This window comes from Candidatus Woesearchaeota archaeon (assembly GCA_027858315.1).
Lineage (GTDB): Archaea > Nanobdellota > Nanobdellia > Woesearchaeales > UBA583 > UBA583.
Map to the genome: position 1 here is coordinate 1 of JAQICV010000088.1, position 42,381 is coordinate 42,381.

General features: G+C 27.2%; 65 protein-coding genes. 42 read left to right on the plus strand and 23 right to left on the minus strand.

Annotated elements, in window-relative coordinates:
- From PF569_08305 to PF569_08510, 42 genes are all read left to right on the plus strand, one after another.
- Window positions 1–805: hypothetical protein (locus tag PF569_08305; protein ID MDA3856234.1), on the plus strand; the 805-nt coding region annotated here is incomplete at its 5' end.
- Window positions 806–810: 5 nt separating this feature from the next.
- A complete protein-coding gene (locus PF569_08310) occupies window positions 811–1,383 on the plus strand; it encodes a DUF192 domain-containing protein (GenBank protein ID MDA3856235.1) in 573 nt (190 codons plus the stop codon).
- Between the two features lie 46 nt (window positions 1,384–1,429).
- Window positions 1,430–1,675 (plus strand): hypothetical protein, encoded by a 246-nt coding sequence (locus PF569_08315; protein ID MDA3856236.1) that lies wholly within the window; start codon window positions 1,430–1,432, stop codon window positions 1,673–1,675.
- 61 nt (window positions 1,676–1,736) lie between these two features.
- The gene (locus PF569_08320) at window positions 1,737–2,003 is read left to right on the plus strand and encodes a hypothetical protein (protein ID MDA3856237.1); all 267 of its coding nucleotides are present in this window, start codon (window positions 1,737–1,739) and stop codon (window positions 2,001–2,003) included.
- Between the two features lie 225 nt (window positions 2,004–2,228).
- Window positions 2,229–2,384 (plus strand): hypothetical protein, encoded by a 156-nt coding sequence (locus tag PF569_08325; protein ID MDA3856238.1) that lies wholly within the window; start codon window positions 2,229–2,231, stop codon window positions 2,382–2,384.
- Window positions 2,385–2,522: 138 nt separating this feature from the next.
- Window positions 2,523–2,798, plus strand: coding sequence for a hypothetical protein (locus PF569_08330; protein ID MDA3856239.1), 276 nt, complete (start codon window positions 2,523–2,525; stop codon window positions 2,796–2,798).
- A 174-nt stretch (window positions 2,799–2,972) separates the two neighbouring features.
- The gene (locus tag PF569_08335; protein MDA3856240.1) at window positions 2,973–3,173 is read left to right on the plus strand and encodes a hypothetical protein; all 201 of its coding nucleotides are present in this window, start codon (window positions 2,973–2,975) and stop codon (window positions 3,171–3,173) included.
- An 81-nt stretch (window positions 3,174–3,254) separates the two neighbouring features.
- Window positions 3,255–3,731 carry a hypothetical protein gene (locus PF569_08340; GenBank protein ID MDA3856241.1) on the plus strand — a complete coding sequence of 159 codons (477 nt, stop codon included), beginning with the start codon at window positions 3,255–3,257 and terminating at the stop codon, window positions 3,729–3,731.
- A 144-nt stretch (window positions 3,732–3,875) separates the two neighbouring features.
- The gene (locus PF569_08345; protein ID MDA3856242.1) at window positions 3,876–4,493 is read left to right on the plus strand and encodes a hypothetical protein; all 618 of its coding nucleotides are present in this window, start codon (window positions 3,876–3,878) and stop codon (window positions 4,491–4,493) included.
- A gap of 312 nt (window positions 4,494–4,805) precedes the next feature.
- Window positions 4,806–5,501 carry a hypothetical protein gene (locus tag PF569_08350; protein ID MDA3856243.1) on the plus strand — a complete coding sequence of 232 codons (696 nt, stop codon included), beginning with the start codon at window positions 4,806–4,808 and terminating at the stop codon, window positions 5,499–5,501.
- Between the two features lie 174 nt (window positions 5,502–5,675).
- On the plus strand, window positions 5,676–6,185 hold the full coding sequence (locus tag PF569_08355) for a hypothetical protein (GenBank protein ID MDA3856244.1): 510 nt from the start codon (window positions 5,676–5,678) through the stop codon (window positions 6,183–6,185).
- Window positions 6,186–6,448: 263 nt separating this feature from the next.
- The gene (locus PF569_08360; protein MDA3856245.1) at window positions 6,449–6,778 is read left to right on the plus strand and encodes a hypothetical protein; all 330 of its coding nucleotides are present in this window, start codon (window positions 6,449–6,451) and stop codon (window positions 6,776–6,778) included.
- A gap of 75 nt (window positions 6,779–6,853) precedes the next feature.
- Complete coding sequence (locus PF569_08365) at window positions 6,854–7,279, plus strand: hypothetical protein (GenBank protein ID MDA3856246.1); 426 nt, start codon at window positions 6,854–6,856, stop codon at window positions 7,277–7,279.
- A gap of 87 nt (window positions 7,280–7,366) precedes the next feature.
- Window positions 7,367–7,966 (plus strand): hypothetical protein, encoded by a 600-nt coding sequence (locus PF569_08370; GenBank protein ID MDA3856247.1) that lies wholly within the window; start codon window positions 7,367–7,369, stop codon window positions 7,964–7,966.
- A gap of 340 nt (window positions 7,967–8,306) precedes the next feature.
- Window positions 8,307–8,843 carry a hypothetical protein gene (locus tag PF569_08375; protein ID MDA3856248.1) on the plus strand — a complete coding sequence of 179 codons (537 nt, stop codon included), beginning with the start codon at window positions 8,307–8,309 and terminating at the stop codon, window positions 8,841–8,843.
- 174 nt (window positions 8,844–9,017) lie between these two features.
- Window positions 9,018–10,883, plus strand: coding sequence for a hypothetical protein (locus PF569_08380; protein MDA3856249.1), 1,866 nt, complete (start codon window positions 9,018–9,020; stop codon window positions 10,881–10,883).
- Between the two features lie 9 nt (window positions 10,884–10,892).
- Window positions 10,893–12,944: a hypothetical protein gene (locus tag PF569_08385; GenBank protein ID MDA3856250.1), complete on the plus strand. Its 2,052-nt coding sequence runs from the start codon at window positions 10,893–10,895 to the stop codon at window positions 12,942–12,944.
- Window positions 12,945–13,109: 165 nt separating this feature from the next.
- Complete coding sequence (locus PF569_08390) at window positions 13,110–13,517, plus strand: hypothetical protein (GenBank protein ID MDA3856251.1); 408 nt, start codon at window positions 13,110–13,112, stop codon at window positions 13,515–13,517.
- A 120-nt stretch (window positions 13,518–13,637) separates the two neighbouring features.
- A complete protein-coding gene (locus tag PF569_08395) occupies window positions 13,638–15,401 on the plus strand; it encodes a hypothetical protein (protein ID MDA3856252.1) in 1,764 nt (587 codons plus the stop codon).
- Between the two features lie 93 nt (window positions 15,402–15,494).
- Window positions 15,495–15,875, plus strand: coding sequence for a hypothetical protein (locus tag PF569_08400; protein ID MDA3856253.1), 381 nt, complete (start codon window positions 15,495–15,497; stop codon window positions 15,873–15,875).
- Window positions 15,876–16,118: 243 nt separating this feature from the next.
- Window positions 16,119–16,634, plus strand: coding sequence for a hypothetical protein (locus tag PF569_08405; protein ID MDA3856254.1), 516 nt, complete (start codon window positions 16,119–16,121; stop codon window positions 16,632–16,634).
- 657 nt (window positions 16,635–17,291) lie between these two features.
- Window positions 17,292–17,987, plus strand: coding sequence for a hypothetical protein (locus PF569_08410; protein ID MDA3856255.1), 696 nt, complete (start codon window positions 17,292–17,294; stop codon window positions 17,985–17,987).
- A 42-nt stretch (window positions 17,988–18,029) separates the two neighbouring features.
- On the plus strand, window positions 18,030–18,989 hold the full coding sequence (locus PF569_08415; GenBank protein ID MDA3856256.1) for a hypothetical protein: 960 nt from the start codon (window positions 18,030–18,032) through the stop codon (window positions 18,987–18,989).
- A gap of 129 nt (window positions 18,990–19,118) precedes the next feature.
- On the plus strand, window positions 19,119–19,817 hold the full coding sequence (locus PF569_08420) for a hypothetical protein (GenBank protein MDA3856257.1): 699 nt from the start codon (window positions 19,119–19,121) through the stop codon (window positions 19,815–19,817).
- Window positions 19,818–19,877: 60 nt separating this feature from the next.
- Entirely contained in the window at window positions 19,878–20,528 is a 651-nt protein-coding gene (locus PF569_08425; GenBank protein MDA3856258.1) for a hypothetical protein, read from the plus strand.
- 39 nt (window positions 20,529–20,567) lie between these two features.
- Window positions 20,568–20,801, plus strand: a complete 234-nt coding sequence (locus PF569_08430) for a hypothetical protein (GenBank protein ID MDA3856259.1) — start codon at window positions 20,568–20,570, stop codon at window positions 20,799–20,801.
- Window positions 20,802–20,846: 45 nt separating this feature from the next.
- Entirely contained in the window at window positions 20,847–21,767 is a 921-nt protein-coding gene (locus PF569_08435; GenBank protein ID MDA3856260.1) for a hypothetical protein, read from the plus strand.
- Window positions 21,768–21,992: 225 nt separating this feature from the next.
- Window positions 21,993–22,637, plus strand: coding sequence for a hypothetical protein (locus tag PF569_08440; protein ID MDA3856261.1), 645 nt, complete (start codon window positions 21,993–21,995; stop codon window positions 22,635–22,637).
- A gap of 57 nt (window positions 22,638–22,694) precedes the next feature.
- Window positions 22,695–22,847, plus strand: a complete 153-nt coding sequence (locus PF569_08445; protein MDA3856262.1) for a hypothetical protein — start codon at window positions 22,695–22,697, stop codon at window positions 22,845–22,847.
- Window positions 22,848–22,898: 51 nt separating this feature from the next.
- On the plus strand, window positions 22,899–24,710 hold the full coding sequence (locus tag PF569_08450) for a hypothetical protein (GenBank protein ID MDA3856263.1): 1,812 nt from the start codon (window positions 22,899–22,901) through the stop codon (window positions 24,708–24,710).
- 51 nt (window positions 24,711–24,761) lie between these two features.
- Window positions 24,762–25,583, plus strand: coding sequence for a hypothetical protein (locus PF569_08455; GenBank protein ID MDA3856264.1), 822 nt, complete (start codon window positions 24,762–24,764; stop codon window positions 25,581–25,583).
- A gap of 3 nt (window positions 25,584–25,586) precedes the next feature.
- The gene (locus PF569_08460) at window positions 25,587–26,558 is read left to right on the plus strand and encodes a hypothetical protein (GenBank protein ID MDA3856265.1); all 972 of its coding nucleotides are present in this window, start codon (window positions 25,587–25,589) and stop codon (window positions 26,556–26,558) included.
- A 393-nt stretch (window positions 26,559–26,951) separates the two neighbouring features.
- Window positions 26,952–27,920 carry a hypothetical protein gene (locus PF569_08465; GenBank protein MDA3856266.1) on the plus strand — a complete coding sequence of 323 codons (969 nt, stop codon included), beginning with the start codon at window positions 26,952–26,954 and terminating at the stop codon, window positions 27,918–27,920.
- Window positions 27,921–27,998: 78 nt separating this feature from the next.
- On the plus strand, window positions 27,999–28,175 hold the full coding sequence (locus PF569_08470) for a hypothetical protein (protein ID MDA3856267.1): 177 nt from the start codon (window positions 27,999–28,001) through the stop codon (window positions 28,173–28,175).
- 87 nt (window positions 28,176–28,262) lie between these two features.
- Window positions 28,263–28,628, plus strand: a complete 366-nt coding sequence (locus PF569_08475; protein ID MDA3856268.1) for a hypothetical protein — start codon at window positions 28,263–28,265, stop codon at window positions 28,626–28,628.
- 231 nt (window positions 28,629–28,859) lie between these two features.
- Window positions 28,860–29,123 carry a hypothetical protein gene (locus PF569_08480; protein ID MDA3856269.1) on the plus strand — a complete coding sequence of 88 codons (264 nt, stop codon included), beginning with the start codon at window positions 28,860–28,862 and terminating at the stop codon, window positions 29,121–29,123.
- The gene (locus PF569_08485; protein MDA3856270.1) at window positions 29,123–29,980 is read left to right on the plus strand and encodes a hypothetical protein; all 858 of its coding nucleotides are present in this window, start codon (window positions 29,123–29,125) and stop codon (window positions 29,978–29,980) included. The genes PF569_08480 and PF569_08485 overlap by 1 nt, the downstream gene beginning before the upstream one ends.
- Before the next feature lie 390 nt (window positions 29,981–30,370).
- The gene (locus tag PF569_08490) at window positions 30,371–31,000 is read left to right on the plus strand and encodes a hypothetical protein (protein MDA3856271.1); all 630 of its coding nucleotides are present in this window, start codon (window positions 30,371–30,373) and stop codon (window positions 30,998–31,000) included.
- A 132-nt stretch (window positions 31,001–31,132) separates the two neighbouring features.
- Entirely contained in the window at window positions 31,133–31,606 is a 474-nt protein-coding gene (locus PF569_08495) for a hypothetical protein (GenBank protein MDA3856272.1), read from the plus strand.
- A gap of 75 nt (window positions 31,607–31,681) precedes the next feature.
- Window positions 31,682–32,215, plus strand: a complete 534-nt coding sequence (locus tag PF569_08500; protein ID MDA3856273.1) for a hypothetical protein — start codon at window positions 31,682–31,684, stop codon at window positions 32,213–32,215.
- 3 nt (window positions 32,216–32,218) lie between these two features.
- Window positions 32,219–32,665 carry a hypothetical protein gene (locus tag PF569_08505; protein ID MDA3856274.1) on the plus strand — a complete coding sequence of 149 codons (447 nt, stop codon included), beginning with the start codon at window positions 32,219–32,221 and terminating at the stop codon, window positions 32,663–32,665.
- Between the two features lie 9 nt (window positions 32,666–32,674).
- Window positions 32,675–33,121: a hypothetical protein gene (locus PF569_08510; protein ID MDA3856275.1), complete on the plus strand. Its 447-nt coding sequence runs from the start codon at window positions 32,675–32,677 to the stop codon at window positions 33,119–33,121.
- 678 nt (window positions 33,122–33,799) lie between these two features.
- Here PF569_08510 and PF569_08515 read toward each other — a convergent pair.
- The 23 genes from PF569_08515 to PF569_08625 form a co-directional block, all read right to left on the minus strand.
- Window positions 33,800–34,591 (minus strand): hypothetical protein, encoded by a 792-nt coding sequence (locus tag PF569_08515; protein MDA3856276.1) that lies wholly within the window; start codon window positions 34,589–34,591, stop codon window positions 33,800–33,802.
- Between the two features lie 101 nt (window positions 34,592–34,692).
- Complete coding sequence (locus PF569_08520; protein MDA3856277.1) at window positions 34,693–34,956, minus strand: hypothetical protein; 264 nt, start codon at window positions 34,954–34,956, stop codon at window positions 34,693–34,695.
- 9 nt (window positions 34,957–34,965) lie between these two features.
- The gene (locus tag PF569_08525; GenBank protein MDA3856278.1) at window positions 34,966–35,376 is read right to left on the minus strand and encodes an AAA family ATPase; all 411 of its coding nucleotides are present in this window, start codon (window positions 35,374–35,376) and stop codon (window positions 34,966–34,968) included.
- Between the two features lie 4 nt (window positions 35,377–35,380).
- A complete protein-coding gene (locus PF569_08530) occupies window positions 35,381–35,677 on the minus strand; it encodes a hypothetical protein (protein MDA3856279.1) in 297 nt (98 codons plus the stop codon).
- A 1-nt stretch (window position 35,678) separates the two neighbouring features.
- On the minus strand, window positions 35,679–35,849 hold the full coding sequence (locus tag PF569_08535) for a hypothetical protein (GenBank protein MDA3856280.1): 171 nt from the start codon (window positions 35,847–35,849) through the stop codon (window positions 35,679–35,681).
- Window positions 35,842–36,333 carry a DUF5664 domain-containing protein gene (locus PF569_08540; protein ID MDA3856281.1) on the minus strand — a complete coding sequence of 164 codons (492 nt, stop codon included), beginning with the start codon at window positions 36,331–36,333 and terminating at the stop codon, window positions 35,842–35,844. Before PF569_08540 ends, PF569_08535 begins: the two co-directional genes overlap by 8 nt.
- Complete coding sequence (locus tag PF569_08545; GenBank protein MDA3856282.1) at window positions 36,311–36,619, minus strand: hypothetical protein; 309 nt, start codon at window positions 36,617–36,619, stop codon at window positions 36,311–36,313. Before PF569_08545 ends, PF569_08540 begins: the two co-directional genes overlap by 23 nt.
- A gap of 49 nt (window positions 36,620–36,668) precedes the next feature.
- Entirely contained in the window at window positions 36,669–37,349 is a 681-nt protein-coding gene (gene thyX, locus PF569_08550) for an FAD-dependent thymidylate synthase (GenBank protein MDA3856283.1), read from the minus strand.
- A complete protein-coding gene (locus PF569_08555) occupies window positions 37,349–37,651 on the minus strand; it encodes a hypothetical protein (GenBank protein MDA3856284.1) in 303 nt (100 codons plus the stop codon). Before PF569_08555 ends, thyX begins: the two co-directional genes overlap by 1 nt.
- A 24-nt stretch (window positions 37,652–37,675) precedes the next feature.
- Window positions 37,676–37,873, minus strand: a complete 198-nt coding sequence (locus PF569_08560) for a hypothetical protein (GenBank protein ID MDA3856285.1) — start codon at window positions 37,871–37,873, stop codon at window positions 37,676–37,678.
- A 19-nt stretch (window positions 37,874–37,892) separates the two neighbouring features.
- The gene (locus tag PF569_08565; protein ID MDA3856286.1) at window positions 37,893–38,084 is read right to left on the minus strand and encodes a hypothetical protein; all 192 of its coding nucleotides are present in this window, start codon (window positions 38,082–38,084) and stop codon (window positions 37,893–37,895) included.
- Window positions 38,077–38,454: a hypothetical protein gene (locus PF569_08570; GenBank protein MDA3856287.1), complete on the minus strand. Its 378-nt coding sequence runs from the start codon at window positions 38,452–38,454 to the stop codon at window positions 38,077–38,079. The genes PF569_08565 and PF569_08570 overlap by 8 nt, the downstream gene beginning before the upstream one ends.
- Window positions 38,454–38,654, minus strand: coding sequence for a hypothetical protein (locus PF569_08575; protein ID MDA3856288.1), 201 nt, complete (start codon window positions 38,652–38,654; stop codon window positions 38,454–38,456). The genes PF569_08570 and PF569_08575 overlap by 1 nt, the downstream gene beginning before the upstream one ends.
- A complete protein-coding gene (locus PF569_08580; protein ID MDA3856289.1) occupies window positions 38,651–38,845 on the minus strand; it encodes a hypothetical protein in 195 nt (64 codons plus the stop codon). Before PF569_08580 ends, PF569_08575 begins: the two co-directional genes overlap by 4 nt.
- Complete coding sequence (locus PF569_08585) at window positions 38,846–39,136, minus strand: hypothetical protein (protein ID MDA3856290.1); 291 nt, start codon at window positions 39,134–39,136, stop codon at window positions 38,846–38,848. It abuts the gene before it with no gap.
- Between the two features lie 79 nt (window positions 39,137–39,215).
- On the minus strand, window positions 39,216–39,539 hold the full coding sequence (locus PF569_08590) for a hypothetical protein (protein MDA3856291.1): 324 nt from the start codon (window positions 39,537–39,539) through the stop codon (window positions 39,216–39,218).
- Window positions 39,540–39,559: 20 nt separating this feature from the next.
- The gene (locus PF569_08595) at window positions 39,560–39,823 is read right to left on the minus strand and encodes a hypothetical protein (GenBank protein MDA3856292.1); all 264 of its coding nucleotides are present in this window, start codon (window positions 39,821–39,823) and stop codon (window positions 39,560–39,562) included.
- Window positions 39,814–39,978, minus strand: coding sequence for a hypothetical protein (locus PF569_08600; GenBank protein ID MDA3856293.1), 165 nt, complete (start codon window positions 39,976–39,978; stop codon window positions 39,814–39,816). Before PF569_08600 ends, PF569_08595 begins: the two co-directional genes overlap by 10 nt.
- A 58-nt stretch (window positions 39,979–40,036) precedes the next feature.
- Complete coding sequence (locus PF569_08605) at window positions 40,037–40,219, minus strand: hypothetical protein (GenBank protein MDA3856294.1); 183 nt, start codon at window positions 40,217–40,219, stop codon at window positions 40,037–40,039.
- 50 nt (window positions 40,220–40,269) lie between these two features.
- Window positions 40,270–40,479: a hypothetical protein gene (locus tag PF569_08610; GenBank protein MDA3856295.1), complete on the minus strand. Its 210-nt coding sequence runs from the start codon at window positions 40,477–40,479 to the stop codon at window positions 40,270–40,272.
- Window positions 40,480–40,591: 112 nt separating this feature from the next.
- Window positions 40,592–40,870 carry a hypothetical protein gene (locus PF569_08615; GenBank protein MDA3856296.1) on the minus strand — a complete coding sequence of 93 codons (279 nt, stop codon included), beginning with the start codon at window positions 40,868–40,870 and terminating at the stop codon, window positions 40,592–40,594.
- A 135-nt stretch (window positions 40,871–41,005) separates the two neighbouring features.
- A complete protein-coding gene (locus PF569_08620; GenBank protein MDA3856297.1) occupies window positions 41,006–41,407 on the minus strand; it encodes a hypothetical protein in 402 nt (133 codons plus the stop codon).
- A 17-nt stretch (window positions 41,408–41,424) separates the two neighbouring features.
- Window positions 41,425–42,381: hypothetical protein (locus tag PF569_08625; GenBank protein MDA3856298.1), on the minus strand; the 957-nt coding region annotated here is incomplete at its 5' end.

A 42,381-nucleotide genomic window follows, 5' to 3' on the forward strand; every position in this document is an offset into this window, starting at 1 on the left:
TAAACATGAAATAGATGATTCAGATAAATATCTAACAAAAGGTGTTACAGGTTATAATACAAGAGAAGTAGAAGGTGGAGAAGTTGGGGGTATTACTAATCAGGTATCTGGTATGTTTAGAACAGCTAAGAAAAATATAGCAGATAAAGGTTTATTTGGAAGTATAAAATCAACTATATCTGATGTAAAAGATAAAGGGATTTCTGGGTTTTTAAAAAGTCGAACTAAAGAAAATGAAGAAAATAGTATAGCAACCAAAAGAGAAAATAGAGTAAATTTAGCTGATTTTAGAAATCTACAAAAGAAGCGAGAATCAAGTAAAGCACAAAATAGTTCTGCATTAGGCCAGACAAATTTTCGAGATACACTTTCAAAAAATGCACAGCAGTTACAGGGAGTAAATCCTTTATTGTATGCAAAAAATGGTGCTTCTCTTAATAAAGTAAGAAAAATTAAGAAAGAAGTATTAAAAAAGTTAGAGAAACCAATAGAATTTAAAGATGGTGGTAAAGTTAATGTTATCCCAGAAGGAAAACTACATTCCAGATTAAATGAACATAATGAAAAGGAGATTACAAAAAAAGGTATTCCTGTAGTTATTTATAAGGATGGAGAAGCTATACAACATGCAGAAATAGAGAAAGAAGAATTGATAATTAACTCAGATCTTACTAAAAAAGTAGAGGATCTAAAAAAGAAATATAAAGAATCAGACGAAGATAAATATCTAATTGAGGTAGGAAAACTTTTTTCAGAAGATATTCTAGAAAATACAGAAGATAATGTTAATTTAATAGAAGACTAGAACTTATGAAGAAAGTAAAAATTAATATTGGAGACAAAGATTACATAGTAAAAGTAGCTGAAACAGAAGAGCAACAACAAGAAGGATTACAAGATATTAAGGAGTTGCCAAAAGATGAAGGAATGCTGTTTATCTGGGAAAAGCCAGAAGAAATTTCTATGTGGATGAAAGACACTAAGATTCCTTTAGATCTAGTTTTTATGGATTCAGACTTTAATGTTTTGGATATTTTTGAAGGAGTCCCAGAATCAGAAGATTACTTAACAGTAGATGATACTTCTGCTGTTTTAGAGGTTAATAAAGACTCTGGAATAAAAAAAGATGATATTTTAGAATTTATTGGTGGAACTGTTAAATCAGGAAAAATGTTGGTTTTAAAAGAAGATGGAACTCCTCAAATGGAATTAGAAGGAGGAGAAAGGATTTTTTCTCGACCAAATACAAAAATACTAATAAAATTTTCTAAAAGAGCTTATGCTACTAAACAAGATAAAGATTATAAGGCTCTAGGTAAAAGAATCTTCAAGTTTTTAGACATGCAAGATTCTAATGAACCTGAGTATGTAGAAAATAAATAATGTGAATGTCTTATAAGAATTTTTAATTTTAAAATTAATTTAAACAATGAAAGTAAAAACCAAATTTTTACAAGCAGGTGGAGCAGCACCAGCACCAGCACCAGCTGGAGCCCCAGCAGGGGGACCAGAAGAACAAATTATGCAAATGGCACAACAAATTGTACAAGAACTTGGGCCAGAAGCAGCAGCAATGTTATCACAGATGATTATGGAGATGCTCCAAGGAGGAGGCGCTCCACAAGAAGCCCCAGTTTATGCAAAAAAAGGTGGGAAATTAGTAAAAGTTAAGTAATTAATTAAAGGGAGCAGGACAGAACACTGTCTCCCTTTTTCTTTTTTAAAACATTCACAATATGGCATTGGTAAAAAAATTGAAAAATGGAAATACAATAACCCCCATACAAAGTGTGGAGGATTTTTTAGATAAAAAATTAGAAAACACTAAATTTACTAAAAAAGCCCTTCCTCATGCTCAAAAAGCTGCACAAAAATTTAGAGACCTATATAAAGAATTTTATAATACTCCTAAATTTGGTGAAGTTTACCAGTATGATAAATTATCCAATAAATACACTGTTAATAAAGAACAACTTCCAGAGGATTTAAGAGGATATAATTGAGAAGGAACAGATAAACCTGTTAGTAAAAATATATTAGGACAATATTCAACTGGAAATGAAGAAGAATCTAATTCTTTAATTGCCTCTTGATTATTAGACTTTGAAACAAATAATCCTGCAGAACCAGTAGAGAAACAAAAAAGATCTATAGCTTCTTTACAGGATTTTATAAGACTAAGAGATTTTGGTGGAAAAGGAGATGTATTTGAATCTCGTTGGGAAGAAATGGGAGAAGAAGATAGAAAAATAAAAACTCTTGATGCTGCTAAAAGAGCTGCACAAGATTATTTAGATGAATCTTCTACTAATAAAGATAAATATAATTACGAAAAAGTAGAAGAAACTCAGAATCTATTAAGTATTATAGAGAATGGTGATTGAGATTTATTTGTAGATTCTGCTAATAAATTAGGTTGAGACCCAACTAATCTTAGTTATAAAGATAGAGTTGAAGAAGAGCCTGCAGATTCAGAAGAAAACCAACTAAAAAGAAAAATTGAAGCTTTAAGAGAGAAAGGTTTGGATGACCAAACTATTGGAGCTTTAACAGCTAGTGGTTATAATAATATTGTAGAAGACTATAATCCTTCAGGAGAAGAATGGTTTTCTAATTTCTTAAAAGAAAAAAATTGGTTAGTAGTACAAGATAAAATGGGCAATAAGAAAATTCTTAATAAAGGAATGTCTATTAAGTCTCATTTATTTGATAATCCTCGATCTGAGGGATATGGACATTATATTAGTTCTGATGATGTAGGAAATGTAAAATTCTTTTCCCCAACTACTGAAGGATGAAATAGAGAATATTTTAAAAATCCAGTCGGAGATGCCTTTGGTTATAGAGGATTAGAAACAAAATTACCAGAAGAATATGCTGCGTGGAAAGCAAAAGGATGGCAATCTAAAGACAAAGAAGGTAATATTGCTTTAGATAAGTTTGGTTTTGCAGATTTTACACAAAAAATTACTTTGGAACATCCTACTACAGATGAACTAATAGAATTACAGTGGACACCTAAAGGATATATAAAGCAAGGAACAGAAGATCCTTTTGACATAGATATATCTGGTTATACACAGGATTATAAAGAAATGCCTATAAGTAATATGTTAAGTGCAGAAGGTGATCCTTACTTAAATATACAAGGAACTCAACAATTTAATAACTGAGAAGAACTAGAATCAGAACTTTCTTTTATTTTAGATCCAAATAATCAAGTAGGGAGAACTGAAGCAGTAGATTATGATAGGATGGCTAGAGTTATATCAGATTTAAGATATAAAATAGAAAATCCTTCTTCTATGGGAGAGAGGTTAAAAGCTCTTGATTTTTATGAAAAAATAAAAAATATGGGTCTTGGTGCAGCTATTAAACAAATACAAAATAGTGCCAAAGAATTAGGAGGTCTTTCTAATACAGAAACTCCAACTTCTATTAATGTTAATCCAAATTATTCAATTAATTCAACTACTACTAAAGGATTTACCTTTAAAAAAGGTGGTGTATTGGACTCTTTACAAAAAGGTGGTGTACTAAAGTTCAAAAAAGGTGAAAGTATGCCTATGTCTGAATACTTAGAAAAGTATGCAGGTAAAAAAGAAGAGAAAAAAGGTAAGAAAGAAGAAGAAAAAACTCCTATTAAAGATGTTACTGGAACTTTAAAGGACATGGATGCTTTAGATGTAAGTTCTTTAGCAGCTACTGGAGCTTCTTTTATTCCTGGATGAGGATTTTTTGGGGGACTTGCTTTAACTGGTATTGATGTTGCTAGAGGACTTAGAGATGATGATTCTACAGGAAGAATTATAGGAGAAACTGCTTTAAATCTTGGTTTTAGTCTTGCTAGTTTAGTTGGATTTGGTGGATTAAGATTGTTAAAGGGAGCTTCTAAAGCTGCAAAAACAACAGACAGAGTTTTAGATACAGGAAAAGCTCTTAAAAATATCCAAAAGTTAGAAAAAGTAGGAGGAGCTACACAAGATGCTACTAAATTAGTAAAAGGAGTATCTTCTGCAACTAAAAAATTAGGAAAGGAAAGTTTAGAGTCATTTGGAGAAAGAATTTCAAAATCTAATATAAAGAATTTATCTTTAAAAGATAAAGAAATTCTAAAAGATTTAGGAATAGCAGTTAGAAAAAATGGTGCTTTAGTACATGAAATTCCTGGAACAGTGGGACAAACTTTAAAACAATCTTCTGTTAAAGAAATTATTAAGGGTTCTAAAGAAGCTACTTTAAGTTTCCAGACTCTTAAAACAGGTGCTTATGCACAAGAATTGGCAGGTATTTCTAAAGTAGCTAAGAAACTTGTAAAAAGTAAAGCTGTTAAAAAAGGACTACAAGTTGGAATGCTTGGTGCAATAGGTGTTCCTGCTGTTAAGTCTGCTATTAGTATGACAGGGGACATCAAAGAAGGTGGTTTTGGAAATGTACAAGTAGGAGATTTACAAAGAGTTATGGCAGTATCTTCTTTAGGAAGACAGACTTGAAGAAACTTTAAAGATGCTAAAGCAGTTAAAAGATTTACTAAATCTACTTCAGTAGTAGATGATTCTTTTACTTTAAAAGCAGGTAAAAAAGAATTTACTTTAGATAAATCTATAAAAATTCCTCAGAAAGTAAAATCATTAAAAACTCCTATAAAAGGTAAATATAAACCAGAACAGCTTAAAGAGTTTAAAGATGAATTAAAAACTTCCGGAATAACTAAAAAGAGTGATGTAAAAGAAATACTTAAAAGGCTAGAACGAAAAGGAGATGTCGTAGTTGTTACTAATAAAGGATCTCAATCTGGATTAGAAATGGATGTAACTGCTGATAAATTCTCAGGTACTGGAGCTTCTGATTTTATTAGAGCAAAGAAAGCTTTAAATAGAGGATTAACTAGTTCAGGCTCATTTGGAATGTGGAGATTAAATCCAGCCAAAGTAGCTAAAGTAAGAAATTTAAGAGGCAAGTTAAATAAAATTGATAGTGACTTAGGAAGTATTCCACAGGGAACTACACAATTTAAAAACTTACATAAACAACAAACTTCACTTATTTCTGAATTAATTGAAACACAAGCTCTTAAAAAAGGAGGGGTTCTAAAATTCCAAAATCCAGCAATTCCTTTATCTTCCTCAACTCCATCAACGATGTTAGGTGAAGTAGATGTTTTTGGAGTAGATAACTCTAAAAAAGGACTTATAGGTAAATTACCAACTGACGAGAAGTGGCGAAGATTTAAAAATAGTTTGCCTGCACCTGGAAATTCAAACTTAGTAAATAAGAATGGAACTTTAAATACTATAGATACACCTCTTACTCCTGTAATTAATGATAAACTAGAACTAAATAAAATAAGAGAGGTTACTCAAAGAGCAAGAAATAGTACTTTATTTGCTCCAGGAAAAAGACTTTCTTTAATGACTACAAAAGATTATACTCTTACTGCTCCTACTAATGAAACATTATCTGGTATTGGAGAAAGTGGTTCAACTAATTATACAGGATGAAAAGGGCCTTTATCTGATAGAAAATGAAAAGGATGGGATAAAATAAAAGATTATGCAAAAGATCCGTCAGTATGAGGAAATGTAGGTAATTTAGCAACTGCTTTAATCTATAATAATAAAATTGCTAAAAAACAACGAAGGGCTGCTGTAGAAGGAATTGTAAAACCTGATTTTATGAAAAGAAGATTTTACAGAGTTTCTTCAGATGTAGATGCGCCTTATGCTTCAGCAGCTTCTAATTATATAGGAAAGTCAGGAAGACTAGCGAGTAATTCTACTGATATTGAGTCTGCTAATGCTATTCAATTAGAAGGAGAAAAGTTAGCTTCTCAAGCACGGCTTGAAGGGTCTGTTGCTAAAGCTAATGATCTTATGCAAAAGAGAGTTCAGCAAGAACAATCAGATGCTTCTGTAGATCAAGCTAATTTAGGCTTAATGAATAAATATAAAACAAATGTAGCAAGAGCTAGTCAACAACTTAGTTTAGTAGATTCTAAGAAATATAAAGCAAATGCCACTGCTATACAAGGTTTTACTAAGACACTTGCAAGTAACATTGAGAAAATCAAAGGACAACAATTAAGTAAAGATTATTATAATATTATAAATGATCCTGAATATACTAAATTAAACACCAGTCTTTCTGACATTATGAGAAGTAAAGGAGACTATAAAACAGAGTGAGATGACTATATAACTAGTGATGAAGGAAAGACAGCTAGAGCTAGTAACCAAACATTTGAGCAGTCTAATCAATATAGCCAATGGAAATCTAAATTAGATGCTGCACAAAATCAATTAAAACCATATATTGAGAAGATAAAAGCAGCTAGATTAAATTTACAAGTATATAATCCTTATTCTATGGAAAAAGGTGGAAAATTAAATCGAAGTATTTTGAAAAATAATGAACTTGCTTTAAAATCTTTGATAAAAATATTTAATTAATGAAGGTAAATATAAATAAATATCAAAATGGGGGAGGATTTGCTACTTTCCTCCCCATTATTAAAGGTGGGAATACACCTACTCAAAAAACTTCCAAAAGATCCACTACAAGTAAAAAGGAAGAAGAAGAGGAAGCTGGAATTGTAGATGATAAATTATATGCAGAACTTATAAAAGAGGGTTTAAGAAATGATGTTGATATGTTTATAGACAAATTGATAGAAATAGAATCATCTGATTTAGCTTATACAGATCCTCAAAATAGATTAAGAATGCAGAGACTTTTAGAGAAAGATATTAATAATATCTTACAACAAAAAAGTTATTGAACAGATTCTATTAATAAAGCTAAAGAAGCTGGGGGATTAAATGAAGTAGCTGTTGGAAGTAGTGGAGAAGTCTTTGTGAAAGATAAAAAAGGAAAAGTTGAAGCTATTTCTACTTCTGAATATAAACGAAAACATGAAGGAACTCCTGTAATGACAGTAGCAGAATTATTAAATGCTAGACAATTTAATCCTGATTTAGCATTTAATTCAGAAGTTTTTTCTGTAGCACAAAGTGCAGTGGGATTAAAGACTATTACAGACCACGCACAAAAATTAATGGAGACTTTAAGTGATTATTCTGAATCTTCTGATCTTGTATATGATAAAAAAGATTTAAGACAGCAATTAGAATATTTAGAAGCACAACCTGCATCAGAGTCTGTTATTAATGCTATGAAAGATTTAGAGGAGGTTTTAAATACTCCTGGAGATTATGCTGAGGTGAAAACATCTTATACATCTAAAAGAAAAAATATAGACAGAGCTTTAAATTATATATGAACTTCTATAGGACAAGGTGCTCAGAGAAAATTAAATGCTGTTGGAGCAGTAAATAATCTAGAAAATCCTAAAGAGATTCTTTATAATATGTTATATTCTTATACAGAAGAAGACACAGATAAAACTATATCACCTGTATCAGAAACTTCCGCTACAGGAAGTAGTCAAGTAAAATCTTTATCTGCTTTTCAAATATTAAATAAAGGAGTTTTAAATAATTCTTTAAATACTTTTGCATTAAATGAACCTGAATTAGGTATTGTATTAAGAGGCTCTATAGGAACTGAAGGAGTTCTAGTAGGTCAAGATGATAATGCTATTGGACAAACTACTTTAGGAAATATTTTTTCCAAACATGGATATTCTAGAGTTTTAGATACAAGTAAAGCTTTCTTTGGAGATAAAGAAATTAAATTACAAAATCAAAATCAGATTATACATGATGGGTCTACTACAGCTAGAACTTTTTTACCTGTTAATCCAGATGGAACTCTTGATTATGGTTCTTTTGAAGTATTTAAAAAATTATATGCTGAATATGAAGCTAAGAAAGACACTGCTTCTAAAGAAGAGTTAGAAAGAATATTTAATGAAGAGGGATTTAATGTTACTATTGATGAAGATGGAAATGAAAAATTTCTTAGGGAAAGTAAGTTAGTTAAACCATTTTTAGCTATGTATGGCTGAACAAATAGTGCTTCAGGTCTTACCGATGATAATAGTGGTGCAAAACAGCTTTCAAAAAATGAACAAAATCAATTAGAACCAATTTTTAATGATATTTGGACAATAAGAACAAATGAAGGAGTACAAGATTTTACTCCAGATAAAAGTTGGCATAATGAAAAATATTATAAAGGACTTATTCTTGTACCTTATAGAGATAATGCAACTGCTATTGTAGATGCTATATCTAAACAAGGAGCTACAACTCCAGTCCCTACATTACAAACTGTACAACATAATTATAAAGAAATGAATAAGCCAACAATTAATGGCAATGCTAAGGCTTTAGAAAATAATTAATATGGAAATAAATAAACCTAATGATATACTAGTTGCTACTTTAAATAATCCAAGAGCAACAATTTCAGACTTAAAATCTTCTGAATTTACTCCAGAAAATACATCATTATTTTCAAAAGATGAGTATAAAAGATCAGATTTTATAAAAGAAACATTTAAAGATAATAAAGGAAATTTTGATGAAATCGCTTTTGATAAATTTTATGAATTAGCTTCTGTTAAGTATAATGATTTAACAAATAATAAATATATACAAGATATAGAAGAAACGCAATATGATCCATTTGACATTACTAGACCTATTGATTCTTCTACTTATAAAGTATCTGTAGAATATTCTCCTGATAAAAATCCTTTTAAAGAGAAGTATAGTCAAACAGGTATTAATAGTATATCTGAATCTGATGCTTCTTTAAGGGAAATTGCTCAGACAAGTGATATTTATGATTCAGAAAAAGAAGAATGGTTAAATACTTCTGCTAATGAATTAGGTTTATTAAATAAATTTTTTGGGGAAACTTTAGTGTATGCACAATGAGATGAAGATGGTACACACGAGGATCCTATGAGTGGTTATTCAGTTAATCATAGAGTAGGTGACTGAAAAATAAATAAAAGAGGTAATCTTTTTATAGAAACGTTAGGAGATAGAGAAGTTTATAATAAACAAGTAGTTAATCCAACGGACATATTAACAGCCGATCATTCTTTAGTGAATAAGTTTGATTTTTTTGATGCTGATAATAAAGAAACTGCTGTTGGTAAAACTGCTGTAAAACTTGCTGCGAATATAGCTCCATTTTTAATTCTAGGAGTAGGTCGGCCATATGCAGCAGTAAAAGCTGCTATTTCATTAGCTTCTGTTTTACCTACTTTTTATAAAGCATTTGAAGGCATTCTTACTAATGATGAAACTTCAGATACTTTTGAACTAGCTACCTCTGCTGAAAATTACATGGCTAAATTTGCTGCTCGTTCTTTATCTGATGAAGCTCAGAAAAGTATGTTCAGTGGAGAAGCTATTGCCCAAATGACAGGAGATATATTTTCTCAAATTTACGAACAAAGAGCAGCAGCAGGATTAGCTAAAATCTTAAAATCTACTAAAGCAGGGCAACTTACAGTTAAACAAGAACAATTAGTTCAGAAAGTTAATACTAAGTTATATAAAGATCTTGCAGCAGGTAAATTTGGTACAGGAAAAGCTGCCATGAAGAAGATGACAAAGATTGGAAAAGCAGCTATGAATAAACTTCCAGAAATGAAAACTTTCCTTAAAAATCAATCTCAAATGGCTAAAACATTTTCTTTGGGATATATGGCTTTGACACAAGCAGGTGATATATATGGACAAGCTGTTAATTCTGGATTTGATAGAAGAGTAGCAGGATTTGCAAGTTTAATGGGCACTGCTGGTATATATGGTGTAATGTCCAATAATAGAATGGGAGATTGGTTTTTAGACAAAACTACTGGATATACTACTGGTGTAAATAAAGCAACTATAAGTAAAGCTGCTAAAAGGTTATTTCCAGAAGTAAAGAAAGGATTGGATCTTCCAACGGAGGCAGCTAAAAGATCTGCTTTAGCAACAACTGTTAAAAAATTTAAGGCTAATTTAGATGATTTATTTTTTACTCCATCTTCTATAGGAGAGAATCTATTGAAACATGGTTTTATCGAAGGTGTAGAAGAAGTTACTGAAGAAGTAGTAATGGATGGAGTAAAAGGATCTATCGATGCATTAACTAGTTTAGGATTAGTAAAACAAAAAGGAGACTTTAATACAGTAGAAAATGTATTTTCTAAAGCAGGTGCTGAAAGATATTTAGCTTCTTTATTAGGAGGTTTATTAGGTGGAACTTTATTTGAATTCCATAGAACTAGACTAGAACCTTGGATAAAAGGACAAGATATTCCTAAAGATGTAGAACAAGATTTATATCAAGTTATAGGTAATGGACATGCTGATCTTCTTATAAAAGAAGTTAATAAACAAAGAAATAAATTAGGAAATCAATATATATCTCCTTTACCTGGAGAAGAAACTAATCCAGAAGCAAAACCAGGACAATCGCAAGCAGATGTAATAGCAGATGTTTCTATCTCAATGATTAAAAATGTTGAGGGTATGATGCGATCTAATGACATTATCAAAACAGATGATGCTGTTATTGAACAAGCTATGAGGGATGAAGTTATTATCAAAGATTTAAGGAAAGCTAAAGGAAGTGCTCCTATAGGAATAGAAGGTATTATAATTGATGATTTTAGAAAAACTGCTGCAGAGATAGCTTATTATGCAGGAGAAATAGAGAAATATAAAGATGATGCTGAAACTGTAAAAAGATTAAAAGGAGAACAATCAGAATTTATCAAAAGAAAAGATGATATTTTATCTGGTTCTTTAAATGCAGAATATTTCGATGAAATAATGGTTTATTTTAATAAGCATATAAGCAATAATTATGCTGTTTTGGACAAGGCCGCTTTTTCTGAGGGTGCATATAAAAAAGACTATTACAGTCTCCCAGAGACAGGTGCAGGGCTCACAAAAGAAAGAATTAATCAGGAATGAAAACAATATGTGGAATCAACAAATTTAAGAGAGAAATTAAAAGTTGCTACTTCAGTTTATAAACAACATGAAAAGAATTTAAATAACGTTTTAAATGAGTATGTTGATAGTGGATATTCTAAACATAGAAAAGATATGTATGAGAATGTCCTTAAATTAAGTGAACTTACAAAATCTTTTAATGATGCAGATCCAAAAGAAAGGGAAGCTCTATTAAATAATTATATTATCATAGCAAAAGATATTGAGGCTAAAACTGGTAAAAGATTATTACCTTGGGATAATATGAAGACTGATTTTGTAAAAGAACTTATAGAAAATAAAGTAATAGTAGGACCTAATAATCAATCTATTAATAATTATTTGGGAAATAATGAACAAAAAAGAGAAACATTTACTCAAATAATGGAAGCAATAGTGGAAACTTATCCAACATCTGTTATTAGTCCAAATATGCTTTCTACTACTTTTGATCAAGCTATAGGTACTCATAATTCAGAAATACAAAAAAATATAGATTCTATTATTGCTGAAAATCCAGATTGGGAAAATGATGAAGAACTTTTAAAGCAAATTAAATCTCTTCAGGATTTAAAATTAGATGTTTATTTACTTGCATATTCTGATACACCAGCATTTAAAGATAAAAGCAAAGAAAATAGAGCAGCTTTATTACAAACTCATAATAATATAATTAATGAACAGACAGCTAAAATTACTTCTATTGAAAATTGGCAAAAAATTCCTGAGTTAGTAACGGAAAAAGAAAATCTTGAAAATTCTTTAGTAAATGCAGAAAAAGTTTCCATAGAAGATTTTTCAAATCTTAGGTTAAAAATAGTAGAAGAATTAGAAAGTTATGCTAATTTATTAGGAATAAATACTCATGAAGTAGGATTAATAAATTCTATGACTCAATTTTCTTCAGAATTAGATAAAATTAAACCTGCTTCTACTGAAGATTCATTAGAGAGTATTTTATCTTCACCTTTATTTAGTATTTATGAAAAATATAATTATAATAATCCAGAATTAATTACAAGTATTCGCAATGGAGAATTAAATAAAGATAACGTTGTATCTAAATTAAATAATTTCTATACTCTTATAAAAGATAAGAAAGATGCTTTTACAAAATATGAGGAAAAAGCTAATGAATTAGAAAAAGACCTAAATACTCCAGGAGATATATTCTCCTTAAAAAATTATGCTTTGGAAGCTATTATTGCTGAAGTTAAGAATGGAAATTTAGACCAAGAACTTAGTTCTGCAATGGAAGAAGAAATAGAATCTGAAATAAATTATATTAGAGATACCTATTTTAAGTATGATAATCTAACAAGAGATCAAATTCTTGATATAATCAGAAATGGAGATTCTTATAGTAAAATAATGGAAGAAGTATTCCAAAGATTTGCAGAAGAAGATACTTTTGAGGATTTATTAGAACAACTTCCTTCTTATATTAATACTATGGATGAAGTAGATTCTTTAGCTCCTTCAATAAATGATTTCTTAGGTGGATATAAGAATAGTGATTCTATAAAAGAGTTACTAGAATTAACAAATAATTCTTTCATACCTAATACTATATATGATTATCTACAACAGTATGAAATTTATCTTAATGATAATAAGCCAAGAAAGAAATCTATATTTCAGATTTTAAAAGAGGAAGAATTATCCTTATTCCAAGCTTCTGATATTACAAATTATCTTTCAGAAGGAATAAGAAATTCTGACATGCAGAGTGCTATTAATATGTTGAAAATGTTTAGAGGAACTGTAGAAGCAGCTAAAACCTCTGAATTAAGTGTAGATAATCCTTATGGATTTATTACTACTAGACAAAATTTTGCTAAAAGAAATGGATTAAAATCAGATATTTTAGATTTAAAAACATTTCCTTCTGATATAGCAGAATTAGCTAGTAAAGATCTAGAAAGAATTGAGAATAAATTACTATTTTTAAAAGAACTATCAAAACAAAATTCTGCTAAATCTTTCATAGAGCAAGAAATTATAAGAGAAAATATTAATAAAATTTTAGTAGAACATTGAGAACAATTAGAGGGATTAAATTTAAAGTATAATAGTAAAAATATTGTACCTAATCTTGATGATATATTTTCACAAGAACTTTCTGATGAAGAAAAACTTCTAAGAATTAAAGAAGAGTTATATAAATATCATAAAGGTAGTTCAGAAGTAGACAAGAATAATATTATGAAAATCTTGTTAAAAGAACAATATTCTTTTAATAATCAAGTAGATGAATTGGGACAAGTAGATAAAGAAACTACTGATATTTCAAGACATTTCTTTATTAATCAATTTGCTTCTGCTTTAGTTTTAAATAATAGGGATTTTAATATTAAATTATTAAATACGATAAAAAGTGATTTTGATAAAGCTCCTTTCTTTACACAGGAAATTGCTCTAGAACCACTTTTTGCTTCACTAATGTCACCTGAATTATTTGCTACTATAGCAAGAGAATCTGCTTTGCCAGAAACTCATATAACAGACTATATTACGTATGTATTAGGAGGAGCAGGAACAGGAAAATCTTCTGTACTTTTAAAATCTTTAATTTCTTTTATTAAAGGTAAAAATTCTAATATGTCAGTATGATATTCTGCACCTCATAGTGAGCAGGTTGCTGCATTAAAAGAAAATGTTGGTTATGATAATATTACTAAGAGTTTAAATAAGTCAGATTTATTTAAAGCATTAGGTATTTATAATACTATCTTGGAAATAAATAAAGAGGCTGATAAAACTGAAAGTGACATAGTAACTTTAAAAGATAATAGGTTACATATTAATTATGAAAAGATTTCTTTTGAAGAATTTCCAAATAATCTCCCTGATTTAATTTTCATTGATGAAATAACTCACTTTAATGCTCTTGAATTAGAAATAATTAATGAAGTTATTAAAAAAGCTTATGAAAAAACTGGTAAATTTACTAAAGTCATTGGCGCAGGAGATCCTACACAAAAGGGAGCTTTATTAAAGGGATCTTCTTATAATGTTGATAGAGTTTCTGGTATTTTTACTACTCCTTTAGATATAACAATTAGAGCTTCAAATGTTCAGAAAAGAGTGAATAATGATACTATATCTGGAATAGTTAAAGCTTTAAATAAAGAGTATAAAGATGAAAAAGACTTGCAAAAAGCACTGTCAATCATTAGAGGAAAATTAAAACTGCGATATTATCTTGGAGAAGATACTATTACTGGAGATTTAATAACAAATAAAATAAATAAGAAGTTATTAAAACCAATTAAAAATAGTTTAGAACAAGACACAGAAAAAACCCTTGGTATTTTAGTAACACCAGAATTAGAGGAGGAGATTAAAGGATTGATAGATGAATTAGGTATTAATGAAGAGCAAGTAAAATATTATACGAAGGATAATATACAAGGTTCTGAAACTGACTATTTCATTTTTAATTTAGGTAATATCACTGAATCAGTAATAACTCATAAATTTAGGGCTTTTAATACTTATATGTCTAGAGCTAAATCAGGTTCTATTATAATAAATGATAAAGAAGTTGAACATTTAGACATAACTAATGCTGAAGCAGATGAATTCCCTGAAGAAATTAAACCATTATCTCCAGAAGTTATTGAAGAGGCTAAAAACACAAGAGCAGAGATTATAACAAATATATTAAGAGGAGATTCATCTTTACAGTCAGATTTCTTATTTGATTCTACTGAAGAAGATAATGTACCTGATGTTGAGGTTACAGATCATATTAATACTAAACCTGAAGTATCAGAGGAAGCAACTACAACAGACTCTGAAATTGAGAAAAAGGTACTCGATTTTAATTATATGTTCCATACATTTTATAATGATTTTAATGTAAATATAACTGACAATGGAGACGATGTAATTCTTATAAAGGGGAGTATTAATTCTGGCTTAAACTTCTTATTTGAAGAAGGATTGAAGGAAATTACTTTGAAGAAAAAAGAGTTTCAGAAACTTTCTAAAGGATTAATAAGATTAAAATATGATATTTTAAAGAATATTACTGAACAGAATGAAAATTTAATTCCTGATGATAATGTGGTTTTTAATAAAATGTTTGGAGAATTGTATTCTTCTAATAAAATTAACTCTTCATTAGTATTAAAGAAAACAGTTTATTCTGAACAATTTAATGCTCCATATGCTAAGATTGGTGATGTTAAAGAAAAACATTTAGAAACTGGAGATACTTATTTAAATTTATATTTAAAAGTAGAGAAAGATTCTGGTAGTTATTATGTGCATTTAGCCACTGCACCTTCTATTTCAACTATTTCTGAATTCTTTAAAAAATCTCCAAATAATATTAGTACATTTAATAACTTTTTGAAGCAAAAAGAAGTAATGGAAACACCTATTGATTTAAGTTCAATTAAATTCCAAACTTCTACTCGATTTGAGAAAACAAAAAATAAAAACTATAATCTAAATGATTTAGCTGATATTCCAGGGATTACTTTCTGAGATTTTTCAGGAGATACACCTAAAACAGGAGATAAAACGTCTTATAATTTATATCCTACTGAGTTTAATGAATTTGCTAAGTTATATGAAAAAATGAGGTTTGGTAAAGCTATTGAACCAGAGAGATTAGAAGAGTTATTTAAAATACACAAAGGGAAACCTTATGTTGCTGTATCTTTTGTTAATTCTGCAAATGCAGGTAATAGCCAAGTTAAATTTATATCATTAAATAGTAAAACAAGAACGATAGAAGAAATACGAAAAGCAGCAGGAGAGGCTAGAAGCGCTATTCTAGCTAAGAAAAAAGGAACAACTCCAGACACTTTGTTAAGTGGAGGACAAGTTATTGATTTATTAGTAGATTTAGCTGCAAACAAACCTAATTTATTTTCTGCCTTATTTGAACAGAAGTTTCTTACTGATGCTATTTCTATAAATGATTTGAATTTGGATTCATTAGAGAAAGAAAAGTGAGAACAATATTTTAAAGGTCTTAATGATAAACTAGGGCAAGATATTATAAGCCATATTGCTTATGAGCCTGAAGATAATCCTAATTCAGTTTTACGAAAAGTAATTGAAAGAATTGGAAAGCATGTTAAGAACTATAAAGGAGATGAGAAAAACTTTTATACAACTATTAAAGCAGATGTAGTTAAAGAAATTAAGAGGGGAAAAGAAAAATACTGATTCTTAAAATTTTGGAATGTATTTTCTTTGTATAATAGATTAGATTATTTAATAGAAAAACAAAATCAAGATCCTGAACTTCAAGAAAGGTATAAGGAACTTCAACGAGTTCTAGATCAAATATATAATTATTGGTCAGATAAAGAGTTCTATTATAATGTAAAGATAAAACCAATTAAAGGAACTACTAAACCTATAATAGATAGACTACCTTCTGATTTAGATCATTTATATACGACACTGGTTCCAGAAGGGCCAAGATTATTAATTGATTTTACCTCAATTTTAGAAGGCCCAACAGTTAAAGAGACTGTTAAACAAATTGAAGAAGTGGAGACTATAAAAGAAAGTGTTTCAGAAGATGTTTCAGGGGAATCAGAAGAAGTACAAGATGTTGTACCTACTATGTCTGTACAAAATTTTAACTCTGATTTTAAAGATTCAGAAGGACCTCTTTTAAAGTCAAAGATAAATGAACTTCAAGATTTTATTGAAGAAGTTACTAATCCAGAAGAAGTTGTTAATAATGTATTAACTCATTGACCAGTTCTATATGATTTATTAGAATCAGATGTAGAAGTATTAAATGATTCTGGAGAAATACAAAAAATAATTAAATTTAAGAATTTAACAGAAGGTGAATTTAATTTATATCCAAAAGGATTATTAAAAATAAATTATTCAGGAATAGAATCTTATTTAGACACTCCTTATGGATGAGAACCTACTTTGATGTTAGAAACTTTATTAGACTCTTTATTAAATCACGATGAGGAGAATGGCACTATTTGAATATGTTAAAAAAATAAAATTATGAAAATTTGTTCTATACCTGTACAAAAAAGAATACTTAAAAAAATCTGAAGAAAGCGGGTAAAAACTCCTGAGGAGGTTACTCAAATTTTAGGGGAGAGCCAAGAAGGACTTACTATTAAGAAAGCTCTTAGAGAATTTGATTCTACACATGTAGAGACACTTAAAACTGTTTTAGATGTTGTAGGGTATGATTATTCTCAAATAAAAAAGAAGAGAAAAGCAGAAGTATTTAAAAAAGTTAATAATATTGTCAGTAACTTCCAATCACCGGAGGTTACTGACCTTTTTGGTAATTTAAATCAAGCAAAAAATTACTTTGAACAATTTATTAATATACAAATTACTAAAGCTTCTTTACTAAATTCAGATGAAGCAGATCAGTTTGTGAAAAACTCTGCTGAATTAAATAAAAATATGAGAGAACTTAAAAACTCTCTATTTAAAAAAGTAGTAGATTATTTAGATACTATAGGTAAATTAGAAAACAGAGAGCTATTTTATAAAGAAATTAAAGGTGAAGAAGTTTTTATTGGTAAATTATATAATAAAAAAGGAGAACTTATAAATTATAATTTATATAGTAATGTTTTAAAAGATTTTGAGGCAGACCTTTATTATGATAATACTGATTTAATAAAAACATATTCAAATAAACAGATACTTAATTTTTCCACTAATATCTTAGATCCTACTATTAAATTTAAATTAGATGCTTATAATGCCTCTATATTTTTAGTTAACTTTGATAATATTATTAAAAAGTATTTTTCTAATAGAATAGGTATAGATTATGCTGCGTTTAATGATTTAGAATATTCTCCTTTAACTCCTAATAAATACTTTATTAAAAATAAAGGAAACGAAACTGTGTATTGGAATGAAGATACACATGCTTCTGAAGGAGTTAACACTATAGCAGATGATTTAACAAAGCAAATTATTTCTATTATTCCTCGATTTAATAGTTCTGGAGAATTTACTAATTCTTATTTACAGAAGAAAGATTTAGATGGATTAGGAGCTACTTTAAAATCTTTTGAGCTTAAAAATGAGAGTTATTTAAGTTCTGTAACAAATTGAGTTTCTATTAATGAGTCTCCTAAGAAAGCTATTAAGTGGTATTTGAGTAAAATATTAGAAGCTCATTCTAAAAATTTTAAAGGAACTGAATTTGCTAAATATAGAGATTTTAGATATAAAATTGATGTAATATTATCTTTAGATACTTTTTTAAAGAGTATTAATGAAAAAGAAAAAAATAGTGATGGTTCTATATCTAATATTTTAACACATGCTATAAATAATTCTTATGGTGCTACCTATATTATATATGATGCAAATAAAAGAGTATTAGATCATTTAGAAATGCATAGTCATAATGCAGAAAGAGTGGATGTACAAAATTCTGTTTATACACATCTACTAAATAATGCTACTCAACCAAGTCTTTTTGTATCTGGATTGTCTGGTGGAAACAATACATTTAAATTTACTTCTAATGATTTATCTAAAGAATTAGATAACATAGAGAAAGAAGTAAGTACAAATGCTGGATTAGCTAATTTTATATATAAAAAATTAGGAATTCATATTGGTGTAAATGGAGCTAGTAAATTAAGGAATTTAGAGGAGTGGGGAGATTATACTCATTACAATCTACAAAGTATATTAGAATCTATTAGAAATCCAGAAAATTTAAAAAAATCTTTACTGGGAACTATTTTAGATAATGAATCTGCTGTTGAAGAAAAAGATTCTGAAATATCAGCATCTAAAAGTGCTGTGATAGCACCCCTTACTAAAAATTCATTATTTCAAGATATTATAGATATTCATTTATCAGATCATTTAGTACAACCTATTACTACTACTAAAACTTTGTCTGGAGAAAATATTCCTACTTTTAAAATCCCAAATTTATCTTATATGGATTTAGAAGTATTAAAACAGCAAAGAAAATTAGAGAAAATTTCACCTAATAATAAATTTAAAAGTATTCTTTTAGAAGGAGATGTTCTAAGAGGAACTAGTTCTAAATTAGAGATTAGATCTAATCATGAGAACAAAGCTGCATCTAAATGAACTGTTTTAGAAAATTTTACAGCTAATTTTTTCTATGATTTCTTAGATAGTTTTGCGGATAATTCTGAATCTGAAAATATTGAGGTTATACTTGGTAATTATTCTGATAAGAGTCATATTGTAAGCAAAATGATTAATAAGAATGTTGCCTATCAAGATAAGAACACTTCCAAAAGTAGGAATATTATAGGAAATTCTAATGGAACAGATATGTTATCTATAGAAGAGTTATTAGAATTAGTAAGAACTCAATCCTTGCGTTTTTATACAGATGTTACTAATAATATTTTTGATGAATACTCTAAACTTGATAAGGACTTAAATAAAAACTTAAATAAAGAAAAGAATTTTAGTAAAAAAATTACTATTATTAATAATTTTTTAAGTAAGTATGATAAAACTGTTTTATTAAATTTAATTAGAAAAGTAAGGAATACAGATAAAACCCTTAATATTACAGAAGAGTTACATTATAGTTCTTATGTAGACCCTGAAACAGGAGATACCAGACTTGCTGTAAATCAACAAATAGTGGATTTTTACAATATTTTTAGTAATAAAACATGGTTTAATGAATTTGTAAGAGCACAGGAATCTTCTTTTAGAACTAAATTAGCAGCAGAAAATGGAGATATTTTATTTGATAATAATTATATTCAAGCTGTAAATAATTCAACAAAAAGTAGAGATGGATTTACAGATTTACTAAATTCTTTAGGTATAACTCAAGAAGAAAGTAAATTTATAAATTCTAAACAAGAACATAAGGCATATAAAAAAGTTGCAGGAAAAGATGAATTCTTACTCAATCCTTTACTAAAAAAATGAATGTGAGTAAATGCTTTATTTAGAAATGAATATTTATATATTTCATTCAAACCAGAGTACATGCATCCTCATAAAGTAAAGGACTTAAAATTTAGAGGAAATAATTCTCCAAAAAGTTTTTTAGACATTAGAGAAGAATTCTCTAAAGAAATGAGTGGAAGATTATCTTCAATGGCTAAAAGGAATGTTGTATTTACGTCTACTATAGAACTGCCTGATAAAAATATAAAATTAGGTATACCAGATAATGTAAATTTAGCAACTATTGAGGATGCTACAGCGATATTATATAATATATCTGGACAAACTTATAAGCAAGATTTACATGATGGATCAAGTTTTATCTTAGCTCCTTATAGTAAGATGATAGAAAATTCTTACCCAGGAAAAAGTTATTTAGGAACTAAAAAACAATTTGGTACTTTTATAACCCCTTATGGCAGCTCTGTTAAAAAAGATGCTGAAATGGTAATAACTAATGATTTGATTATTAATTCTAAAAATGCTAAAATTAATTTTAAGAATAAACAGAAACAAATGTTAGGTATTCCTATTAATGATTTAAATATTCAAATTAATAACCAAACTTTACCTGATAATATTTTCTATGATAAAAAGGATATTATAAGAGTCTCTAGTTATAGTTTAAATAAAGTAGGGAATAGTCTTATTTTATCACAAGTTATTGATAAATGGAATGGTAGTTTATGAGAAGCCCAAGAAGCTAAAAGGGATATTAAAATAAAAACTTTGTATGATATATGGAATGCCTTTGGTGCGGAACATTCTTTAAATTCTGAATTTGACTTTAATGAAGGATCTAATGATTTTATATATGATTTAATAACTTCTATACAATTTGATGAGAATGGAGATCAAGTAGAAGAAGGAAAATATCTTTTAAAAGATAAAATGATTCATGTTTTATCTAATAAAACTGCAATAAAATCTGGAGCAACTAATTTAAACCCTAAAAATGCTTGATTTGATAATTCTAGTTTATCTTATACTACTTATCAAAATAATTATATGGGGCCTCAGTTAGATGCTAATCATGAAGCAGATGCTTCTAAAATTAGAGAGATAACACAAGTTATTTCTGCATTAGCACAGAATGAGAGAACTGCGGGATTAGCTGATAAAGTATATAATGATATTGCAAATATAATTGAGAAATCTCTTTCTGAATATACAGAATATTTAGATAAAGATCCTAAAGAAATTGCCTCTTACTTTTCGAAAAAATTATATAATTCGTTAAGTAAAAGTGATAATAAAAATTTAGCGCAATCTATTATAGAGACTTTTTCTAAAGATTCTTTAATTCCTTTTAGTAACCAACATTTTTTCCAAGATTTTGTAAAAGATATGATTACTAGAATGAATACTGATTTTATTACAAGATATTATTCTGGAATAGGAGCTGTGTTAAATCCTTCTCATAATATAATTCAATTATATGAAGATCAAGATGGAAATATATCTACTCAGAGGGATATTACTAAGGAGGCTTTAGAAAGTACTATAGAAGGCAATAATATAGAAGAAATTATAAATGCCTATATACAAAATAAATTTGTTCCTAAAGAAGTTAGTATTAATTCTATTGCTCCTGGAGATGCTATTATATTAGATAATAAAATAGAGATTTTAGATAATATTGATACTTATTATAATATTAAGAAAAAACTTAAAGGACAAACTGTTCTTAAGTCTTATGCTACTCCGAGAGACCTACGTCCTGAACTATTAAAGTATTCAACTGAAAAAGGAGCTGTTATGTCTAATACTTTTGATTCCGATCCAGTCAGACTAAAATTCTCTTATGAGAAATTAATGCAAGGAGACTTAGAAGCATCTGATGAGGATTATAAAGTATTACAAGATTTTTCAGAATTTTTTGCTATTGAATTTAAATCAGAAGAATTAGGAGTATATTTAAATAAATGAAATAAAAGAAATCATGAATTAATTAGTAATAGATTAATTATAAATTCAGTAGATTCTATAAAAGAAGAAAAAACAGGTAAATATGATTTTTCTAAACTATTTATAGGAGAAAATAAGAAAGATTTATTATTTGGTTTTTTTGATGATGTAAAGAGTAATTTCTCTCTAAAGAATAATAATGTATCTAATATTGTTAAATATTCTTTTAAACCAGCAGAAATTATAATGCCAAACCTTTATAAAGGAGTCTTTGGATTAGGAAATACTAGTATTTCTGAGATTAGAAAGAAAGGATCTGAATTTTTTAGAGCTCCATTAGAAGAAGAATTTGAAGTTTCTAGTATAAAAGCTGATTTAAAAATCAATACTCCAGAAGGAAATAATCCAATCTATATTAAATATGTAGAAGATATTTCATTATTTAAATCGAAAAAACATCCATTAATAATAGATAATTCATCTTATAATAAATCTAATAAAGTTAGATTAGATGCTTTTGGACAACCATTATATGAAGTTCCACAAGATGCTATTTTAAATATAGAAGGAGGAAAAGATATTTTATATCTAAAAGCAGCTTCTATAAATAAAAACAATAAAATATTTTTTCCACAAGTAAAGAAAAATTTAAAGAATTTTATAAAATCTTTTAATGGAAAAATATCTTCTATTGTTCCTTTATTAAATAATAAAGTAGATATAAAATTGGAATCTGAAGAAATGTGGAACAGTAATGAATTATCTTACAACATTTTTAAAAATTTCCATAATTATAAAGGAATAGCACCATTAATTGAAGATCCAGAATGGTTAGAAAATAATCTTGAGGATATTTTATCTCAATTATCAAGTACAAGATATGTTTCTTGAGAAAAATCTTTAGAAGAGATTGTAGCAAGAATACCTTCACAATCATTGCAATCTGTAATGGAGATGCGAACTGTTGCTTATAAAAACACTGATTCTAATGATGTTTATGTATCTGTATGGCAGATATTCTATCAAGGTAGTGACTTTGATATTGACAAAGCTTATATTATGGGTTATGGTATTGATCATAGTGGGCAATATGAAGGATGATCTAATTTATCTACTTATTCTACTAAAGAACAATTAGATATTATTGAAAGATTGCCTTTACCTAATGGAAAAGAATATTCTTTAGTAGACTCTGGAGGATATAATTTAACTGATTCTTTTAATATTTTTAAAGAACAGTATAAGAATTTAAATAATGTAAATGAACTAGATGTAAATACTTTGTTATTATTTGAGTCTATGTTAAAAGAAATTGAATATATAGAACCAGATATTACTTTAGATATTATTTCTGAGGAAGATAAACAATTAGCTTTAGAATTTATTAGCTTAATTAATGACCATAATTTATCAGAAGAGTTTATAGATAAGGAAAATGCTGTTAAAAATTCTATTATAGCAACTACGAAACGAATAGTATCAGCTCCTAGTAATAGATTATTAGCAAGTTCTCCTATTGATGATGCTTTAGAAGCCCATAAAAAAGGTGCAGAAAAAGCAGCTACTCAATATAATATAAAAGAAAGAGATCTTTCTTCTTATGATATGATAAGTTATTATAAACAACAGTATGATGCATCTGTAGGAAAAGATGATGTAGGTATTGGTGCTAATGGATTGAAAGTTTTCTTTAATTTGTCAAATTATTTTAATAACTGGTTTGATACAGAAGGATATTTATCAGGAAATTTATTAACTAGTCCATACTCATTTAAAAAGTCTTTATTTATAAATGGAAAAGATTATAATATTCATTCTATATCTGATACTAGAACTTTAAAAGGATTTACAAATCATTTAAAAGAAGTTTATCAGTATAAAGATGATGAATTAAGTTTGCTTAATAATGATGCAGCTTTAATTATTTCTGGATTTGTTTCTGGAGCTACAGATAATGCAAAAGAGTTGATTATGGCTAAAATAAATGCTATAGTAGAATTATCTGGAATGCATTTATATATGTATTCTTTAGGGTTTACTCCAGAAGATGTGGCTCTGTTTATGAATTCTGACTTAGCTAGATTTATCGCTAGAGAATTACAAACTAATAAATTTGATGTAGCAAGTACTGAAGAATCTCATATTTTATCCCTTATAGATACTTATATAAAAGATAATAATTTAACAGAAGATCAATTAAAAGAAGTAGAATCTTTTCGAGATATTTACTACGGAGGACAAGAATATAAAATATTAGCTTCTATACTTAAGGTTAATCAAAGAACTAGAGCTAATATAGCAGAATTACATAAATTCTTTTCTCGATTTGAAAATGCTATGTTTACTAGAGAACATGCTGTATTAGGTATGAATTTGAGTAAACTGAAAACATTTGGAGAAAAATATGTAAAAGTACCAAAATATTCTGAACTTTATAAGAAAGAAAAAGATTTAGTAGATACTATTATTACTAAGAATGAAGTCTTAACAGAAAATGAAAGAGATTATGTAACAGAAGTTTTATTTAATTCTAGAAATATAAAAGTAGTTGATCCTAATAATGAATCTGTTAATATTACAACTTCTATATTAGGAGGTGGATTTGATTTTAGGCATTATTTAAATAGTAATAATGAAGAGTATATTGAAGCTACAATAAATTATTATAATTTATTTAAAAATACTATTAATATATTTCATGTTATACAAAATTCTCCCCATTTTAAGCAAATGATTAATGGAGCATTTCAAACACATAGGTCGTTAAATAAAACATCTAAGAAATATAATTTTATATTTTCTGATTTTAAAGATATACTTAAAAGAAAATCTCTTGAATTATATAATAATAATAAACAATTAGTAAAGTATAGTTTAGGAAACAAAGCTTTTAATGTTAAAGTAGATGAACAGACAATAAATAAAGCATCTATTACTTTTGATAAATTTGCTGTTAAAAAATGAATTGATAGTAATAATAGAATAAAAAGATATAAATTTAATGTAGTAGATCTTTTGCAAACTCTTGATAAAGATAACATTGTTTTATTTAAAAATGATTTTTCTAAGTTATATCCTGTTGGGTTATTAAAAGGAGGAATTTTACATTCTGATAAAACTATAAAAGTAACTAAACAAGATGAAAATCCTACCATTATAGATTTATATACAGATACAGGAATAGCTAACTTTAAAGTAATAATGGAAGAGCTTTTATTGCCTATCTTAAAAAATTCGAGTAGGAGTTCTTTAGGAAGCTTTTTAAAAACTAGTACTGTAAAGAATTATTTGGGACAATTTACTTCTCAAATCATTCCAACTTTTAAAATTAGTGATTTAAATTCTCCTCAAAATCTTGATAGATTTGAAGAACTATTAAATTCTTTTAATGATGTAGATAAAGTTATTGAACCTAAGAATAGAATATTTAATTCTGAAGGAGTGGAAGTATCTTGGAAAAATCTAATGTATCTTTATAATTTAATTGTTAATAATGATTTGTATGGCCCTAAAAGACTTACTCCTATTTTTGAAAACTTTATAAGAGAAGAGGGTCTTTTCAAAGATTATATAGAATTTTCTAAAAGAGTGGATGCAGGAGAAGTAGATATATTTGATAATGTATCTGAAAGAGATATTTTATGGTCTATATTTAATAGAAAAGGTAATCTGAATTTAAATGGGCAAACTACTTTTGTAATAAATAATAATTATCCTATAAATACTAGATTAGAAAATGTAAAACAAGTAACAGATATGCAAATACAACAAGATATACATAATACTCTCTCTTTAATTGAGTATAAAAACCTAATTATTAATTATAAGTGTTTTTAGATTATGATTTGTTATTATTATATAAAATTACCAGATGGCGGGAATATAAAAATTCCTGCCTCTTCTGGTATTTCTTCCTTAGATGAAGAATTAAACAAAAAAATAAAAGAATATAAAACTTCTAATGATATAAATAATTCTGATGCTCTTTTAAATTATTTAACACAAGATTTAAAAGTTGATATACCAGTAGAAGATTTAAAAGAAATTTTAGTGGATTCTAATGAAGATAATTTAATTAATAATATTAATGATTATTTAATTGATAATGGATCTTTAGGGAATCTATCTACTATTTTATTAAGAAAGATAACACAGGGCGAAACTACTTTTGAGTATATTCCACCTAAAAAAAGAAAGAATACAATTACTGGAAAAGAAAAAGTAGAATTAATAACTTTAAAAGATTTATTACAAAAATTACAAGAACCTATAGGACAAGATTATTTAGATAAGATAGATAATATAGGCATAATAAATAATATAAGTCCAGAAGAAAAACTTTTTGACTTAAATAATAAATTACAAGAACTTAAAAATGCAGGAATAAATTCTAAAGTAGAAGTTTCTTTACATAATTTACTGAGTTCTGTTTTTAAAAGTTCTAATAAAAAACAAGCTTTATTGTATTCTTTAAATTTTTCCGGGAAAACAAGTGATTCTATTGTAGTAAGTACAGAAGAATCAATTGAACCTATAATTTTTTATAATGAGAGTAATTCTTTATCTTTAGCTTTAGGTATTTTTAAATACTTAGGAAAAAATTTAGATGAAGAAACTTTACAAGAAGTTTTAGAAGAATTTAATATTACACAGGAAATATCTCCACAAGATTTTTTTATGGGGAAATTTGTTAAAGATGAATATGTTCCAGAAGCATTAGCTACTTATTTAAAAGATCCAAAAATAAATCAAACTCTAATAAATAGATTAGTTGAGGCTGTATTTATTAGTAACCAAAATTTTTATGGCTGAACTAATGCTCAAACCCAAGAGTTAATAAGTAATACTAAAGATTTAATTAAATATATTGATTTAACTAAGTACTCTAAAGATCCTTTTTCCGAAGAAAAGGAATTAAATATTTTATATAAAAAAGAGTCAGAAGAGAACTCAGCTACTTTAGTAGATAATATTTCTAAAAGATTAAAAAACAAATCTATAAAGGAAAGAAGAGATTATTTTTATGCTCCTAAAGAGACTAAACAATTTTCTTCTGAAAACAATATTAATCATCAGCTAGATGCATATAACTTTATCCAAAGTAATCTATTATTTAAAAATGATTTAATTAAATTTCCAAGTATAGGAGAATATGGAATTTATGTAGTTCCATTATCCATTAAATTAAATAAAAGAGGTCTGAGAATGACCGGATTGGGAGAAGTTAATGGAGAGTTTAAATTATTTTATGAATATTTTAATGATGATAATATTAAAATTGAATATAGAAAATTAGAAACTACACAAAATCCCCCTCAATTAGAAAATGCAGCTACTTTAGCGAAAGAAAATACTATTTCAATTGTCTCTTCTGGTAGCACTTTTTTAGATTCAGAAATTGTGAAAAACAATGTCTCAAGAGGATCTACTGTTTTTAGTAAAAGAGGAAAAAAAGAATATATTAACACTGTTAAAGCAATACATCCGGGAGGTATAGAAGTAAATTCTAAAGGAAAATTCTTAATTCCTTTTGATAATATTACTAAAATAACTGTTCCTAATTCTGAACATTTTGTAGATAAAGAGTTTACAGATAATGACCGCAATAAATTTAGTTCCTTAAAAAATTATTCTGAGATCACTAGAAAAATATCTCCTCATTTTTACTTGGAGACAGGAGATTTAATTGTTTATGCAGATGAACAAAGTGATAGAATCAATAGAGTAGTGAGTACTTCTGATTTATATGTATATATGTTGATTAAAAACAAAAAAGGAGAACATTCTATACAGGAACTTCCAAAAGAAACTATTAGAAGTGCTTTTAAGAAAAATAAACCTTTATCTTTAGATGAAAGTTTTAGAATAGCTGCTTTTGATAATGTAGTTACTAGAGACAAGTCTATCTCTAAATATATTTACTCTTACTTTAGTAATTATGAATTAGCAAAAAATGATGATTATGTGATCATTGATTTAGAAAACTCTTCTGGTATATTTCAAATAATAGATAAAAAGAATAATGTTTTTAATAAAATTGATATAAAAGCAGGAGAAAATAATTTATCTAATCATTATATTAAAATTGATGATACTTCTAAGTTAAAGAAATTTATAACTACAAGAGATATTTCTTCAGAGTATGCTGTAGATGTATCTGATGTAAATAATTGAAATATTGAAACAGAAAAACCTGATGGAGAATATTCTGAGTTAGCTTATTTTATTCCAAAAGGAACTGATATTTCTAGTATGACTTTATTACATAGTAATAATCTTAATAAAGGATTTAGTGTTGAGGCAAATAAAAATATAGCTGTTCCCGATAATTATGTTAATGTAACTCAACAATTAAAAGAGCGGATAGCAAAAGAAACAGGGAAAGAAGTAGAAGGTTTATTTGTTCGTAAATCGGGAAGTTTTATATGAAGGAATGTTAATAGATTTTTTAGATTTAAAGAATTTTCTCAGCTTTCTTTAGATCAAAAAGAATTCTTACTTCAAACAAATGCTTATGTGACATTAACTAATAGAATAGGTTTAGAGAATAAAATCTATAGAGTAGCTAATTTAGGAGAAAATTCTGTTACTTTAGAATATAATACTTTTTCAAATACAGGAAAATTCTTAACTATATTGAAAGATGTATCTAAAGAAGAATTCTTTAAACGAGTCGGTATTTATTACATAATGCATGGAAATGATAAAATACCTTTTATTAAAAGAGAGCAAATACAGATACAAAAAAACAATCAAATTGATCCTGATATATCTCAAAGAAAAGATATTTATACAAAAGTATCTTCTTTATTTTCTAATATATTTAAAATAAAGGTAGATATTTCTTCTGATTATACAGAGATGAATGATAAGAAAGCTTGAGTAGAATCAGAATCAGGAAAAGAACCTAAAATAGTTTTAAATTTAAACAATAATAAAGCTAATGATACGGATTTAGTACATGAGTATTTACACTTATTTTTATTTGCTTTAAAATATAATAGTCCTTTTTTATATGAAGAATTACTATTAGATTATAAAAATAAAAATAGTATAGAGTATTCAGACTGGAATTTAATTGAAGAATCTTTAATAGCAAAATTATCAGATTTTATGAATAATAAATCTAAACTTCCTTTAGTAAATTTTAAGTATTTTTCTCAGGCATTTTCAGAATCTTTGGATGCTATGAAATTAAAAGATGTGTCTATAGAAAATAATATTTTTGGTATTTTAAATAAATCAATGAAAGAAATATTTCCTGAAATAGACAGTAAAGTGATGAATGAAGGAGTAATACTTTTTGAAAGTAATTTTAAAGATTGGTTCTCTGATAAGATAAAAAATGATAAGAATTTTAAAATGGAGTGTATATAATGGATGCAAGATGTGTATATACAGTAGTTATAGACGGTAAAGAAGTTTCCATGAATTTGAAGGAACTTACAGAACACTATTATAAAACTACTGATTTATTAAAGAGAAGTAGAATCTTTAGTTCTGAAGAAACTCAATTAGCTGCAATAGAACAGATAACAAAGAATGTAAAAAGTAAAGAATCTTTAAAAGCAGAAAATATAACTTTAGTAAGAGACTTTGCAACTAAAGAACAACCTCAACTTATTAGAGAACTAGGTTTATCTGAGCAAGATAGACTAGTTCCTGAATATGTAGAAAGTAATAGAATTATAAAATATATAGAAGATAAAATTAACACAGGAGAAGAACCTATTTTAGATTCTAAGGAACATCCTGAGTTAAATAAATATATGCAATTAGATTCATTGTCTAGATATACAAAAGAAAAAGTAAATCATTATCTAAAAGAAATTACTGAACTAATAAAATTTGATAAAAAGACTATGATAGTTGCTAGAGACTTACATGGAATTTTAGTTGCTGTTTCTAAGTATAATGGAAATTTTGATCATCCCATAGTAGAGAAAGCTTTAGAATCTTTTTATGAGAATAATCAAGAAATATTAGAGGGAGATAAAAGAATTTGGAAGAAAGTTTTAATCAGTACTTTAGATAGAGTACATACATATTTGAAAAATAGAGGAACTATTTTATCTTCTGTATCTCTTTTGTCTGAACAAGGTATTACTGATTTAGGTACTACAATTGATTCTATTGTTGTAGATTCAAATGGAGATTCTCATATATTTGATTTAAAAGTTTCTAAAAAATCTTTTGATCAATGGGATATATCAAAAATACAAGAAACAGATTGAATATTAGCTTTAAACAGACAACTTTTAGGACAATATACAGAAATAAAAAACACTTCATTAAATATAATTCCTATAGAACTTGGGGATTTTACTAATGGAAAATTAAATCCAGAAAATCTAGGATTTAGTACAGTACAAATTAGGACTGCTGATCAACCTACTTTGTGAGAATCTGGAAAGCTTAAAAAAATTGCTAAAAAGATAGTTCCTGAAACTTTATTTGCTTCTTATGATCCATTAAGGAAGAAAGAATTACTTACGGATTTAGAAGTACTATTACCTGGATATACTGTTAAAACTGCAAAAGAAGAAACTGATATTGAAAAACTAGTAGAGAAGGCTAAAAAGACTGGTAAATGGTATTATTATAATAAATATGAGTTACCAGAAATGCCTAAAGGATCTATTGTTATTAAAGATATAGATTCAGAAGGACGTACCAAAACAACAGAACAAAAAGAAAAAGAGTTTAGAAAAAAAGTAACTCCTGTATTAGCTAGAGTTTTAGAAGATGCAGCAAAAAATGTATCTGTATTAAGGGAGAAGATAACAAGTGCTATTGCAGATCCAGATAATAAAATATTGACAAGTAAGAACACAGAACAAAAAGCACTTGTTAATAATGTTTTAAAAGATTTTATACATGGTACTTATCGAGTAGTAAAAGATACTCAAGAAATGACTTCTTTAGGATTTATAGTTTTAGAAAATACTAAAAATGGAAAACTTTCTGTAATTAATATTTCCGCACATGGACAGAAAGCTTCTTTTGATGAAGATTTAATTTATGAAGAAGTAGAATATATTAAAACATTTGCATTTCTAAATAGATTTTATAATGAACTTGGTTTAAATAGAACAGAGATTGAAGAGATTATAATACTTAATTTAGATGGTTTACAGGTAGGTGGAAAAGATGTAGAGAAAATGTTTAATAAGTTTACTGAGTTAATGCAAGTTAAAAAACTTACTAATAAACTAACACATAAGAATATAACACCTTTATTAGAAAGAGCTTGAAATTTAGTGAGAAGTAGTTTAAGAACATATTCAGGAACTGATAGAACTCAGGTAGAAAATATTCTAAAACCTATATGAAATGAATCTTTTCAAAATATTTCTTATGAAAAACTTAGAGAAATACAAAAAAGTATGTTTGAAGCATTTCCTGATTTAGTTGACCAAACTCGACAACCTTCAATATCTTTTAGTGACCAAAGGCAATATTTATTTGCTATGATACAAGTATTATTATTAAGTAAATCAGGACAACTCCCAGAAGGAGACTTTTTAGGTATGAGAGATTTTAGTATAGGATGGCCTGATGTCAAAAGTTTAGTTGCATCTTTATATAGTAAATCACAAGAAAAATATAATAAAGAAGGCAAAAAAATTCTAGGTGTTATGGGTTCTTTAAGATTATCTACTCCTGATAAAATTGGTTCAATAGATTTACAAAGTATAAATAAAATTATTTCTTTAACCAATAGTAGAATTAGGCAATTAATGGTAAAGCAATCTAGTAAACTAAATGGAATCACCACAGAATTTTATGATAAAATTGGGTATTCTAAAACTGCTAGAAATTTTATAGGAGAGTCGCGTTCTAAATTTAAAAATATTTGAGTATTAGATGATACTGGAGACATTTCTATTAAGTGGCAATTAAAAAATCCATATGAAAATAATATAGATAATGTTATGACTGATGCAGAAAGAGAATATGCTAAAAAAATTCTTTTTGAGATACAAAAATATATGTTGAATCTTAAAACAAAAGACATAGAAAGTATTGATATTTCTACATTAGAAACAATTAAAAAAACAGACAAAAGCCAAGAAATCTTAAAAGCTATAGAGAGTGAAGAGTATTTTAAAATGCCTTTAATTAGATCTCAACAATTAGATAGATATGGTAGAGCTCTAAGTGGTGGTATTAAAGGTATGTTTCAATCTGGAAGAGAATTATCTAATGAATTTGAAGATTTTATTGATACTCGAGAATTAAGTAAAGAAGATTTAGAAAATATTAATAAGCAACAAAAAGGGTTGTATGAAATGCCTGATGTATATGCTATGCAAAATGATGAATCTAAAGCAGAAGCAATACGAAGACATAAGGACACAGTTTATTGGGAATTAAATTTAGACACAATAGCTCATAAAGTTGCATTTACTAAAATCCGAAAAAATTTATTAGACCACAAACTCCCTATTATAAGTGCTTATATTTGATGAATGAAATTGCAGTCAGGGAAAAAGAATGAAGATATGTCTAAAGAACTTGATTATATTATCGATCAGGTAACTGTAGCAGCATTAGATGGCCCAATAGTAGATGAAGAATTTAAAGACCCCTCTATTGTAATAGCAGCAGTTAAAAAAATTACTACTATTGGAATGCTTGCTTTTAGACCTGTTTTAATGGCAAAAGAATTAAGTATTGGATTACTTAAAGGATTTAATATAGCAGCTTCTAAAGTCTTTGGGAAAGATTTATTTGATTCAAGGTCATTGACACTTGCATTAGAAAAATTAGGAACTGCCAAAAAAACTTTCGCAGCTGAATTTAATTTAATTGATAGATTAAATCATTATTATGGAATAGCTAATATGGACTTAAATACTATTGCTGAAAAAATGCAGACTGATAGAAGAGGTTTTATGAAAGGTTTAAGTCCTTGAATGTATGCAATGAATACTATACCAGATTATTATAATAGAATGGCTTTATTTTTAGCTAAAATGATTTATGATGGATCTTATGATGCACATGAACTTGTTAATGGGGAATTAAAATACAATACTAAAAAAGATGCCAGATTTTCTTATTATTTTGAAAATAGACATAAATATGTAAATGATGATGGTAATTATACTCCTGCATTAAAGGATGAGAAATATAATAGACAAAGAAATTTATATTTATTATTAGCAAACCAACTTACTATTGAAAGAACTGGGTTAACTGATGAAAAGTTTTCTGAAACTATATTAATAGACCAAGCATATATAGAAAAAGAAAGGGATAGTTTTAAATCTCTCGCAGATACTGCATATGGATATTACCATAAGGATTCTCAGGCTCTTTTACATAACATGGCTTTTGGGATTACATTTATGCAATTCATGCAATATTGACCAGGCAAAATGCAAATGTGGTTTGGAAAGCCAGTTTCAGCAGAAATAAGTCCTATAGGAAAATTTGCTCAAAAGTTTATTACTGATGATGATGGAAATAAACAATTACTATGAAGAGAACAAATATTAGATGAAGAGGGTAATTTCACAGGTGATTTTAAGCCCACTACTATTAATACAGGAGACCCTTTAATTGAATGACAAGGATCTCCTCAAGAAGGACTTTTCTATGCCCTAGGATATACTATTCAAGATATTTTTAGAGGTAATTTTTCAGACATTAAAAAAGATGAGAAGGAAAGATTAGGGAAACTTCAATTTGCAGCTATAGATGGATTATTGTTAGTATTATTCTGAGGAATGATTGTAGCTATGATTAAAGGAGCTAGAGAAGATTGAGGAGAAGATGAAGTTGGAGAAGATATGTTAAAATTTGCAGAGGCTGTTTCAACAAAAGTATTAAATGAACAAAATGTATATCAAAATACTTTGGGAGCATTTAGTTCAGAACCAGCATGACTTACTTATTCTACAAAAGTAGCAGGAGATACTCAAGATGCTATTACTGGAACCGGCAGTTTAAAAAATATGGTAGGACAAAATTTCAGAGCATTTGAAATCTGAGATATGGAATAAAAAAAAATCCCCCACGCAATTAAGCGATGGGGGATTTTCTGTTTAGTACCTTTTTAAATATCTTTCAATAGAAGCACCATATCTATCTTTAAAGCCTTTTTTAGCTAAATCAGTATTTTTAGTATCATATAGCCAATCAAAAAATGTTTTTGCTCCCATGTGATGCATTGCTCCTGCAATTTTATTTTCTGTTAAAGTATGTCCTTTAATAGTTTTGCCTATTAAATCATCAATAGATTTATCAGGAGCATTATGGTTTTTCAGATAATTATTTAAATATTTTTTATTAAGTTCTTTGAGTTTTAAAGCAGACTCATGTTGTAATATAGTATCTTTAGAAAAAGCTTCTTTACTAGAATTTACTGCTTTAAAAGCATCTTCTCCAAATTGATACAAGCCATAATATCCTAATGAATTTTCTATTGTTGGATTATAAGTACTTTCTCCTTTAGCTAAAGTATCTAAATATATTTTATCTTCCTCAGAAATTGGTAATGTATATATTTCTTCTTGTATTTCATTTGAATAAACAGGTTCTTTCTTTTCCTCTTTTTTAATAGGTGTACTATTTTCTTCAAGTTTTTTTATCTCTAAAGAATTCTGTTTTTCTGTGGATTGTTTTATTCTCTTTAAAGCTGTTTTATCTCTAAAAGAGATTAAAGGAGGAAACTCAACTACAGAAGTATTATCAATTTTTTCTCTTGAATCCACTAATTCACTAAATTCTTTCTTAAAGAAAGGATTTTTTGGTAAAGGAAGTTCATTATCTTCATAATATTTTAGCATTTCTGCTCTCTGTGTAATTATAGGTGTGAAAGTTGCAAAATTTTCCATAAAGTTTAATTTTCTATTAATCTACAAAGTTACTTTATTATATCCTAATAAATTCAAAATTATTAAAAAAAATAAAGGACACTATCTAAGTGCCCATAATTTTATTCTGTAACATATGTTTTTATATGTTCATTATTTTTATTAAATAAAGTTGTTATCTGAAGATTTAATTGTTCAGTTGCTTTAATAGCTGCATAATTAATATTAAACAATCCATGATATATTAATTGTATAATATTTTTTAACTGTTCTGCAGTTGGATAAGTTTTCTTTTCTCTATAAATATATTCTGAGATAAAACTATTTAATTCTTTCTGAGTAATCCTTTCTCTATTTAATATTTTTATTATAATGTTTTTATACATAAATTTTCTTTATTTAAGATACTTTCTATACATGTTCATTATCACGTCTTCTCCTACTGGTTTTTTTCTGTTTTTATCTCTTTGGACACATTCTTCAACTGGGGTATTAAACTCTTTTAAAACAAAGTCTATATCTCTCTCATTAGCAATTTTCTCCCACCAGTTATAGTGCCTCTGAGAAAAATTCGTGTCATCAACTATTATAGAAAATCCAGCATCAAGTAAATAATTTCCTGCTTTATGTTGTATATCTAAAACTAACTTTTCAAATTTTTGGTTAAAAGGAGGATTACCCATAAATTCTCTAATAGAATCTTTATTAATTCTTTTAAAATTAATAAATTTAGTACAATGTATTACTGCAAAAGTACTTTTACCAGATGCAGGCAACCCTCTTAAAAATAATATTTGTTGATTCATAATTTTATTCTTTTAAAAATCCTAATTCATTTAAACATGCTAATACTCCTTCTATTTCTTCACTTCCAAGAGACAAACGTTTTTCTTTCGATTTGTTTTTATAACTCCAGTGAATACTTAAATCGTAGCCTTCTCCATTAATCCATTTCATACAATGAAATAGATATTCATGATATTCACCATTTCCAATAGGAATTGTCGTTCTAAAACAAGTAGCTTTTAAATCTCCTTCTTTTTTAGGAGTAAAGCTAAATTCTTCCCCTGAATTAAGTAACTTCTTTGCTTTCTTTTTATTCTTCATATTATAAAGTTAATTCTACAGAATCAGTTAACATCCAACTTATATTAGATGTTCCAATTCCTAATGTTTCCTCTATGTAATCTTCTATTAAATTTGGGTCTCCGTCATAAACAGTAATTTCAGCTACACCCAATTTATAATCTAAAATAATAAGATATTGTATATTACTCATTTTGTTGTTTGTTATAGTGATAATTCCAAAACATTGCATTACACATTAAATGTCCTATATGTAGTTCTCCACTTTCCAAATCATGTGTTTCTCCATCCATAATAGCAGTTAAATGTCTAAAAGCTGATTCTTCAATATCTTTTAAAGGCATATCTTTCATCCAATTAAATGCTTCATATTTATTTGCTCCAAACATTAATACTTTTACTAACGGTTTCATAGATTTAAAATGAACTAAACCCCAATTTAATTTTCCTTTATTATATCTTAAAGCTTTTATTATTTCTAACTCAGAAATTTTTTTCTTAGATTTAGATTGACATTTATAAGAAATAAGTACATCTGAATTACCTATAGCACCTGTCAATTCACATCCACAATGATAGACAATCTCCCAAGCATGGAGAGAATTAGAATAGTCTTTCTGAGGAGATGAACAATAAGGACATGTATCTAAACTTTTATAATTCTTTAATTTTTTCATTTTCTAAGTATTCTTTATAATAATATAAATCTTTTAATGTTTCTATTAATTCCCTTTGATCAGAAAATAATTCCTCTAACTTTAAGTTTAGAAACATTATAGACTCTTCTTTCCAATCTTCAGGAATAATATCTTTCGGATTTGAAGAAGTATACATTTTAAGTAAAGCTTCTATTGACTTTAAGTCTTCTTCTTTCTCTTCTATTATATCTACTAGATGTTCTTTACTATTAATCTGAATTCTACTTAGAAAAATATCTGTTGTAAAATCTATTCCCCAACTCATAATTTATTATCATTTAATTTTCTATTAAGTATTTATAAGGAATAATTTATTACATAAACATTCCATTTCTCCATTGTATTTCACTAAAAACATTAGGAAGTTCTATTTCTAAATATTCTCCAATATTATTAGCAATTATTTGTATTTCTTTTTCTGCATGATTATCGCATCTAACATTAAGAAAAGCTAACCAACTACGTAATGTACCATTAGCAGACATTGTAGTAGTTAAACATCCTGGAAGTAAATGTCTAGCACATTCTTTAGCTACACCATTAGAAGTAAGTTCTAAATATAAACTTTGTACTTTATTTAAAAAATCTTTTATTGCATCAGAAGCTAATATATTATAAGAATTATCTATTATCCAGTTCATATTTATAGTAGGATTAAATATATCGGTACTACTTTGTCTATTAGTAGGATGTTCTTTTCTAAGTTCAATATCTTCAAATTTAATTCTATTTGAATATCTAGTAGAATGTTCTTGAAATTTAATTGATTGATGTCTTAGTATTTGTCTTCCTATATCTCTACTTGTTTCAATTTCAAATGTAAAATTAATCATATCTAATGGACTCCAATGAGCACTATCCATTAGATATTTTACTAATTTACCTTCATCCTCTTTAATAATACCATGTCTAGCAATTGCAGAAATAATTTGTTCTGAATTTAATTCAGAATATTTTCCTATCCCCACAGTTTTTGTTATAAGTTGTACATTCATTATAATTTTTTAAATTCTATTAATAATTCTTCTTTCCTTAACATTAAATCTTCTGTGCACTTAATTAAAAACTCCTCATAATGTTTAACGAAATTATCATACTTAAAAGCTATAGCATCTTTACTACCAGTTCTCGCTACTTCATGTTGATATAAGTCTAATTTTCCAAAAACATTTCCATGATGGTCACTAGTATGTAGCCAAACTGTACTTTTTGAAGGATTAAATTTATTAATATACTCATCTATAATCTTTATATTTTGTTTAATTTTTGTAGCTCTTTTAAATGTATTTGCTTCCATTATTTTAAATAATTTTATTTAATGTTATACTCCAAATATCATAATTGATAATTTATCAACTATAAACATAGCGAATAGAATTATAATTACTATTGAAAATATAAATAGTATAAATGCTGGATATTGTTTAGCGTAATCTTGTGTAGTATTATATTTTTTTCCTGATGCTTTCATCAGCAAACCAGATATTATTAAAATTGCTATCCCAGTTATTATTTCCATAATTTAAAAATTTTTCTTGTTAATCATAGTTTGGTTCATTATTAATTATTAATCCACATTTTATACATTTATAGTTAATCCATTTAATATTCTTAAATATACCTGTATCATCTATTTTTAACTTATTTGAACCACATGTAGAACAATATTCTTCTTTTTCATTCCAAGGTGCAGAACTGTCGAATTCTGCACCTAATGGTAAATTACTCATTTTTATTTTTAATTATTTCAATTGCTTTTAAGATTGCTACTTCTCTTGCTTGATATAAAGTATAATATATACCACAACCGTCTCCTTTATTAGTATTATTATAATTATTATGAATATAAAATCCATATCCATTTGCAAGTAAAGCTAATGTAATAAATATATTATATTTATTATCAAGCCAATCAATAGCTTGCTGCCAAAGTGGTGCTGCACATTGATCTTCATGTAACCACTTTTCTGAATTGCTTATAAATCCAATATCAAATGAATATACCATTATTTTAGGATTATACCATCCAAAACACTTTTCATCAAATCCTAATTCTTTAAGAGCTAACGCTATTTCATAAGTACAAAATTGTTTTTTCATTACTTTATAATATTTAAAATTCCATATCTATCTTTGAGTACTCTTATTTGATCATTACCTCTGAAAGTGATTAATTCAGCTTTATCTCTTTGTTCTTTATTCATACTGCTATTTTTGAAATCATATATATTTATATCTTTTACTGGTAAATCTTTTTTAGATTCTCCTAAATCATCACGTACTAATATAATTTCTTTCATAATAAAATTGAGGTTATTTCCAATATTTTCATTGGTTTATCATTACTTTCATATCTCCAAATAGACCAATAATCTAAACTAACCCATAGTAATCCATGATATGTTAATGTTGTTTCTTTTTTCTTATTACTATATGTTATTGTATAATCACTTAATATTAGTATTAGAGATATTAGTACTAGTATTATCATTTAATCAATAAGATTTAATGCTTGTCTTAAATTACTACCAAGAATGTTAATGTCATTTTCCATTTTACTTGTAATATCATCAAATATTCCGATTAAATCTGGATGTTCTATATTTTCTGGTATTAATTCACTGCTCTCTTTCTTAGCTTCTTCTCCCTCTGTTCTGTTAAATTTTTCTATTAGAGTTTCACTCATTCTTACTAAATCATTCAATTCTTTAGCTCTTGTTTGTAGCCTTTTTCTTGCACTAAGCAATGTTCTTTTTTCAACAGGACTATCTGTTTGACTCATTATATTAAGTATTAAATATTGGGTACTCTATTAAGTTTTCCCCTTCCCTTGTTAATCTGTATTATATCATTAGAGAGAATTAGTATACAGCATTGCAAAGTTCCTCAACTAAACTTTCATCCTCAGAGGCTAACAAAAAATCTTCTCGTGTCATTGTACCATCATCCCAGGCACTCCATGCTCTTTTACTAATAAGTACTTCATCTCCTAGTACTTCTCTAATACTTTCTTTTTCATTCTCATACATTTTATTAGCTGTATCTCTTATTTTGAATAGATGAAATCTTAAATGCTTCCCTAGTTCATAAATAACCTCATCTTTTGTTGGTTTCTTTATTGCATCTATAACCATATCTTCTAGATCTTTTAAATAATCATCAATGTATTCTGTTTTATTTTTCATGTTATCATATATTTTAATATTTAAGAATTACCATTTTTTAACCATTCTATTCTCTCCTCTAACTCTATTATTTCATCCTCAATTGGAGTTTCTTTTTTGTTATATTCAGTTATTAAATAATTATAAGCATGGATAAATTCATTCATTTTCTTAGGTATTCGTTCCCAGTTTTGGCTTTCATATACTCTTATAAGATTATGTCCAACTGCCATTATATTTAATACTACCATATCATTTTTAATAAGGTTTCTTCTTACTGATTCTTTTAATACGTTTAATTCCATAATTGTTTTTTAATAACCCTAATTAATTTTGCAGATATTCGTTCTGAACTACATTCAGTATGTTCATGTTCTTTAGCAAATCCATTCCATTCTTGCATTAACTTACCACAAGTTTTACATTTAGGTTGTTCTGATATTATAAGTTTTTTTTCCATAATTATAAATTAAAATAAAGTGGTAACAAGAAATATATCCTTGTTACCACATAAGTATCTATTCACCTTTTACAAATTCATAGATTTTGGCTGCAACTTTAACAACATCTTCTTGTTGTTTTTCCCATTTTTCGTCAACCTCTAAATACTCTGGTTTTCCCACAACTCTCGTTGCATAATCAATGCATTTCATTCTTACTTCTTGGTTTCCTTGGTTTTCCAATTGTTTTAAATTATTCATAATATATATTTAAGTTTCATGCGTTTAATCCCTCCGCACAAGAAAGGGTTTTAATTATTTATAGAAGCAAGTAGTTTCTGTGCAACAACTTTTGATAATTGAATTTTACAATGTGGATTAGTCCATTTTTCTCCTTTAGCCAAATCCACTGCACCTGGATAATCAGGTGAATACCCGTTTGCCATTACTTCTAAGCATTTTTTGTCAATTCGCAGTTCTGATAATAAATCTTTTACTGCATTGTCTAATTTGTCATACATAATTTTAAAGTATTAAATATCAGTACTAATATATATAACTACTGATAGATATATTTAAGTTTATTTATCTAAGAAAGGGCTTTAAATATGTTATTATTCATATTATTAAATATTAGTAACAATTTGGCCCTACTCCACAATCGCATTCTTGTCCATCAGGATCACTTAATGTTCTTGGTTCACATCTTCCAGTATTTCCACATTTAGGGCAAACTGAAGGACTAATATGTTGTATAGTTGAATGTGTACTTAATCGTTCCTGTAATAAAATTTTAAATAAAAAAGCTTCATCCATTGTAATAGTCATGGTTCTTCCAAAGTTTCCACTAATTGTTCTATTGATCCTGTCACTTAAATTAATCTTTTCTATTATTTCATTGTAATTATTCATAATATTATTTATTAAAAAACAACTCCTCGCAGGGTTACTGGTTTACCATTCTTACTATTAACCCTTTTTCATTTAATTAATGGCCTAACAGCTTTCCTTACATTTTCTTAATGCTAATGTGTTTTGAGGAGTTATTTATAATCCATGTTTAATTTTAATTTTTAATTTATCCTCCTTAGATAATACTGTAGAATTTCTTCCAATATGCCACTGAAAACATTCTTTACATTTATAAGCAACTCTTTTATGAATAGTTTTGTCCATTGTATTTATTCTCATCGCTGCTTCAATAGCTTCTTTATCACTAGAATATTTCTTTTTATTTTTATATTTTACTTCTCCTGTACCTATATTTTTATTTAAAAATGTTTTACATTGAGAAGATTCTTGTAAAGATTTACTATATATTTTAATTGTATATTTAATACTTTCAGTAGATAAAATTATTGAATCATGTATTATTTCACAAGATTCAATATTTTCTATATTTTCTGGAAGTAAAGTTAATACTTGATTCAATAATTTTATTTTATCCATTAGTTTTATTTTAAAAATTAATTACTAGACTCAATGTCTATTTCTCCTTTGTCTAATTGCTTTGTTTCTTTCTCATAGAAGAGACTGGACTTAACTTTATAAGCTTCAAAGGAGTTATTTTCAATTCTAATTACACAGCCCTCTTCAGGTACTATGTTAGAGCACATATAGCAGTCTTTATCATTATATTTATTTTTTAAAGTAGATAAAAAATGAGTTTGCCAATGTTCTAGATAGAATTTATTATCTGAATCTATTTTTAGTAAATCTTTAGCATAACCATAAAATAATTCAGGAACAGCATTTAATCCATATTCTTTACAAAAGTCTTGAACTTGTTTAGCAGAAAATTCAAATACTTTTCCATCATTGTTAGTATAAGTAATTCTGTATATATAAATACCAAAAGGAGTAGGTTCTTTATATTTATAACATTTCCTACATTCTACCATAGAATTGTCTTCTTCAAAAGTATATGCTGGAATATTTAATTCAGAATGTTTTATAACTCCTTTTACAGTATTAATTAAATTACCTGATTTAAAAGGTTTATTAGATTTTCCTTTAACAACTTTATCTCCAATTTGAATTGGATTATTAGAAAAATTATCTAAAGAATAACCGTAATCATAATCCTTTTGAATAGCTGCTCCAGAAGGTAAATTCCCTATTATTTCGGAGTAAAAAGATAATCCATTCTGTAAAAAGGGTTTTAATTGTTCATGTGCTAATCCCCAAATATCTACATCATAATAATGATTAGCATTTGGATGTAATTCTTCATTCTTTATCACTTTTCGCGAACTGTAGATATAATCATATTCAGTATTGACTATATTTACTCCTAATTTTTTAAGTATCTTTTCATTCCATTTAAGGGGTTTTTTACATAGAATTTTAGAAGAAATACACGAAGTTCCATGTAATTTGTAAGAAATACTTATTAAATCTTCTGGATGTATTCTATGTAAATT

Excerpts from the sequence above, each read along its gene's own strand:
- PF569_08310 (MDA3856235.1), top strand. The coding sequence starts at position 811 with ATGAAGAAAGTAAAAATTAATATTGGAGACAAAGATTACATAGTAAAA.
- PF569_08315 (MDA3856236.1), top strand. The coding sequence starts at position 1,430 with ATGAAAGTAAAAACCAAATTTTTACAAGCAGGTGGAGCAGCACCAGCA.
- PF569_08320 (MDA3856237.1), top strand. The coding sequence starts at position 1,737 with ATGGCATTGGTAAAAAAATTGAAAAATGGAAATACAATAACCCCCATA.
- PF569_08325 (MDA3856238.1), top strand. The coding sequence starts at position 2,229 with ATGGGAGAAGAAGATAGAAAAATAAAAACTCTTGATGCTGCTAAAAGA.
- PF569_08340 (MDA3856241.1), top strand. The coding sequence starts at position 3,255 with ATGGCTAGAGTTATATCAGATTTAAGATATAAAATAGAAAATCCTTCT.
- PF569_08350 (MDA3856243.1), top strand. The coding sequence starts at position 4,806 with ATGGATGTAACTGCTGATAAATTCTCAGGTACTGGAGCTTCTGATTTT.
- PF569_08355 (MDA3856244.1), top strand. The coding sequence starts at position 5,676 with ATGAAAAGAAGATTTTACAGAGTTTCTTCAGATGTAGATGCGCCTTAT.
- PF569_08360 (MDA3856245.1), top strand. The coding sequence starts at position 6,449 with ATGAAGGTAAATATAAATAAATATCAAAATGGGGGAGGATTTGCTACT.
- PF569_08370 (MDA3856247.1), top strand. The coding sequence starts at position 7,367 with ATGTTATATTCTTATACAGAAGAAGACACAGATAAAACTATATCACCT.
- PF569_08375 (MDA3856248.1), top strand. The coding sequence starts at position 8,307 with ATGGAAATAAATAAACCTAATGATATACTAGTTGCTACTTTAAATAAT.
- PF569_08390 (MDA3856251.1), top strand. The coding sequence starts at position 13,110 with ATGAAAATCTTGTTAAAAGAACAATATTCTTTTAATAATCAAGTAGAT.
- PF569_08400 (MDA3856253.1), top strand. The coding sequence starts at position 15,495 with ATGAGGTTTGGTAAAGCTATTGAACCAGAGAGATTAGAAGAGTTATTT.
- PF569_08420 (MDA3856257.1), top strand. The coding sequence starts at position 19,119 with ATGATTAATAAGAATGTTGCCTATCAAGATAAGAACACTTCCAAAAGT.
- PF569_08425 (MDA3856258.1), top strand. The coding sequence starts at position 19,878 with ATGCATCCTCATAAAGTAAAGGACTTAAAATTTAGAGGAAATAATTCT.
- PF569_08435 (MDA3856260.1), top strand. The coding sequence starts at position 20,847 with ATGGGGCCTCAGTTAGATGCTAATCATGAAGCAGATGCTTCTAAAATT.
- PF569_08440 (MDA3856261.1), top strand. The coding sequence starts at position 21,993 with ATGCCAAACCTTTATAAAGGAGTCTTTGGATTAGGAAATACTAGTATT.
- PF569_08445 (MDA3856262.1), top strand. The coding sequence starts at position 22,695 with ATGGAGATGCGAACTGTTGCTTATAAAAACACTGATTCTAATGATGTT.
- PF569_08460 (MDA3856265.1), top strand. The coding sequence starts at position 25,587 with ATGATTTGTTATTATTATATAAAATTACCAGATGGCGGGAATATAAAA.
- PF569_08465 (MDA3856266.1), top strand. The coding sequence starts at position 26,952 with ATGACCGGATTGGGAGAAGTTAATGGAGAGTTTAAATTATTTTATGAA.
- PF569_08470 (MDA3856267.1), top strand. The coding sequence starts at position 27,999 with ATGACTTTATTACATAGTAATAATCTTAATAAAGGATTTAGTGTTGAG.
- PF569_08480 (MDA3856269.1), top strand. The coding sequence starts at position 28,860 with ATGAATAATAAATCTAAACTTCCTTTAGTAAATTTTAAGTATTTTTCT.
- PF569_08485 (MDA3856270.1), top strand. The coding sequence starts at position 29,123 with ATGGATGCAAGATGTGTATATACAGTAGTTATAGACGGTAAAGAAGTT.
- PF569_08490 (MDA3856271.1), top strand. The coding sequence starts at position 30,371 with ATGCCTAAAGGATCTATTGTTATTAAAGATATAGATTCAGAAGGACGT.
- PF569_08495 (MDA3856272.1), top strand. The coding sequence starts at position 31,133 with ATGTTTGAAGCATTTCCTGATTTAGTTGACCAAACTCGACAACCTTCA.
- PF569_08500 (MDA3856273.1), top strand. The coding sequence starts at position 31,682 with ATGACTGATGCAGAAAGAGAATATGCTAAAAAAATTCTTTTTGAGATA.
- PF569_08505 (MDA3856274.1), top strand. The coding sequence starts at position 32,219 with ATGAAATTGCAGTCAGGGAAAAAGAATGAAGATATGTCTAAAGAACTT.
- PF569_08510 (MDA3856275.1), top strand. The coding sequence starts at position 32,675 with ATGAATACTATACCAGATTATTATAATAGAATGGCTTTATTTTTAGCT.
- PF569_08515 (MDA3856276.1), bottom strand. The coding sequence starts at position 34,591 with ATGGAAAATTTTGCAACTTTCACACCTATAATTACACAGAGAGCAGAA.
- PF569_08520 (MDA3856277.1), bottom strand. The coding sequence starts at position 34,956 with ATGTATAAAAACATTATAATAAAAATATTAAATAGAGAAAGGATTACT.
- PF569_08525 (MDA3856278.1), bottom strand. The coding sequence starts at position 35,376 with ATGAATCAACAAATATTATTTTTAAGAGGGTTGCCTGCATCTGGTAAA.
- PF569_08530 (MDA3856279.1), bottom strand. The coding sequence starts at position 35,677 with ATGAAGAATAAAAAGAAAGCAAAGAAGTTACTTAATTCAGGGGAAGAA.
- PF569_08535 (MDA3856280.1), bottom strand. The coding sequence starts at position 35,849 with ATGAGTAATATACAATATCTTATTATTTTAGATTATAAATTGGGTGTA.
- PF569_08540 (MDA3856281.1), bottom strand. The coding sequence starts at position 36,333 with ATGAAAAAATTAAAGAATTATAAAAGTTTAGATACATGTCCTTATTGT.
- PF569_08545 (MDA3856282.1), bottom strand. The coding sequence starts at position 36,619 with ATGAGTTGGGGAATAGATTTTACAACAGATATTTTTCTAAGTAGAATT.
- thyX (MDA3856283.1), bottom strand. The coding sequence starts at position 37,349 with ATGAATGTACAACTTATAACAAAAACTGTGGGGATAGGAAAATATTCT.
- PF569_08555 (MDA3856284.1), bottom strand. The coding sequence starts at position 37,651 with ATGGAAGCAAATACATTTAAAAGAGCTACAAAAATTAAACAAAATATA.
- PF569_08560 (MDA3856285.1), bottom strand. The coding sequence starts at position 37,873 with ATGGAAATAATAACTGGGATAGCAATTTTAATAATATCTGGTTTGCTG.
- PF569_08565 (MDA3856286.1), bottom strand. The coding sequence starts at position 38,084 with ATGAGTAATTTACCATTAGGTGCAGAATTCGACAGTTCTGCACCTTGG.
- PF569_08570 (MDA3856287.1), bottom strand. The coding sequence starts at position 38,454 with ATGAAAAAACAATTTTGTACTTATGAAATAGCGTTAGCTCTTAAAGAA.
- PF569_08575 (MDA3856288.1), bottom strand. The coding sequence starts at position 38,654 with ATGAAAGAAATTATATTAGTACGTGATGATTTAGGAGAATCTAAAAAA.
- PF569_08580 (MDA3856289.1), bottom strand. The coding sequence starts at position 38,845 with ATGATAATACTAGTACTAATATCTCTAATACTAATATTAAGTGATTAT.
- PF569_08585 (MDA3856290.1), bottom strand. The coding sequence starts at position 39,136 with ATGAGTCAAACAGATAGTCCTGTTGAAAAAAGAACATTGCTTAGTGCA.
- PF569_08590 (MDA3856291.1), bottom strand. The coding sequence starts at position 39,539 with ATGAAAAATAAAACAGAATACATTGATGATTATTTAAAAGATCTAGAA.
- PF569_08595 (MDA3856292.1), bottom strand. The coding sequence starts at position 39,823 with ATGGAATTAAACGTATTAAAAGAATCAGTAAGAAGAAACCTTATTAAA.
- PF569_08600 (MDA3856293.1), bottom strand. The coding sequence starts at position 39,978 with ATGGAAAAAAAACTTATAATATCAGAACAACCTAAATGTAAAACTTGT.
- PF569_08605 (MDA3856294.1), bottom strand. The coding sequence starts at position 40,219 with ATGAATAATTTAAAACAATTGGAAAACCAAGGAAACCAAGAAGTAAGA.
- PF569_08610 (MDA3856295.1), bottom strand. The coding sequence starts at position 40,479 with ATGTATGACAAATTAGACAATGCAGTAAAAGATTTATTATCAGAACTG.
- PF569_08615 (MDA3856296.1), bottom strand. The coding sequence starts at position 40,870 with ATGAATAATTACAATGAAATAATAGAAAAGATTAATTTAAGTGACAGG.
- PF569_08620 (MDA3856297.1), bottom strand. The coding sequence starts at position 41,407 with ATGGATAAAATAAAATTATTGAATCAAGTATTAACTTTACTTCCAGAA.